General features: G+C 60.1%; 38 protein-coding genes and 1 other RNA gene. 22 read left to right on the forward strand and 17 right to left on the reverse strand.

The window, feature by feature from the left end; genetic code table 11:
- Positions 1 to 157 precede the first annotated feature (157 nt).
- Complete coding sequence (gene fur, locus B3Q33_RS12255; RefSeq protein ID WP_035248394.1) at positions 158 to 559, reverse strand: ferric iron uptake transcriptional regulator; 402 nt, start codon at positions 557 to 559, stop codon at positions 158 to 160.
- 275 nt (positions 560 to 834) lie between these two features.
- Between fur and B3Q33_RS12260 the strand changes: the two genes are divergently transcribed.
- A complete protein-coding gene (locus tag B3Q33_RS12260) occupies positions 835 to 1,332 on the forward strand; it encodes an outer membrane protein assembly factor BamE (protein WP_272963389.1) in 498 nt (165 codons plus the stop codon).
- Between the two features lie 9 nt (positions 1,333 to 1,341).
- Here the strand turns inward: B3Q33_RS12260 and B3Q33_RS12265 are convergent, their stop codons facing one another.
- Both B3Q33_RS12265 and B3Q33_RS12270 read right to left on the reverse strand, forming a co-directional pair.
- Positions 1,342 to 1,641, reverse strand: coding sequence for an RnfH family protein (locus B3Q33_RS12265; RefSeq protein ID WP_035248393.1), 300 nt, complete (start codon positions 1,639 to 1,641; stop codon positions 1,342 to 1,344).
- Positions 1,641 to 3,182 carry a sodium-dependent transporter gene (locus B3Q33_RS12270; protein WP_272963390.1) on the reverse strand — a complete coding sequence of 514 codons (1,542 nt, stop codon included), beginning with the start codon at positions 3,180 to 3,182 and terminating at the stop codon, positions 1,641 to 1,643. The genes B3Q33_RS12265 and B3Q33_RS12270 overlap by 1 nt, the downstream gene beginning before the upstream one ends.
- Positions 3,183 to 3,323: 141 nt before the next feature.
- Here B3Q33_RS12270 and smpB point away from each other — a divergent pair, with 141 nt between their 5' ends.
- Positions 3,324 to 3,806, forward strand: a complete 483-nt coding sequence (gene smpB, locus B3Q33_RS12275; protein ID WP_035248392.1) for an SsrA-binding protein SmpB — start codon at positions 3,324 to 3,326, stop codon at positions 3,804 to 3,806.
- A 61-nt stretch (positions 3,807 to 3,867) separates the two neighbouring features.
- Here the strand turns inward: smpB and B3Q33_RS12280 are convergent, their stop codons facing one another.
- Positions 3,868 to 4,149 carry a hypothetical protein gene (locus tag B3Q33_RS12280; protein ID WP_035248390.1) on the reverse strand — a complete coding sequence of 94 codons (282 nt, stop codon included), beginning with the start codon at positions 4,147 to 4,149 and terminating at the stop codon, positions 3,868 to 3,870.
- 401 nt (positions 4,150 to 4,550) lie between these two features.
- Here B3Q33_RS12280 and ssrA point away from each other — a divergent pair.
- From ssrA to B3Q33_RS12300, 4 genes are all read left to right on the forward strand, one after another.
- Positions 4,551 to 4,907: a transfer-messenger RNA gene (ssrA, locus tag B3Q33_RS12285) on the forward strand.
- Positions 4,908 to 5,176: 269 nt separating this feature from the next.
- A complete protein-coding gene (locus B3Q33_RS12290; protein ID WP_272963391.1) occupies positions 5,177 to 6,151 on the forward strand; it encodes a calcium/sodium antiporter in 975 nt (324 codons plus the stop codon).
- A 161-nt stretch (positions 6,152 to 6,312) separates the two neighbouring features.
- Positions 6,313 to 6,669: a roadblock/LC7 domain-containing protein gene (locus B3Q33_RS12295; protein ID WP_272963392.1), complete on the forward strand. Its 357-nt coding sequence runs from the start codon at positions 6,313 to 6,315 to the stop codon at positions 6,667 to 6,669.
- Positions 6,670 to 6,840: 171 nt separating this feature from the next.
- Complete coding sequence (locus B3Q33_RS12300; RefSeq protein ID WP_272963393.1) at positions 6,841 to 8,661, forward strand: S8 family serine peptidase; 1,821 nt, start codon at positions 6,841 to 6,843, stop codon at positions 8,659 to 8,661.
- Positions 8,662 to 8,811: 150 nt separating this feature from the next.
- Here the strand turns inward: B3Q33_RS12300 and B3Q33_RS12305 are convergent, their stop codons facing one another.
- The 5 genes from B3Q33_RS12305 to B3Q33_RS12325 all read right to left on the reverse strand — a co-directional run bounded on the left by B3Q33_RS12305 (position 8,812) and on the right by B3Q33_RS12325 (position 16,176).
- Positions 8,812 to 10,317 carry an FAD-binding domain-containing protein gene (locus B3Q33_RS12305; protein WP_272963394.1) on the reverse strand — a complete coding sequence of 502 codons (1,506 nt, stop codon included), beginning with the start codon at positions 10,315 to 10,317 and terminating at the stop codon, positions 8,812 to 8,814.
- Positions 10,314 to 11,738, reverse strand: coding sequence for a DASH family cryptochrome (locus B3Q33_RS12310; RefSeq protein WP_272963395.1), 1,425 nt, complete (start codon positions 11,736 to 11,738; stop codon positions 10,314 to 10,316). The genes B3Q33_RS12305 and B3Q33_RS12310 overlap by 4 nt, the downstream gene beginning before the upstream one ends.
- A complete protein-coding gene (locus B3Q33_RS12315; protein WP_272963396.1) occupies positions 11,735 to 11,890 on the reverse strand; it encodes a DUF2256 domain-containing protein in 156 nt (51 codons plus the stop codon). Before B3Q33_RS12315 ends, B3Q33_RS12310 begins: the two co-directional genes overlap by 4 nt.
- Positions 11,887 to 13,407 (reverse strand): cryptochrome/photolyase family protein, encoded by a 1,521-nt coding sequence (locus B3Q33_RS12320; RefSeq protein ID WP_272963397.1) that lies wholly within the window; start codon positions 13,405 to 13,407, stop codon positions 11,887 to 11,889. The genes B3Q33_RS12315 and B3Q33_RS12320 overlap by 4 nt, the downstream gene beginning before the upstream one ends.
- 186 nt (positions 13,408 to 13,593) lie before the next feature.
- Positions 13,594 to 16,176 carry an EAL domain-containing protein gene (locus B3Q33_RS12325; RefSeq protein ID WP_272974753.1) on the reverse strand — a complete coding sequence of 861 codons (2,583 nt, stop codon included), beginning with the start codon at positions 16,174 to 16,176 and terminating at the stop codon, positions 13,594 to 13,596.
- A gap of 208 nt (positions 16,177 to 16,384) precedes the next feature.
- Between B3Q33_RS12325 and mtgA the strand changes: the two genes are divergently transcribed.
- Genes mtgA through B3Q33_RS12340 form a run of 3 tightly spaced genes read left to right on the forward strand, consistent with a single transcriptional unit; the run spans position 16,385 to position 19,169 of the window.
- The gene (mtgA, locus tag B3Q33_RS12330) at positions 16,385 to 17,119 is read left to right on the forward strand and encodes a monofunctional biosynthetic peptidoglycan transglycosylase (protein ID WP_272963399.1); all 735 of its coding nucleotides are present in this window, start codon (positions 16,385 to 16,387) and stop codon (positions 17,117 to 17,119) included.
- A complete protein-coding gene (locus B3Q33_RS12335; protein WP_272963400.1) occupies positions 17,116 to 18,450 on the forward strand; it encodes an META domain-containing protein in 1,335 nt (444 codons plus the stop codon). The genes mtgA and B3Q33_RS12335 overlap by 4 nt, the downstream gene beginning before the upstream one ends.
- A gap of 29 nt (positions 18,451 to 18,479) precedes the next feature.
- Positions 18,480 to 19,169 carry a type 1 glutamine amidotransferase gene (locus B3Q33_RS12340; RefSeq protein ID WP_272963401.1) on the forward strand — a complete coding sequence of 230 codons (690 nt, stop codon included), beginning with the start codon at positions 18,480 to 18,482 and terminating at the stop codon, positions 19,167 to 19,169.
- Positions 19,170 to 19,336: 167 nt separating this feature from the next.
- Here B3Q33_RS12340 and B3Q33_RS12345 read toward each other — a convergent pair whose 3' ends face one another.
- On the reverse strand, positions 19,337 to 21,019 hold the full coding sequence (locus tag B3Q33_RS12345; RefSeq protein ID WP_286827796.1) for a 2-isopropylmalate synthase: 1,683 nt from the start codon (positions 21,017 to 21,019) through the stop codon (positions 19,337 to 19,339).
- Positions 21,020 to 21,319: 300 nt separating this feature from the next.
- On the opposite strand from B3Q33_RS12345, the gene B3Q33_RS12350 reads away from it, so the two are divergent.
- Positions 21,320 to 21,814, forward strand: a complete 495-nt coding sequence (locus B3Q33_RS12350) for an Lrp/AsnC family transcriptional regulator (protein WP_286827801.1) — start codon at positions 21,320 to 21,322, stop codon at positions 21,812 to 21,814.
- 273 nt (positions 21,815 to 22,087) lie between these two features.
- Entirely contained in the window at positions 22,088 to 22,549 is a 462-nt protein-coding gene (locus B3Q33_RS12355) for a flavodoxin family protein (protein WP_272963403.1), read from the forward strand.
- Between the two features lie 155 nt (positions 22,550 to 22,704).
- On the opposite strand, the gene B3Q33_RS12360 is transcribed toward B3Q33_RS12355, so the two are convergent.
- The gene (locus tag B3Q33_RS12360) at positions 22,705 to 23,472 is read right to left on the reverse strand and encodes an enoyl-CoA hydratase-related protein (RefSeq protein ID WP_272963404.1); all 768 of its coding nucleotides are present in this window, start codon (positions 23,470 to 23,472) and stop codon (positions 22,705 to 22,707) included.
- Positions 23,473 to 23,609: 137 nt separating this feature from the next.
- On the opposite strand from B3Q33_RS12360, the gene B3Q33_RS12365 reads away from it, so the two are divergent.
- Positions 23,610 to 24,407: an ATP-grasp domain-containing protein gene (locus tag B3Q33_RS12365; protein ID WP_272963405.1), complete on the forward strand. Its 798-nt coding sequence runs from the start codon at positions 23,610 to 23,612 to the stop codon at positions 24,405 to 24,407.
- Here the strand turns inward: B3Q33_RS12365 and B3Q33_RS12370 are convergent.
- Positions 24,350 to 25,543, reverse strand: coding sequence for a hypothetical protein (locus B3Q33_RS12370; RefSeq protein ID WP_272963406.1), 1,194 nt, complete (start codon positions 25,541 to 25,543; stop codon positions 24,350 to 24,352). The genes B3Q33_RS12365 and B3Q33_RS12370 overlap by 58 nt on opposite strands.
- Positions 25,544 to 25,783: 240 nt before the next feature.
- Here B3Q33_RS12370 and serB point away from each other — a divergent pair, with 240 nt between their 5' ends.
- Entirely contained in the window at positions 25,784 to 27,019 is a 1,236-nt protein-coding gene (gene serB, locus B3Q33_RS12375) for a phosphoserine phosphatase SerB (protein WP_272963407.1), read from the forward strand.
- Positions 27,020 to 27,177: 158 nt separating this feature from the next.
- Here the strand turns inward: serB and B3Q33_RS12380 are convergent, their stop codons facing one another.
- The 3 genes from B3Q33_RS12380 to epmB all read right to left on the reverse strand — a co-directional run bounded on the left by B3Q33_RS12380 (position 27,178) and on the right by epmB (position 32,506).
- The gene (locus tag B3Q33_RS12380) at positions 27,178 to 29,265 is read right to left on the reverse strand and encodes an EAL domain-containing response regulator (protein ID WP_232222083.1); all 2,088 of its coding nucleotides are present in this window, start codon (positions 29,263 to 29,265) and stop codon (positions 27,178 to 27,180) included.
- Positions 29,266 to 29,487: 222 nt separating this feature from the next.
- Positions 29,488 to 31,254 (reverse strand): hypothetical protein, encoded by a 1,767-nt coding sequence (locus tag B3Q33_RS12385; RefSeq protein WP_272963408.1) that lies wholly within the window; start codon positions 31,252 to 31,254, stop codon positions 29,488 to 29,490.
- Between the two features lie 223 nt (positions 31,255 to 31,477).
- Complete coding sequence (gene epmB / locus B3Q33_RS12390; RefSeq protein WP_272963409.1) at positions 31,478 to 32,506, reverse strand: EF-P beta-lysylation protein EpmB; 1,029 nt, start codon at positions 32,504 to 32,506, stop codon at positions 31,478 to 31,480.
- Between the two features lie 291 nt (positions 32,507 to 32,797).
- On the opposite strand from epmB, the gene efp reads away from it, so the two are divergent.
- The 3 genes from efp to B3Q33_RS12405 all read left to right on the forward strand — a co-directional run bounded on the left by efp (position 32,798) and on the right by B3Q33_RS12405 (position 36,303).
- Positions 32,798 to 33,367, forward strand: coding sequence for an elongation factor P (efp, locus tag B3Q33_RS12395; protein WP_272963410.1), 570 nt, complete (start codon positions 32,798 to 32,800; stop codon positions 33,365 to 33,367).
- Between the two features lie 2 nt (positions 33,368 to 33,369).
- Positions 33,370 to 34,305, forward strand: a complete 936-nt coding sequence (gene epmA / locus B3Q33_RS12400) for an EF-P lysine aminoacylase EpmA (RefSeq protein ID WP_272963411.1) — start codon at positions 33,370 to 33,372, stop codon at positions 34,303 to 34,305.
- Between the two features lie 294 nt (positions 34,306 to 34,599).
- On the forward strand, positions 34,600 to 36,303 hold the full coding sequence (locus tag B3Q33_RS12405) for a BCCT family transporter (protein WP_272963412.1): 1,704 nt from the start codon (positions 34,600 to 34,602) through the stop codon (positions 36,301 to 36,303).
- A gap of 135 nt (positions 36,304 to 36,438) precedes the next feature.
- Here the strand turns inward: B3Q33_RS12405 and B3Q33_RS12410 are convergent, their stop codons facing one another.
- Together B3Q33_RS12410 and B3Q33_RS12415 are read right to left on the reverse strand one after the other, a co-directional pair.
- Positions 36,439 to 37,371: an alpha/beta fold hydrolase gene (locus B3Q33_RS12410; RefSeq protein ID WP_273010316.1), complete on the reverse strand. Its 933-nt coding sequence runs from the start codon at positions 37,369 to 37,371 to the stop codon at positions 36,439 to 36,441.
- Between the two features lie 96 nt (positions 37,372 to 37,467).
- A complete protein-coding gene (locus tag B3Q33_RS12415) occupies positions 37,468 to 38,073 on the reverse strand; it encodes a TetR/AcrR family transcriptional regulator (RefSeq protein ID WP_272963413.1) in 606 nt (201 codons plus the stop codon).
- A gap of 174 nt (positions 38,074 to 38,247) precedes the next feature.
- Here B3Q33_RS12415 and fadI point away from each other — a divergent pair, with 174 nt between their 5' ends.
- The 6 genes from fadI to B3Q33_RS12445 all read left to right on the forward strand — a co-directional run bounded on the left by fadI (position 38,248) and on the right by B3Q33_RS12445 (position 47,722).
- The gene (gene fadI, locus B3Q33_RS12420) at positions 38,248 to 39,552 is read left to right on the forward strand and encodes an acetyl-CoA C-acyltransferase FadI (protein WP_272963414.1); all 1,305 of its coding nucleotides are present in this window, start codon (positions 38,248 to 38,250) and stop codon (positions 39,550 to 39,552) included.
- 22 nt (positions 39,553 to 39,574) lie between these two features.
- A complete protein-coding gene (fadJ, locus tag B3Q33_RS12425) occupies positions 39,575 to 41,734 on the forward strand; it encodes a fatty acid oxidation complex subunit alpha FadJ (protein WP_272963415.1) in 2,160 nt (719 codons plus the stop codon).
- Between the two features lie 79 nt (positions 41,735 to 41,813).
- Positions 41,814 to 44,117, forward strand: coding sequence for an acyl-CoA dehydrogenase (locus tag B3Q33_RS12430; protein ID WP_286827840.1), 2,304 nt, complete (start codon positions 41,814 to 41,816; stop codon positions 44,115 to 44,117).
- A 121-nt stretch (positions 44,118 to 44,238) separates the two neighbouring features.
- Positions 44,239 to 45,441, forward strand: coding sequence for a CaiB/BaiF CoA transferase family protein (locus tag B3Q33_RS12435; protein WP_272963417.1), 1,203 nt, complete (start codon positions 44,239 to 44,241; stop codon positions 45,439 to 45,441).
- A 90-nt stretch (positions 45,442 to 45,531) separates the two neighbouring features.
- On the forward strand, positions 45,532 to 46,422 hold the full coding sequence (locus B3Q33_RS12440; protein WP_272963418.1) for an alpha/beta hydrolase: 891 nt from the start codon (positions 45,532 to 45,534) through the stop codon (positions 46,420 to 46,422).
- Positions 46,423 to 46,492: 70 nt separating this feature from the next.
- A complete protein-coding gene (locus B3Q33_RS12445) occupies positions 46,493 to 47,722 on the forward strand; it encodes an alpha/beta hydrolase family protein (protein WP_272963419.1) in 1,230 nt (409 codons plus the stop codon).
- Positions 47,723 to 47,998 lie beyond the last annotated feature (276 nt).

Here is a 47,998-nt window from a genome sequence, read left to right on the forward strand (position 1 = left end):
GCTTTGCTCGCAAAGCGAAGGGCCCCGATCACCGCGCCGGGCCCGCCGAGGGGCTTTCGCCATGCAAGCATGGCTCCAACGGAGCTAACCGGGAGAGAGGGGCAGCCGCGTGTCACACGCAGGACACACCCGCGTGCGATGTAAAGCAGCCTCCTCGCTACTTCTTCGGCTTGACGTACAGCACCAGCGAGTGGTCCATGATTTCGTAGCCGTGCTCCTCGGCAATGGCGTGCTGGCGCTTCTCGATCACATCATCCATGAACTCGATCACCTGGCCGGTTTCCATGCACACCATATGGTCATGATGGTCCTCGTCTGCCAGCTCGAAAACGGCAGAGCCACCCTCGAAGTTGTGGCGCAACACCATGCCCGCCTGCTCGAACTGAGTCAGCACACGGTAAACGGTGGCCAGCCCCACATCCTCGCCGGCGTCCATCAGCGACTTGTAGATGTCTTCGGCGCTCAGGTGGCGCTCTTCAGACTTCTCCAGTTGCTGCAGGATTTTCACCCGCGGCAGGGTCACTTTAAGGCCCGCTTTTCTGAGATCCTGATTATCCAATGCGTATGCTCCAATTTGCCAAAAGGTGGCGATGCCCCTGAATTCGTGACTTCACTGAGGCGCCTGATGCAAGTCTTTGCCGCCACAGAGGATTTTTTTCAGTCGATCGCATCCCTGATACGACCCCCTTCAGAAAACCCTCTGTGGCAACCAATCCCTACGCCATGCATCCACGCTGAAGTCACCGTTTCAGGGCGATATGAAAAAAGCGGGAAACTTGTACCGCTACTGCAAGTCTGTATTATCGCCCGAACACTTAGTGAAGTCGAAAAACCATGCCACGAATTCTAGCCGTCCTCAGTCTGACAGCCCTGCTCGCCACCACTGGCTGCAGCTCCTTGCGCTTTCCCGGCGTCTACCGGATCGATATTCCGCAGGGCAACTTCGTCACCGAGGAAATGCTCGGCGAGCTCCAGCCCGGCATGAGCCCGGAGCAGGTTCGCTACGTGCTTGGGGCCCCCACTCTGGTGGACCCGTTCACCCCTGACAAATGGTTTTATCTGATGACCTACCGCCCCGGCAAGGGCGACAACGTCAGTCAGCAGATTGTGCTGCACTTCGAAAATGGCAGCTACAGCCGCCATGAAGGCGAAGTGATCGAGGACTTCCGCAAGAAAACCAGCTCGCAGCAAGACCGCGAATTGCTGCGCAAACTGGACCAACGCAAGCAGGAAGAAACCACCCCCGAGCCAGCCCCTGCTACCCAGCAATCGGCGCCAGATCCGGAAACGCTGCCTCAGGAACCGACCGACCCAGGCCAACCAGCAGCCTGATCCGCACCATCAGCGGGCCTTTTCTGCCGCCCGCTTCTTGCGATTGAGCTTCGGGTCCGCCTGCAGCGGGCGGTAGATCTCCACCCGCTCGCCGGGCTTCAGCACCTGGCCGGCCGGATTGGCCACCACCTTGCCGAAAATCCCCATGGGCGCCTTGTCCAGCACCAGCCCTTCGAACTGCTCTTCGATACCGGACAGCTTTGCCGCCTCCAGCATGGTAGTACCTTCCGGTACATCCAGGCCGATCAGACGCTGCTTGTCCGGCAGCGCATAGGTCACTTCCACATGAATACGCGCATCACCTGCCATCAAGGGGACTCCTGCTCCACGGGCACCTTAGTGCCACCCTCTTGCGGCAGCGGCGCGGCAGTATCCTGCTGCGCCGGCGCATCGCTGGTAACCGCATCCACCTGTTCCTGAGCCGGCGCCTCTGCAGCCTGAGCCTCCTCTTCTGGGGCGAAGGTCGCCCAGATGGAATAGACAAACAGCGCAATCACCGCCACCGGTGAAAAAATCCGCACCAATGCCCGCCATACCAGATAGAGCTTGAAGTTCTGCATGGCCAGTTCCTTGCGCGCCTGGGTTTCCTTCATCACCCACCCCGCAAAGATAGCAATCAGCAGCCCGCCCAGGGGCAACATTACCGTGGTGGACAGGAATTCCATATTGTCGAAGAAAGTCCCCACCAGGAAGGTGTGATCCTTCCATACGTTAAAGGACAGCACCGAGCCGACACCCAGCAGCCAGGCCCCCAGGCCCACCACCAGTGCCGCCATCGGGCGCTTCAAGCCCCGCTCTACCAGCCAGGCCACCACCGGCTCGCCGAGACTGATGGACGAGCTCCAGGCGGCACATACCACCAGCACAAAGAACAGGGAACCGACCAACAGGCCACCCGGCATCTGACCGAAGGCCAGCGGCAGGGTCACAAACATCATCCCCGGGCCCTGACTCACTTCCAGGCCGTTTGAGAACAACAGCGGGAACATGGCCACACCGGCGCCCAGTGCCACCAGGGTATCGAGCAGCGCAATGATCGCTACGGTCGACATGATCGACACCGGTCGGCTGCGCCCGGTCTTCTTGTCCTTCACCGTTTTGGGCATATACGCCCCATAGGCCATGATCGCGCCCATGCCCAGACTCAGGGTAAAGAAGGCCTGCCCCACGGCCACGATGATTGCCTTGCCGGTCAACTTGGAGAAATCAAAGGCAAACAGGAAGCTAATCCCCTCCTTGAAACCCGGCGTGGTCGCCGCGTAACCCACCAATACCAGCAGCAGCACGAACAACAGCGGCATCAGAATCTGCACCGCCTTTTCCAGTCCACCTTTCACGCCCCGGGCCACCACCACCATGGTCAGCACCATAAAGAGCGTGTGGTAACCCAGCAGCAATCCGGGGTTGGCCAGCATATCGTTGAAATGGGCTTCCGACTGGGTCGCGGTAATACCTTCAAAAACGCCGCGCACCGCCTCCCAGGCGTAATACAACGCCCAGCTGGCCACTGCCGAGTAAAACGACAGAATCAGAAACGCCGACAGCGCGCCCAGATAGCCGATGCCCGCCCAACGCTGGGTCACCTTGCTGTCCGCCGCCACCTTGCGCATGGAATTGATCGGGCTCAGCCCACCCTTGCGGCCCAGCATCACCTCTGCCGCCATGATGGGAATGCCCACCACCGCAATACACAGCAGGTACAGCAACACAAAGGCACCACCGCCGTTCTCGCCGGTGATATACGGGAAACGCCAGATGTTACCCAGCCCCACGGCCGACCCGGTCGCCGCCAGAATAAACACCCAACGGCTGGCCCACATGCCATGGACCGGCTTGATCTCTTGCTTCATAACAGGATTACCCTCGTTAGCGTGGCGCTATTGTCTTTTTTTTAACTGGGCGGCTCAAGTAAGCCCAATGCACAACTCACCGTCGTCCTGACAGACAAAGCCCTGTCAGCCGCGAAACGCATGCTCTATAATCGTTCGCCTATGGGAAACGCCAAGAAAAAAGCCAAAGCGCCGTCGGCCACCATTGCGCAAAACCGCAAGGCACGCCACGAATATCATCTGGAAGAGCACTTCGAAGCCGGCCTGGTCCTGGAAGGCTGGGAGGCGAAGTCACTGCGTGCCGGTAAAGGCAACCTGACCGAGGCCTACGTCCTGCTCAAGGATGGGGAAGCCTTTCTGTTCGGTGCTCGCTTCGAGCCCCTGATCGCCGCCAGTACCCACGTCAACCCGGATCCGGTGCGCACACGCAAGCTGCTGCTGCATCGCAGCGAACTGGGACGTATCTTTGGTGGCGTACAGAAAGAGGGCTACACCTGCGTACCGGTGAGCCTGTACTGGAAGAAAGGGTTCGCCAAGTGCGATATCGCCCTGGCCAAGGGTAAGCAGAAGTTTGATAAGCGCGCTACTGAGAAGGAGCGCGACTGGAACCGTCAGAAGCAGCGTCTGATGCGGCAGGGCAGCTAACCCGGGTTAACGGGCCGCCCCCTGCACGCGTGACACTGTCTTCAGACTGTACCGGTTGGCGCTACACCGACTGATGGGTGTTCACGTCCTGAGCCCGGCTGTCGCCGCGCAGCTGCCAGTAAAACTGCAGCCAGGCGCGCAGCACCGCAGGCAGGAAGTAAACGGCGAACAGAATCACCGGAAGACGTGCCTCCGGAGTCGCCATATCCACCAGGTACACACCACCTGCATACGCAGCCAGCGCGAATACCAGTTGCAACGCTCTGTAGAGCAGCGGCTGAGCCTTCAAAGGCGACAGTGCCTTCTCGGAAACTTGCCCTGCTGACCGAAAGATCGTGTTCATCGACTTTCTCCTTTAATGAACGACAATGCTTTGATCAGCGGCCTTTATATAACGTCTATTTCAAGGCTCGCTGTAAAGCCATTGTGTGATACACAATTTCGAGCTGGATGTTCCATGGTGGCTTGTGGCTACCTGAGCATCACTCGCTCAACCTCACCATCGGCCAATGACACAGTGCCGTGATGACACCTGTATAGTGCGCTTGAAAAATGACAAAACAAGTATTCCGGGTCTGATTGTCAGACAGTGTTCGGGTATTAAAGTAACACTTTTCACAATCTGGTTACATTTAGAACATGATTCATGGCGCTTACCCCCACAACATGTCCGATCCGGAACAGCCCCGGCCCCACTTGTGAATCGACTTCCCTGCCCCCATCACCTACAATGAACCCATCACAGGGGCCGACCTGGATTCGACGCCGGTACTGAATTCTGTGGTGCATGCCGAGAAGGTCACGAGTCTCGTAAATCATTTGTGGCACATTAAAGCAATCGCTAACGACGATTCTTACGCACTAGCAGCTTAAACCCTGCTTATCGCCAATCGACCCTGCCTGTGGGGAAGAGCGGCGAGCATCGCAACACAGGCTCGCAGCAAAGTCCGCCCCGGATGGCGCTGTTAAAACTCTTAGGGGCCCGGCTTTCACGTCCTGCCAGTTGGGTTGTGAAGGCTTAAATCAATAAACTTGGCTAAGCATGTAGATCTGCAGATGGATTGCTGACGGACGCGGGTTCGATTCCCGCCGGCTCCACCAAACAGCAAATAAGAAGGGCCACCCCGATGGGGTGGCCCTTTTTTGTGTCGCCTAGAAATGACGGGGCTACCTACCGCATGCGCCTATGACCAAACCCTATTAACCGCTTTAATTCCGACGCCTCTCAGCCTTAAGCTAGCGAGTAGATTGGCAGCCATGGCGAGCGCTTCGGTTTCTGCCCTACGAACAGCAAGCCAGCAACGCTTGCCCGTCCAATTCCTGACAAACAGTCCACCTGTCCACCGACGCTTAAAGGAGCGCCTGCCCCTATGATTCTGGCCACTGCCGCTATCGCTTTTGGTTTGTTGCTGTTGGTGTGGAGCGCCAACCGCTTTGTGGAAGGCTCCGCCTCCACCGCCTCGCATTTCGGCATGCCGCCGCTGTTGATCGGCATGGTGGTCGTTGGTTTCGGTACCTCCGCGCCTGAGATGGTGGTGTCCGCGCTGGCAGCTTCGCAGGGCAATCCGGGCATCGCCCTGGGGAATGCCTACGGCTCGAACATCACCAACATTGCCCTGATCCTGGGGATTACCGCGCTGATCAGTCCCATCGCGGTGCATTCGCAGGTGCTGCGCAAGGAGCTGCCCATCCTTGCGCTGGTCACCGGCCTGGCCGCGTGGCAGTTACTGGACGGCGAAATCACACGGTTTGATGCGCTGGTGCTGCTCGGTGTGTTCGGCGCGCTGATGGCCTGGACGATCTGGCAGGGGATGAAGAAGAAAGAGGATGCACTGGCCAGCGAGATAGAACAGGAACTGGACGTGCTGGCCATGCCCCTGCGGCGGGCCATTTTCTGGCTGGTGGCCGGGCTGGTGCTGCTGATTGTCAGCTCCCGCGTGCTGGTCTGGGGGGCAGTAGAAATTGCCCATGGGTTTGGGGTCAGCGATCTGATTATCGGCCTGACCATTATCGCGGTGGGCACGTCGCTACCGGAGCTGGCATCGTCGATCATTGCCGCCAGAAAGGGCGAGCACGATATCGCTCTCGGCAATATCCTGGGTTCCAACCTGTTCAACACCCTTGCCGTGGTGGGGATCGCCGGCACCATTCAGCCATTGGCGGTAGGGCCCGAGGTCTTCAGTCGGGACATGCTGGTCATGGCGGCGCTGACTCTGTCGTTATTCGTGATCGGTTACGGGTTCCGGGGGCAAGGACGCATCAACCGCATTGAGGGCACCTTGCTGCTGGCTGCTTACGTTGGCTATACCCTTTACTTGCTCAGTACGGTATTCGGCCAACCGTGATCGCCACATTCGGCTTGCCGATGGCGAGCCGAACCAGCGACCGTAAATCGGACGCATGGCTACTTTCACCAGCCAATAACGGGCGACACCGTTATTGGCTTTGATTCCAGCTACCCCTGCCCTTAAGCTGATCTGAAAACCACCATGCAGGGATAACAATAATGAAACTCACCGCCCTTACCCCACCCCTGCAAGCTCTCCACGATTCCTCCGATGATATTCTGCTGGTATCGCTGATCAGTAGTGACGGCATGCCGGTGGTGCATATTGGTGAGGGGCTGGATTACGACGAGCAGAGCGCGCTTTTCTTCGAGATGAAAAAAGCCTGTGACAGGGTACTCGACGGGTTACGGCTGGGGCACAGCGAAGAAATTTTCATCCGCTGCCGGGAGGGATGCATCTGTATCTGGCCAGTGAACGATATGGTGTTTGCCTGTATGGCACGACCATCGGTGAACTCCCAGCACATGCAGATGCTCGCCTGGAAAACCGTATCGGCACTGGGAGGACTGGTTTAGTCCTTCACTCACCCTGCCTTCACGCCCAGATCACAAAATGCTTCCTGCCCAGCAAACACGCTGCCTCCGCCCCCCTGAATTGTCTTCAGCGCAACAAAAAAACACAGCCATTGCATAGAGAGATACACCCGTACTAATTAGGGTCAGAACACGACTTTTGGAGGGATCTTCATGCAGAGAAAAACAGGTATTAGCGCCCTGCTGGCGGCGCTACTGGGTGGCAGTGTGCTCAGCCCCGTGTGGGCAGATGACTCACCGTCTTTTGCCCAACAGACACAGAATGAGGTCATCGACAATCAATACATCGTGACCCTGGCCCCGGACATTATTCGGCGCCTTGGTGTCACAGACCTGACCACGGCCATTCGCACCCTGCTGGCCACGGTGGGTGGCGGCGAAGTGCTTTATACCTACCAGCATGCGCTCACTGGCATGACAGTGCGGCTAACCGATCTGCAGGCCACCTTACTGGGGCAGCTGCCCGGTGTGATCGGCCTGGAACCGGACCGTCGGGTGCAGGCCATCGCTACCCAGGCAAATGCCACCTGGGGTCTGGACCGGGTGGATCAGCCGGCCCTGCCGCTGGATGGCAGCTACCAGTACCCCAACAGCGCCGGCAACGATGTCACCGTCTATGTGATCGACACCGGTCTGCGCGCCAGCCATAACGAATTCAGCGGACGGGTCAGCCCCGGCCGTAACTTCGTCAGCAGTGGCGGTGGTTTCCTGTTTGGCGGTGGCAGCGTCGACCCGGCCAATACCAACGACTGTAATGGCCACGGCACCCATGTGGCTGGCACGGCCACTGGCACCGTTTACGGTGTGGCCAAGCAGGCACAAATTGCTCCCGTGCGAGTCCTCGACTGTAACGGTAGCGGCAGCAACTCCGGCGTGATTGCCGGGGTGGACTGGGTGGCGGGCAATCACCGCAAACCCGCCGTGGCGAATATGTCTTTGGGTGGCGGCAGCTCCAGCGCCCTGGATACGGCCGTGCGCAATGCGGTCTCCGCAGGGGTGAGCATGGTGGTGGCCGCCGGCAACGATAACACCAACGCCTGTAACGGCTCCCCCAACCGGGTCGCAGAGGCCCTGACCGTCGGGGCCACCACCCGCACCGACCAGCGCTCGTCGTTCTCCAATTTCGGCGCCTGTGTGGACCTGTTTGCTCCGGGTAGCGACATTACTTCAGCCTGGTTTCAATCCGACACCCAGACCGCGCGCCTGAATGGCACCTCCATGGCAGCCCCGCATGCCGCCGGTGCAGCAGCGGTGTATCTGGCAACGAATCCCAGCGCCAGCCCTGAGCAGGTGTTCGCGGCATTGGTCGATGGCAGTGCCGCCGGCATGATCAACAATGCCGGCAGCCAGTCGCCCAACCGCCTGTTGCAGGTAGCTGAGGACGACGGCGGCACAGTGACGGATCGTTTGCCCACGGCCGCCTTTACGGCCCAGTGTAGCGGCACCATCTGCCAGTTCGATGCCAGCGGCAGCAGCGATGATATTGGCGTAGCCGCCTGGGACTGGGCCCTGGGCGACGGCAATGTGGCCAGCGGCGAACAGATCAGTCATGACTACGGTACCGCGGGCAACTTTACCGTGACGCTGACCGTCACCGACACCGCCAACCAGACCGCCAGTATCGACAAGAGCGTGATCAGCGAAGACACCAGCAACCCCTGCCCGGAGTGCACCCGCTATGAAGGCAATCTGGGCAATGGCAGCTCCGTAACCTTGCCTTCCGGTGGCTTCAGCTACGGTGGAGGTAATGTGGAGGCCTACTTGTACAGCCCTGCCGGTGGCGCCTTCTCACTGGCCCTGGAGCAACGTAGCTGCTTCCTCTTTTTCGGCTGTCGGTGGTCCCAGGTGGGTAGTGCGCAACCGCAAAATGGTGTGGCAGAGCTGAACGGCTCGGTGGGCAGCGGCACCTACCGCTGGCGAGTCACAGCGCAAAGCGGCTCCGGCGCTTATACGCTGTTGGCAAACCCGCGTTAAACACGCCTTGCCCTGAAACGAAAAACCACCGCTTGCGGTGGTTTTTTCGTTTCAAGGGGGAGGGGGCTTGGAGAAGAAGGCGACAGACGTTAACCGATTCCGGTTACATCGTTATCGCGTTTCCTCAATCGCGAATAGCTCCTCGCCTTGTCAAAACAGGGACAACTGAGACGTGTCCGGCTTGCTGGCACGGCGCGAGCGGTGACGCCGACTACCGTGACGCTGGTTGACCATCCGGCTCTCGTCCCGGAAACCTGCCTGTTGGCGGGCCTGTGCCAGGCGCTGGCGGGCTTCGCGCACCGCTGTCTCAAAACACACCAATGGCGCCGGATAATCCTGACCGATTACCACCCCGGCATCCCGTTGCTGACGCGGGCCCATCTGCCAGGGCTGGTGAATCCAGGTGGACGATACCCGATTCAGCTCTGGCACCCAGCGGCGGATAAAACTGCCATCCGGGTCCAGCTTGCGGGCCTGCAAGGTGGGGTTGTACATGCGCAGCGCATTGATACCGGTGACACCGGCCTGCATCTGCACCTGAGGGAAATGAATGCCCGGCTCGTAATCCACAAACAGGCGCGCCAGGTGCAGTGCCGGTTCACGCCAGTGCAGCCAGAGCGGGTAACAGGCCATGGAGACCAACATGGCGCGCATGCGGAAGTTGATCCAGCCATGGTGATGCAGATAACGCATGGCCGCATCCACCAGCGGCCAGCCGGTGTGACCGCTTTGCCAGGCCGACAACCACTGCAGGTTGCCCGGTTCGTCGCGCAGGTTGCGCAACAGCGGGTGCACACTGCAGGTCTCCATGGAGACCTGGTCTTCCAGTTTCTGGATGAAATGGCAGTGCCACCAGAGGCGCGATTCGAAGGCGGACAGGCCGGCCCGCAGGGCCGGGTCATCTTCCTGCTCCAACGCCTCCCAGGTCTCCTGCACGACCCGGCGCAGGCTCAGACAACCCCAGGCCAGATAGGGGCTGATGCGCGCCCCGCAGTGTTCGGCTTTCTGCGGCGCACTGATGCCGCCGCGATAACCCCGCGCCCGCCGCTCCAGAAAACTTTGCCAGACCGGTTCCGCCGTATCGGTGCCGCCATGCTGACGCCCCGAGCAATCGGACTGGTCTGCACCACGGGCGGTGTGCAGGTGCGGCCAGGGATCGGCGGGGGCCGCCGCCTGAATAGTGGACGGCAGTGTGGCCAGAGGCCCGGTCATGAAATTCTGCCAATGTGCTCCCCAGTGATCCCGGTCCAGACAGGGACGCTGGACGCCGAAGGGGGCTTCCTCATGCCAGGGCACCCTCTGCTCCCGGCACCACTGCTTCACGGCCCGGTCGCGGGCATAGGTCCAGGCGCCGCCGTATTCCTCATGACTGTGCAGCACCATGTCACCAAAGCGTTGTTGCAGGCCCGCCAGCACGCTGACTGCCTCCCCTTCCACCACCCACAGCGGCAACCCCAGCCGGGCCAGTTGGCCGCGTAAATCACGCAGGCTTTCCGCCACAAAACGCCACTGTCGCAGGCTGGTGTCCGGCTGCTGCCAGTAACCGGGCTCCAGGATATACAGAGGCAGCACCGGGCCCTGCCGGCAGGCGAGGGCCAGCGGGCCGTGATCGTGCGCGCGCAGGTCGCGCTTGAACCAGACCACTTGCAGCGTCATGCCAGTTTCAGGTCCGCAGCTGGAAGCGGCAGCATGGCTGCCGGGTAATCCGTGAGCGGATCATCCTGTCCAAAGCTGAAATGCAGGGACAGGCACTGACGGGCAGACAGTGCGCGCAAGGCGGGCAACCAGTAATGCAGATGCTCGCCCTCGGGATCGTAGTGCTGGCACTGGCGGGTAGGGCTGAAGCGACGGCCGCCACGGGCATCGTGCCCCACGCCGGCGATGTAGGCCCAGTTGCCCCAGTTGGAGGCCACATCATCGTCGACCAGGTAGTGCTGAAACCAGCGGGCACCCCGTCGCCAATCCAGCCCCATGTCGTGCACCCAGAAGCTGGCCAGGTTCTGCCGCCCCCGGTTGGAGGCATAGCCGGTGGCCATCAGTTCGCGCAGGTTGGCGTCGATAAAGGGCAGACCGGTGTTGGCCTGACACCAACGCTGCCAGTATTCACGGGCCAGTGACGTTGCCGGTTCCGGTCGCCGCGGCGCCTGGTCATTGAGCCCGGCATAGTGAAACACCCGGGCACCGTGTTCTCGCAGCGACCAGTGGTAAAACTCCCGCCACAGCAATTCCACCCGCAGCCATTCACTGCCCGGGTTGGCGCCATGACCGGCTTCGTAGTCGAGAATACGCTGCCAGACCCGCCTTACAGAGAGATTCCCCCAGGCCAGGAAGGCGCTCAAACGGCTGGAATAATGCTCCCCGATCAGCCGGTTCCGGGTCTGCTTGTAGTGGTCCACGCTGCGGGTCTCAAACAGGTAATGATCCAGCCATTGCAGGCCCGCCTGCTCTCCACCGTGCAGGGAAAAGTAGTCCTGGGAATTGCGCTGCCAGTGCTGGCCGCGTTTCGCCAAAAGCTCACGGGCAAGCTCGGCGAAGGGAGGCGTGGGTAATGACTGGGCGGCGGTAAGGGACGGCGGCGGACCGTCCGGCTGGGACACCGGCACACCATCGCGACTATCCACCTTGCGCCGAAAACGGCTGAAGGTGGCCGGGAAAGATCCCTCCCAGGGCAAGGCGTCGGCGGCAAGCAGGGTCTGGGTCTCTTCCTCGATAACCCGGATACCGGCCTGTCGCAACGCGGCAATCATGGCGGCCTCTTCCGGGGCCTGGGCCGCCGCCGTTATCACCTGTAAAGGCTGCCGGGCGTGCCAGTGGCTCAGCAGCGTTACCGGCTCCGCCCGCAGGCACTGCAGGGCCAGACCGCGTTGCGTCAACTGCGCCTGCAAGTCGTTGAGGCTTTCCAGTAAAAACGCTGACTTGGCCGGCCCCAGCCGGTCCATGCCATCCGCATCCGCTTGCAACCAGTGGTCGGGCAACAGATACAGCCCCAGCACCGGCCGAGAGAGGCTTGCCGCCCGCTGCAGCAGCGGCTGATCCGCCACGCGTAGATCCTGCCGGAACCAGACCACGGTAATCATTGCGCTCTCCCCTGGCGGCGACAGCGTTCACTGCAGTACACCACCTGCTCCCAGTGCCGCGCCCATTTGCGACGCCAGCTGAAGGGCCGCTGACAGACCGGACAGGTCTTCTGCGGCAGCGCCGCCTTGTTGCCCTTCCAGCCGCTGCTCACAGGGCCTCCGGATCCGCCAGCAACTGTTCCGCCCGACCCAGCATGGCGTTGACCTTGGCCGGATCCATGCGATCCAGGTTGCGATAGATCATCCGCATGCGGTGGTTGTGCTGGAACTGGCCGCGATGACGATGAATGAAATGCCAGTAGAGGCTGTTGAATGGGCAGCTGTCATCGTCACTGGCGGTTTTGACGTTGTACTGGCAGTGCTTGCAGTAGTCCGACATGCGATTGATGTAACTGCCGGACGCCGCATAGGGCTTGCTGCCCAGGTAGCCGCCATCGGCATGCATCACCATGCCCAGGGTGTTGGGCAGCTCTACCCAGTCGAAGGCATCCGCATACACCTCCAGGTACCACTGGCAAATGGCTTCCGGCAGCACCCCCAGCAGCAGGGCAAAATTGCCGGTGACCATCAACCGCTGGATGTGATGGGCATAGGCGTGGTCCAGGGTATTGCGCAAGGCCTCGGACATGCAGTGCATGCGGGTGTTGCCGCTCCAGTAATAACCGGGCAACGGCCGCTGATTGTTGAGGCGGTTTTCCGTGGCGTAATCCGGCATCAGCAGCCAGTAGATACCCCGCACATATTCCCGCCAGCCCAGTATCTGGCGAATAAACCCTTCCACCGCATTAAGCGGCGCCAGACCATCCCACCAGGCCTGCTCAGCGGCTTGGCAGACCGCCAGCGGGTCCAGCAAACCGATGTTCAGGTAGGGCGACAGCAGGCTGTGGAACAGGGTGTCCTCTCCGGTGACCATGGCATCCTGAAAATCGCCAAAGTGCGGGAGTCGTTGTTCAATGAAGTGCGCCAGTGCCTGCTGCGCCTGGGCGGCGGTGGTGCCCCAGCGAAAATCCGTCAGGTTGCCGATGTGCTCCGGGAACTGCTGCTCGACCAGCGCCAGCACGTCCTTGTCGATGGCATCGCGCGGGAAAGAAAGGTCCAGGGGCAAGGGCACGTCCCCCTTGTACGCCTTGCGGTTGCTGGCGTCGAAATTCCACTGCCCGCCCACCGGCTCATCCCCTTCCATGAGCAGGCCGGTGTGGCGGCGCATTTCCCGGTAGAAGAACTCCATGCGCAGCTGCTTCTTGCCGCTGGCCCAGCGCCGGAAGAAGGCCGGGGAGCAAAGGAATCGACTGTCTTCCAGACAGGTGACGGGGCAGGATAACTGTCTGGGCCACTGCTCATCGATCTGCTGCTGCAGACGGTATTCGCCACAGTGGGTAACCACCAGCTCCTCGGCCTGCTCACAGAGCGGGCCCAGCACCTCAGGCAGGCTGCCATGGTCATGCTCACCATAGGCAAAGTAATCCAGGTGCCAGCCGGCCTCGCGCAGGTCTGCGGCGAAGTGGCGCATGGCGCTGAAGATAAAGGCAATCTTCTGCTTGTGGTGGCCCACGTAGGTAGCCTCGGCGGGCACCTCCGCCATCACCAGCCGGTCGCGCGTTTTATCCAGCGCCTGCAACGTGGGCAAGGCCAGGCTGAGCTGGTCACCCAGAATGATTCCGACTTTCACGACCTCTCCCGCAACATCTGAAAGCTCAAGAATGCCGTCAGGGGAGTGGCCGCCGGGTGAAGGAACCCGACCCGGGAGCTGCACAAGTGAAAGGCGGATGACAGCCTGGCGCCGGTCACCTTGGGCAAGGAGTAACCCCTCATTGTTGGCGTCTTGGGAACAGGGAGACAACAAGCCCTGCCGGACTCAAGCGTCCCGATTCACCAGCCGCAGTTGCCGCCCCTGGAGCAGCGAGGATTCCACCAGTTGCTCGAACAGCATGGTCAGTGGTTGCGGGCGACCGATGGCGTAGCCCTGCACAAAGTCCACACCGGCCTCCTCCAGCACCGGAATCATGGCAATGTCCTCCACATACTCCGCCACGGTTTTCACACCCAGCCGGTGGGCCACTCCGCTGATGGATTCGACAATGGTGCGGTCCACGCTGGAATAGAGCAGGTTGCGCACGAAGCTGCCATCGATCTTGATGAAGTCCACCTGGAAATGCTTGAGATAATTGAACGAGCTGAAGCCACTGCCAAAGTCATCCAGCGCCACCTTGCTGCCCTTCTGGCGAATCCGCGCCAGCAATTCGCTGGCACTGGACAGCTGATTGACCACGGTGGTTTCGGTGATCTCGAAGGTAAGCCGCTCGGGCGCTACGGTAGTGTGATCAAGCAGTTCCTCCAGAAACGGAATAAAGGTGGGATCATCCAGGGAGGTGGCTGACAGATTGATCGCCAGATGCAGGTTAGGCAGGGCTGCCAATTCTTCGCTGAGCGTAACCAGCACCTGAGTGAGCACCCAGCGATCGATGTGCGGCATCATCTGGTAGCGTTCCGCCGCGGGGATAAAGGCACCGGGGTTGAGAATGTCGCCGTTGCGGTCACGCAGGCGCAACAGGATTTCGTAATGGGAGGCCTCCGTTTCCCCGCCGATAGGGCGGATTTCCTGGGCATAGAGCAGAAAGCGATTCGACTCCAGAGACTCGCGCAGACCCGCGGCCATCTGCAGCTCCAGGTGCCGGCGAGAGGCTTCGCTGTCATCCGGGGTGTACACCGAAACCCGGTTACGCCCCCGATGTTTGGCGGCGTAGCAGGCCACGTCTGCCCGACTCATGGCCTCTTCCACGCTGATCAGATTGCCATCCAGCTGCACCAGACCGACGCTGGCACCGATATCGTAGAGGGAATCCTTCCAGGCAAAACGGATGTCTCCCAGGGCCGCGATCAGTCGTTCGGCAATCTGCACGGCCTTGTCCGACGGGCAGCTACGTAGCAACAGGCCGAATTCGTCTCCTCCCAACCGGGCCACCACATCCCCGTCGCGAATCTGACGGCCTATGACCCGGGCGCATTCGCGCAACAGGGCATCGCCGGCCACATGACCGGCGGTATCGTTGACTACCTTGAAACGATCCAGATCGATAAAGCACAACACGCTATGCTCGGCGATGCCTTCATCCAGTGTCTGCTGCAGGGTGTTTTCAAATTCGCGCCGGTTGGTCAGGCCGGTCAGCGCATCATGGGTGGCGTGATAGCGCAGCTTCTTCTGCATGGCCCGGCGGGCGCTCACATCACGAAACACCATCACCGCCCCTCTCACGTCACCGTCGGCGGTTTTCACCGGGGCTGCCGAATCCTGGATTTCATAGCGACTGCCATCGCGGCTCAGCAGAAAACAGTCCTCGCGCAAAAAGCACATGTCGCCACCGCGCAGGGCCACAGCAATGGGATTGGTAGGTGTTGGCCGCCCCTCTTCATCACTGAGCTGCAACACCGTATCCACCGGCGTACCCTCGGCATCCCTTTCCCGCCAGCCAGTTAGCGATTCCGCCACCGGATTCATAAAGGTAATCCGCCCGCCTTGATCCGTGGCGATAACCCCGTCGGCAATGGAATTCAGTGTTACCCGCAGGCTTTCCTTCTCGTGGGCCAGTGAGTGCTGCATGGTCCGTTCTGCGGTCACATCCCAGTTGGTTCCCACCATCAGGGGCACTTTATCGGGGCCGACCAGGGTGGTCTCGGCACGGGCGCGGATATAGCGCTCTTCGCCATCCGGGGTGAGGATGCGGAATTCCCCGTCCAGCTCGCCGGGAGCGTCCATCACCTGTTGCAGCCTGGGGCGCAGCTGAGCCAGGTCGTCCGGGTGAATGCGGTCGTACCAGATTTTCAGAGTGCCATCGCCCTCCTGCCCGGGTTGGACCCCGTACATCTCGTAGATGCGCTCATCCCAGTTCAGCTGGCCGGTGACGGTGTTGTACTGCCAGATCCCCACGCCTCCGGCAGACAGGGCCAGTTGCAGCTGGTGACGGCTTTCCGCCAGGGCATGCTCGGCGTCCTTCGCGGCCTGGATATCCTCGCACTGAACAATCAGATAGCGAACGTTACCCTCTTCACTGACACCGGCAATGGACAGGCGCACCCAGACCAACTCGCCGGCTTTGGTGACATAGCGCTTTTCCAGCCGAAGGCTATCCACGCGGCCTGCCAGTAACGCCCCCAGCTGCTGAAGATCCTCCTGCAGGTCATCCGGGTAGATCATTTGCTGGAAGGAACTCGCCAGTAGCTCTTCTTCCTGGTAGCCACTCAGACGGCACAGGGCCCGATTCACCGCCAACCAGCGCCCATCCGGGCCCATCAGCGCCATGGCAATCGGCGAACACTCCATGGTCAGCCTGAAACGTTTTTCCCGCTCCGCCAGGGCCGCTCGCCCGGCTCGTTCACGGCGGAAAAGAATAACCGCCAGGGCCACTACCCCCACGGCTGCCCCAATCAGCAAAGCCTGCATGGTTCACGTCCATTGTTGATTATTATGATTCCTGATCACCTGTTCACTTTTTGAACTGCCCAGCCCTTACTTGCCAGCGCCACCTGACAAAACCGGAACTTTCACCGACAATTGGGTGACTATCAGAGGGCCTCCCGCCCCAACATTCGCCCGCGGCTTGCCAATCGCTTTCCGCAAAAGGAGTATCGCCGACCCGGCTGTGCAGACCATGACGCTCCGATACCGTGCCCTACAATGCCTCGCCCTGCTGTTTGTGGCCTTTGCCCTGTCCCAGCTCTGGTATCTGGGTCAAGTGCTGCGCCTGCAACACCAGAATCCGGAGGCCAGCGCCTATATGCAGCGGGCCAAGGCTCAGGGGCAGGTGCAACAGTACTGGCGGGACTACGATCAGATCAGCGATTACCTGAAGCGCGCGGTACTGATTTCCGAGGATGCCCAGTTCACCAATCACAGCGGTTTTGACTGGCAGGGCATCCGTTACGCCCTGCAGCGCAACATGGAAGCGGGCAAGCCGGTGGCCGGTGGCTCCACCATCACCCAGCAACTGGCCAAGAACCTGTATCTTTCCGGCGCCCGCAGTTATACCCGCAAGGTTCAGGAAGCCATGATCGCGTTGATGCTGGAAATCGGCCTGAGCAAACGCCGCATTCTGGAGCTGTATCTGAATGTGGCCCAGTGGGGCCACCAGATTTACGGTGCCGAAGCCGCCGCCCGGCACTATTTTAAGGTCAGCGCCGCCGAACTCAGCATCGTCCAGGCGTCGCAACTGGCGGCCATGCTGCCGCGCCCCAATTATTATGATTTCAAGGGCCCGACCGATTATGTACAACAACGGGCCAACTGGATTCAGGAGCAAATGGCACTGGTGCGCATCCCCGATCCCGGGAACCTGCCGCTGCCATCCCCGTCTGAACCTGACCCTCTCCAAGGAAACACGCAATGAAGCAGTTTGTAGTACTTTGCCTGACCGGTCTGGCCCTGCTGGGCTGTAGCGACAATGACAGCAGCACTCCGCCGATCTCGTCACCGGCCACCGGTGACACCAGTAACCCGCTGGTAGGCGCCTGGCAAAACGGCGAACAGACACTGGTACTGGAAGAAAACGGCGATTTCTACCTGCCCGCCGACAACCAGCGCCAGGGCCTGACCTGGGAAAACCAGGATGGCACCTTCACCTTCCGCTATCTGGATAATAGCCGGCTGGCAGTGGAAACCCAGAGTGCCAGTGGCGAGCAACAGCAGGACACACTCAGCCTCAGCCCCTCCACCCCCTCTACCGGGGAAGAAGAGCAAACCGACAGCCCTCTGTTCACCGGCGACTATCAACGCGCCAACGACGCCGTCGGTCATCTCAGCGGCAAGGTGGAACTCCCCGAGGATAGCGAACTGCCCGACAAGGCGGTGCTGACCGTATCCCTGCTCACCAGCAACGACGAGGCGGTGATCCGCCGCCTGATCCCCCTGACCAGCGATGCTCTCAGCCAGCCCTTCCGGCTGTATTACCCGGCCAGCGCAGTGAATGCAGATAGCGACTATCAGGTGCGCAGCCAGATCCTTGCCGACGGCGGCCTGTTCTTCGAGTCCGAACCCACGCCGCTGGTCGTCACCCGGGGCCAGTTTGCCGATATCACCCTGCCCCTCAGTGCGGTAATGACCGCCAGCGAAACCCTGCGCGGCGCCCTGGTATACCAGTACGGCACCACCAGCCTGATCCTCTGCAACAGCGATCGCCGCCTGCAACTGGCCGGCCCCCAGCGCGACGACCTGATCGACGCCTATGAAGCCGCCCGCGAGTATCCGCTGCAGCCACGCGTGGCCACCATCAGTGGCCTGCTGCGCAAGGTGCCCGGCGAACAGGAAGGCAGCACCCAGAGTGGCATCATCGTGGAAAGCTTTTCCCTGGAAAGCGGCTATGACGACTGCCGCCTGCCCAGCGCAGAGCTGACCAATACCCGCTGGCAGCTCAGTGCGCTCGGTGACAAGACGCTTGATGCGAGCAGTAAACAACAGCCCTACCTGACCCTGGACAGTGAAGGCAACGTGCATGGCAATGCCGGTTGCAACGGCCTCAACGGCAGCTATCAACTCAATAACGACAGCCTCTCCTTCGGCGCCATCGCGACTACCCGTAAGGCGTGCCCGGACATGACAGGAGAACAGGCCTTTTTGCAGGCGTTGAAAGCGACCAATGGTTTCCGCATCGACGGCGAGTTGCTGACCCTGTTCGATGACAACAATCAGTCGCTGGCCGGTTTCCAGGCCATCGCGCTGTAACCGCCCGCTGAGTCCTGGAGGGAAAGACCATGCGCATCCATTACCTGTCCCATGTGCCGTTCGAACAACTAGGGGCCATGGACGCCTGGTTCCGGGAGCGCGACGCCACCATCAGCCAGTCGCTGCTGTTTCAGGGTGACCCACTCCCTGACACCGGCGAGTTTGATGTACTGGTGGTCATGGGCGGCCCCATGGGGGCCGATGATGATGACAGCCATGCCTGGATGACCCCGGAAAAAGCACTGATACGCGACAGCATCGCCGCCGGCAAAAAAGTACTGGGTATCTGTCTTGGCGCCCAACTGATTGCCCGGGTGCTGGGCGCCCCGGTAACCGCCAACCCGGACCGGGAAATCGGCTGGTTTCCGGTCTACCCCACCAGTGCCGGCAAATCCGACAGCATCGGCAAACTGTTTGCCGGCGCCCCGCCGGTGCTGCACTGGCACGGCGACACCTTTGCCATTGCTGACGGCGCCGTACATCTGCTGGAAAGCAAAGGCTGCCCCAATCAGGCATTTCGTTACGGGGATAATGTGCTGGGCTTACAGTTTCACCTGGAGCTGCAGGCCGACAATGCCGCCGCCCTGTGCGATGCCTGCCCGGAGGATCTGGCAGACGGCCCCTGGGTAGAACCCCGCGACAGCATGCTTGCCGACAAACAACGGTTTGAGGATGCCCGGCAGTTACTGGGGCGAGTGTTGAGCACCTTTCTGCGCTAGAGCATTAATTGATAATTGAGAATGGATAATTGATAACTGTCGCGAGACAGCAATCCATGCTCAGAAACGCACGAGGCCGCGCCCATACGATGGACGCGGCCTCTTTGCTTTGAGAAACCCCAACGGCTCATTCGCGCCGTTATCAATTATCCATTCTCAATTATCAATTACCTCTCTGCCGCTATTAACTGTTCACTACCTTCCTGCACCCTGCCCACAGCCGACAGGATCGCCTGCAAGGCAGCCGCGGTCGTATCAGCGGCAGTAGCCACGGCACTCTGCACCGTCTCCACCACCTGAACCCGCACACAGGCCATGGCGTTGGCTTCGGTGTTATCGCCCAATGAGTACTCATCGAAGGACACCACCTTCACCTCGCCACCGGTACGACGGTTGAGCGCGTCCACCAATGCAGACATGGCACCGTCGCCGCGGCCGGACAACAGGGTCACCGGCTGGCTGGCATCGCCGATGCTGATCTGGGCCTGCACCTGATCGTTGCTGCGGTTAAGGTCATAGGAGCGCAACATCCAGCCCAGCGGCACATTGAGATAATCGCTGTTGAAGCGACGGTGCACCCGCTCGCTGGTGATCTCGCCACCATCCTCTTCCGCATCGCGCTGCACCACACCGGCCAATTCCTGCTGCAACCAGCGCGGCAGATCGATACCAAAATCCCGCTCCAGCACGTGGGCCACCCCGCCCTTGCCGGACTGGGAATTGATACGCACCACTTCCTCGTAGCGACGTCCCACATCCGCCGGATCGATGGGCAGATAGGCCACCTGCCAGATATCCCCTTCCTGATAGCGGGCCAGGCACTTGCGGATAGCATCCTGATGGCTGCCGGAGAAGGCACTGAACACCAGATCACCGGCATAGGGGTGGCGCGGGTGGGTCTGGATATCGGTAATCTCCTCCACCAGGGCAATAATCTCCTTCGTGCGTGAGAAGTCGATTTGCGGGTCGATGCCCTGGCTGTACAGGTTCATGCCGGCGGTAACCAGATCCATGTTACCGGTACGCTCGCCGTTGCCCAGCAAGGTACCTTCTACACGGTCCGCTCCCGCCATCACCGCCATTTCTGCCGCCGCCACACCGCAACCTCGATCATCATGGGTGTGCACACTGATAATCACATGTTCGCGGTACTGAATGCTGTCATGGACCAGCTCCACCTGATCGGCAAACACATTGGGCGTGCTCACCTCCACGGTAGCCGGCAGGTTGATGATCACCCGCTGGCCCTGGTCCGGGCGCCACACCGCGTTCACCGCATCGATCACCTCAATGGCGAAATCCGTTTCCGTGGCACTGAAGGTTTCCGGGGAATACTGGAAGCTCCAGTGGGTCTCCGGCTGCGCCGCGGCACAGGCTTTTACCCAGCCGGCAGCGCGTTCGGCAATCGCCTTGCAGCCGGCCTTGTCCACGCTGAACACCTGCTCGCGGAAGGTGGGCGAAGTGGCATTGTAGATATGCACGATGGCGTTCTTCGCCCCCTTGAGGGATTCAAAGGTACGGGCGATCAACTCTTCCCGGGCTTGGGTGAGCACCTGGATGTGCACGTCATCCGGCACCAGGTCTTCTTCGATCAGGGCCCGGCAGAAATCGAAATCGATCTGGCTGGCAGACGGGAAGCCCACTTCGATTTCCTTGAAACCCAGCTCCACCAGCATCTGAAAAAAGCGACGCTTCTGGGCCACGGACATGGGTTTGATCAGCGCCTGGTTACCATCACGCAGATCCACCGCCGCCCACAGCGGGGCTTTCTCGATACGCTGACTCGGCCAGCGACGATCAGGTTTGTCGATAACGGGGAAAGGCTGGTATTTACGGTGATCAAAGCTCATGTCATTTCCTCAAACCAAAAAGGGGCATCGGCTGCCCCCGAAGGAGAATTCCCGACCGAATCCAGGGGGTGAGCCGGATGGGGCCAACAACTCGCTGTCTGTGATCTCGGGTCTCGATCAGCGCGCCAATAGGCACGGATGGCAACGAAGAGTGGCGGCCCGCTTTTGACGGTTCGCATCATCGCCCCACGAGAGATACTTTACGGCAGCAAACCGGCAATGTGCTTGCTTTTTTCATCAGAAAACGGCCATATAAGCAATAATATTGCGCAATAACAGCAAAAAAGGGCTGAAATCATCATGAGAAAGCAGAAACTGGCAAAACTGGACCGCACTGACCTGCGTATCCTGGAAGCCCTGCAACATAACGGCGGGCTTACCAACCAGCAGCTGGCGGAAACCGTCGGCCTGTCCCCCTCCCCCTGTTCCCGGCGGGTACAGAAGCTGGAAGCCGCCGGCATCATTCTCAAAAGAGAGACCGTGCTGGACGCCCGCAAGCTGGGCCTGGACCTGACCGTGATCATCCAGATCAGCATGGACCGCCACACCCCCGAGCGTTTCGCCAACTTCGAGGAGAAGGTGGCCAGCTATCCGGAAGTGCAGCAGTGCTACCTGGTCACCGGCCAGGAAGCCGACTACCTACTGAAAGTGGTGGTGCCGGATATTGATGGCTACCAACATTTCCTGCTCAACAAGATCACTCGCATCGAAGGTGTCAGCGGGGTGCATTCCAGCTTTGTCATGCGCCGGGTGGTGGATACGGCGGCATTGCCGTTGAATTATGTGGAGACGTAGCTCTCGCACTCGCAAACCCTGACTCCCTTGTAGGAGCACCTCTTGAGGTGCGAACAGACGTGATGCAAAGAACCAGCATGCAACAGCAGCACGTCCAGAATGCATTGCCATCGGCATACCGCCTCCTTCGCCAAGGCTCGGATTCGCACCTCAAGAGGTGCTCCTACCGTTGCTTCGTGGCCAGGGCGTTGTCATGCGTCAAGCGACGCTCCTACAGATGGCCCGGCCCTAACTGATATGCTGGCACTATCAAATGCGTAGAGTTGCGAGACCATGAAAAAACTATTGATCGTCGCCCACGCCCCGTCGCCGAACACCCTGAAACTGCGCGACGCCGCCGCCCGGGGTGCCGGCCATGAAGATATCGAGAACGTGTCCGTCACGGTGAAGCCGCCTCTGGAAGCGGGACCCGAGGATGTGCTGGCCTGCGACGCCATTCTGCTCGGCACCACGGAAAACCTGGGCTACATGAGTGGCGCCCTGAAGGATTTTTTCGACCGCAGCTATTACCCGGTGCTGGAAGAAAAGCAGGGACTCCCCTGCGCTCTCTACATCCGTGCCGGCCAGGACGGCACCGGCACCCGTCGAGCCGTGGAAAGCATTGCTACAGGGCTGCGCTGGAACTGGGTACAGGACCCAATGGTACTGCGCGGCGAGTGGCAGGATGCCTTCGAGCAGCAGGTAGAAGAGCTGGGGATGTATCTGGCGGCGGGGCTGGATGCGGGGGTTCTTTAGCTACGAGCTTCTAGCTGCTAGCTTCGAGGCGCGGTAGAACTCTTGGGGATCTGAATGTCCGTGCCCGCGCCCAACCATGGGCGCGGGCACAGACTCTCCATTACTGACAAGCCAACCCGCGTCTAGTCGCTAGCAGCTAGAAGCTCACAGCTGCCTTACCCCTTGCTCTTGTTCACCATGGCCGCCAACACCGCCTTCGCCTCATCGCCCTGTAGCATTTCACCAAACAGGGCCAGATCTTCCTCGAGTACATCCTGCAGCGGCTTGCTGATCGCCTGACGCATCAACCGTTTGCTCTCGCGCAGGGCCTTGGGGGGTTTCTTTGCCAGGGTGTCGACCCAACCGCGGGCGGTGGATTGCAGGTCCTCACGACCCACCACCTTGGCGATCAGGCCAGCCTCGAAGGCTTCCTGTGCCAGCATCGGCTCACCCAGCAGCAACATGCGGGCGGCGCGCTGATAGCCCAGCCAGTCCGGCAGCAGCTTGGCGGAACCGGCTTCCGGTACCGCACCGAGATCGGCAAAAGGAGTGATGAACTTGGCATCATCGGAGGCTACTACCATATCCATGTGCAGCAGCATGGTGGTGCCCACGCCCACTGCATTGCCCTGAACAGCAGCGACCACTACTTTCGGGAAAGCATAAATGGCCTTGATGAAATTCGCCGCCTCACCCACTTCACCGGGCTTGGCATTGAGGAAGTCCACCAGATCGTTGCCGGCACTGAAAGATTTTCCTTCGGCAGCAAACAGTACCACGCGAATCTCATCGCTCTGTTCCGCGGTATGGAGCAGGGCGATCATGTCCCGGTACATGGCGCCGGTGAGGGCGTTCAGTTTATCCGGGCGGTTCAGGGTAATTTCCAACACTGATTCGGTGTGTTTCACCAGAATCAGATCACTTTCCAATGTCGGCAAGGTCACGACAGCTCTCCCAATCATTATTTGTCGGGCAAGGCTAGCCGCCCGCTCCGCCCATGCCAAGGACGAATACCGACAAAGGGTATTGACCAGCCGGTCAAAGCACCTTAAAAAAGCGCACCTCTCCTGAGATCGTCACCGTGAAACTGATCACTTTCGATCCTTTCCGCACCTTGGGTCTGCCCGGCGTGCGTTATATCAAGCCGGAACACATGAACCAGCACCGCGAGACCCTGGCGGAAGCAGACTGGTTACTGTTTCCCGGCTTCTGGCAGATCAACAGTCTGCACTATGTGCTCAAGCGCCCCATCTTCCCCAGCCTGAGCAGTTACCACTTGGGCCACGACAAGGTGGAAATGACCCGAGCTCTGCAAACCGCCTGCCCTGAGCATGTGCCGGAAACCCTGATTGTGGCTTCCGACAAGTACGGCATTGGCCAAGTGCTGGATCAATGGCGGTTTCCGTTTGTGGCCAAATCAGTGCGCTCCAGCCAAGGCATGGGCGTCTACCTGATCGAGAACCGCCAGCAGTTTCTGGATTATGCGGAGCGCGAAGCCGTGCTCTATATACAGAAGCTACTGCCCATTGTGCGCGACCTGCGCGTGGTGGTGGTGGGCGAGGAAGTGGTGGCCAGCTACTGGCGGGAAGGAGTGGGCTTTCTGAACAACGTGAGCCAGGGCGGGCGCGTGCGTACCGATATGTCGGTACCGGACAATGCCATTTCCCTGGTGGAGGGGCTGGCCCGTTATCTCGGCATCAACCATGCCGGCTTTGATGTGGCCATGGTGGATGGCCACCCCTACATCCTGGAATTCAATCGCCTGTTCGGCAACACCGGCATCCCCGACCTCAATCAGCGGGTTCAACAGGCCATGAGCCGCTACCTGCTGGGCGAGCCATCGTCGCCGCCCTCTTCGGACAGCAAGGTATCCGCCTGAGTGCGCAGCAGGTTCTGGTAACGGTGAGCCAACTGCTCAACCGGCTGTAGCCGTACCTTATGATCGCCAGCGGTAACCACCTGGGCCTTTTCCGGCTGGTACAGGGCTTTCACATCCAGCTCGGTGGCGGCCAATTGTGCTTCCGGCACATTCAGCCGACCCGGCACCCCTGCCACACAGAGGGACCAGGCTTCCTGCTGGCCCCTATCGGTGGTGACCAGCGCCTTGAATTCCAGTGGTGGCTTGCCCTGCTGCTTGCGTAACGGCGCCAGCAGGCGCACTACACGGAGGAACAGCAGGCCCGCGCACAGCGCGGAAAACGCACAGCGGGACGCCGGCTCCTGATAGAAAAACAGCCCGGCCTGATCGCCTACCCTTTGGCCTACCCGGCCACCATAGATACCCGCCACCTTGTCGAGAATCTGCTGATAATCCGCCAGCACCTCGGCCATGGCCGCCTGGGTATAACGCTGACGGATATGTTCAAAATTGACGATGCTCAGGCGCAGCTGGGCCAGTGGCTCAGCGCCTTCCGGCAAGGGCTCGGCCAGCGCCTGCGTCGATGCAGGCGTGGCCAGCGGTGATGCTGCAGGGGGCTCCACTGGCGTCGGTTCTTCAGGCTCCAGCGGAGGCGGCAGCAACCGTTGCTGAATCAGGGCAACAGCCACGCGCAGCAGCAACAGGCACAATACGGCCAGCACAAAGCCGGCTTCCAGCCGCTGGCGCGGCAGGGCACTGGTATCACCCAGCAGGGTCAAAGTGCCGGCCAGCTCCCCGTCCGGCAACGCCACCGGCACCGAGACCACCAAATCCGAGCGTGACACTCCGGACAGCCCCACCTGAATATCCGCCGCATCCAGAAAGCGCACCCCGGCCACCGGGGCCAGCTGCACGGTTTCACGACCGATCAGGTTGATGCTGATGGAGTCATCGCTGGCCAGGGCCTCGGCAGCCCGGCGGGCAGTCTGTTCGGCCAGCGCCTGCAGCTGTACCTTACGCTCCTGCTCAAGCCGCGCAGAGAAGTGCTCAAGAAAATAGACACCGACCACCAGCATGGCCAGCAGCATCAGGATCAACTCACGCAGCAGGCTGCGTTGTTGCCGAATCCATGGCCGCCATTGTTCCCACAGGGACATAGAGTTGCATTCCGTAGTATTGAGCTTGCGCGCAGTATAGCGCGACAGGAAGAGATGGCGTTGACCGAATCGGCGCACCTTAGCAGCGATGATGCCCCTACAGGCTATTGGCGATGTAAAACATCGCTAATCCCCAAGGCACTGCCGCTTGCGGTACCATTTCTGCTACCCTTACGCGGTTTTCGCGGGAGCCACTGCTTCCGCCTTCCGCTTGTCTGACTTGCCCCCGGGAGCCCATGCGTGCGCGAGATCATTCTGATTCAGGTATCCGGCAGTGACCGTCCCGGTCTGACCGCCGCTTTCACCCGGATTCTGGCCCGTTACCGGCTCAATATCCTGGATATCGGCCAGGCCGTAATCCACGACACCTTGTCGCTGGGCATCCTGGTGGAAACTCCGCCGGACGCGGAGTCCTCCGCGGTGCTCAAGGATCTGTTGTTCGAGGCCCACAAGCTGAATATCAATGTGCGCTTCCGCCCCATCGACGAAGACCGCTACGAAGAATGGGTATCCGGCCAGGGCAAGGACCGCCACATCATCACCTTGCTGGCGCGCAAGATTACTGCCGAGCAACTCTCTGACGTGACCGCCACGGTGGCAGACAACGGCCTGAACATCGACAGCATCGCCCGCCTGTCCGGTCGGGTGCATCTGGAAGGGGAAGCTCTCAACGAGGACAGTCGCGCCTGCATCGAGATTTCCGTGCGCGGTGAGCCGAAAGATGGCGAAGCCATGCGCGCCGCCTTCCTCAGCATAGCCAACGAACGCAATCTGGACATCGCCTTCCAGCGCGACAGCGCCTTCCGCCGTAACCGGCGCCTGGTGGTGTTCGATATGGATTCCACCCTGATCCGCTCGGAGGTGATCGACGAGCTGGCCATGGAAGCCGGGGTGGGCGAGCAGGTGGCGGACATTACCGAACAAGCCATGCGCGGCGAGCTGGATTTCAATGAAAGTTTCCGGGCCCGGGTGGCCCTGCTCAAGGGGCTGGATGAAGGGGCCCTGGAGCGGGTGCGCGAACGCATCCAGCTCACCGAAGGGGCGCAACGGCTGATCAGCACTCTGCGCGCCCTGGGCTATCGCACCGCGATTCTATCCGGCGGTTTCACCTGGTTTGGCCAGTGGCTGCAACAGCTGCTGGGCATCGACTATGTGTATGCCAATGAGCTGGAAATCGAGAACGGCCAGGTCACCGGCCGGGTGGTCGGCCAGATCGTCAACGGCCAGCGCAAGGCCGATCTGCTCAAGCAGATCGCTACCCAGGAAGGCATCAGCCTGGAGCAGGTCATCGCCGTGGGCGACGGCGCCAACGACCTGCCCATGCTCGGCGAAGCCGGCCTGGGCATCGCATTCCGCGCCAAACCCCTGGTAAAACAGAACGCCGAACAGGCCATCTCCACTCTGGGCCTGGACGGGATTCTTTATTTGATCGGGGTAAGGGATAAGGATCAGGCGGAGCTGCTTAAGAGCAATTGAAAATTGATAGTTGAGAATTGATAACTCGCGGACAAAGCTTAGCTGGTTATCAAACGACAAGAGGCCGCGCCCATGAATTGGTCGCGGCCTCTTGCGTTCAGGAATAATTTTAGCGCCGCATGCGCGTTATCAATTATCCATTATCAACTGTCAATTAATTACGCCGACTCCGGGATCTGCAACGTATCCATCGGCGCTTGCAGGTAGAAGCCTTGCAGGTAATCGATCCCGCCGAGACTCCACAGGGCCTGCATCTGGGCGGCGGATTCCACGAAACCCACCACTGTCTTGCGGTTGCCTTCTTTCACCTGTTTGACGATCTCGGTGAGCCGCTGGCGGCCTTCGGCCTTGGCCACGTCCTGGGTGAAGGAGCCTTCGAATTTCACCATGGTGGCGGGAATGTGCTGGAACAGTTTGAACGGATCCAGGCCACCGCCGAAGCGGCTGATGGAGATGCCGCAGCCGGCGCTCTTCATCTTCTCGGCAAACACGCCGGCCTGCTTCAGGTAAGTGGTAGCATCGCCTTCGGTGAGCTGGAAGGTCAGGCGGGAGCCGTCCATCTTGGCAGCACGCATGGCCTTGAGCAGCCAATCCGCCAGGGAGGCATCCGCCAGAGAACCGCCGTTGATATTGAACACCAGCTTTACCGGTTCGTTCATGGTCGCTGCCGCGCGCATGGCATTGAGCACCACCCAGCGATCGATCTTGCCCACCAGACCCTGTTCAGCAGCCACCGGAATGAACTCGCCGGCCTCCATGGCTTCGCCCTGTTTCTGGGGCAGGTTCACAAACACCTCGAAAACATGCTCGCTGTCGTCTTCCAGATTCATCAACGGCTGGTAGCGCAGATTGAAACTACCCTGCTCCAGCGCCTGACGCAGCAGCATGACGATGGCCTCGGAAGACCCTGCGGCCACCTCGTCCATGGGGTCGTGCACCTTGATGCTGTTGCCTTTGCCACTGTTTTCCCGTTGGGCCTGGTTACAGCATTTCAGGGCCGTGGTCAGGGTGCCCTGACCGCTGCGGGCATCCTCACGGACAAAGGCCACGCCCACACTGGCGGTCACGTGGATGGTCTTGGCCGACACTTCCGGCATCAGCCCTTCAATACCCGCCCGCAGACGCTCGGCCAACTCTTCCGCCTCATCGGTGTCAGCCACCGGCAACAGCACGGCAAAATCCTCGCCATCCACCCGGGCCAGCTTGGCATCACCAACCTGGCCACCAAGCCAGTCGGCCACCGCCCGCAAAATTTCATCGGCGCCATCAATCCCCAGGGAGGACTGATGTTGCTCGAAATCATCCAGACGCAGGTACAGCACGGTAGCCAACTGCCCTTCTCTGGCCGCTTCGGCCACCGCATCATCAAGCTGATCCATAAACCATTTGCGGGCGAACAGGCCGGTGACCTGGTCTTTCTGGCTCATCTCATGGAGCCGTTCCTGCATTTCGTTCTCATCGACCCCGCCGGCGCGGATCACGATCTGGGTACAGGCTTCGCCGTCGTAGGTGCTGGACGAGAAGGTAAAGGACGCATCGAATTCATTACCCTCGGTGTGAACGCCCTTGCACTCCAGTTCCTGGGTCTGGCTTTCATCCTGGGCGCGGCTACGCAGCAGCTGCTTGAGCTTGTCGTGGTCGGCCGCCGACACCATGTCCATGATCGGCACGCCAGCCAGATCATCCGCACTTTCATAGCCGAACAGCTCCACATAATTGTCGTTGGCGTGAATATGCATGCCATCGAGTACATAAGCGATGGCATCACGGCTCTGATCCATCAACAGCGCCAGGCGTTTTTCCGCATCGTGGCGAACAATCTCGGAATGCTGGAGTTCCTTGCGCAGGCGCAGATTTTCCACCACCCGGTCCACCATCAGAGTAAGCATGTCCCGGTCGTCATTGGGGACCACGCCACTGGCACCTTGCAGCAATGCGGCTTTTACCGTCTCGGCAGAAAAGGTGTTTTCCAGCAGAATCACCGGCACCGCCTTGCCCAGACGCTTGAGGTGAGCCATGGCCGATTCGAAACTGCCATCGCCAAAGGTCGGCCGGCACAGCATCAGCTCCCAGGCACCGCCCTTGAGGGCACGCAGCAAGTCATCTTCGCCTAGCGCGAGTTGCGCCCGGGTCGCCCGGCCGGCATTGCGCAGCATATTCATCAGCTGCTCAGCCTCATCCTGTGAATCGTGGGCGATCAGTAAACGGAGATTATCCAGGGCATAGCTCATGGGGTGACGACTCATACTGTTTTCGTACGGCCCACCATTGTGCCTGACAACCCTGTCTTGGCAACTTTCCAGCAGAAAAAGATAGAACCGACCGACCTTTCCAGGGAAAGATCGCGACAGATTCCGGGTTTTCTGTTTATGAAAAGCAACCCGGCCAATGGCAAAAGACCATCACACAGCATCCTCGCTGTGAACATAGCAAACGGGTCAGACGCGCATCAGCGCGCCCTTGAATGATTAAAGACTGGACCAGATCGAATCCAGATCACCTTCATCATCATCGCTCACCGGTCTGACGGGAGCAGCAGGGGTCGCCATATCCCGGAACGGATACTGGCTGAATCCGGATGCCCCCTGGGTTCGGCGAAGCAACTGTACGCGTCGGGGCTCGCCGGCCTCAACCAGCTCCACTTTGACCCCCTCATTGAAACCCACAGTGGGTAGCAACAGAGTGGCCGGCTGACCAACGCCGGTCAATTCCGGCAGCAGGATAGCCCGCATGAAATCACTGTCCTCCCCCTGCTTGCGCAGAGCACGAGCCGCCACCGGCCGGCCTCCCGGAGCCAGCAACTCCACCCCGAAACGGGCACCGTGATTGGGTAACTGGGTGACCCAACGCACCACCGCCAGCATCCACTGACTATCCGGGTGATCACGCAGGGCCAACAACTCGCCGGTGCGCATCAGGCTTGGCGTATTGCCTTGCCAGGACAGGCAATAGCCACCGGGGCTGGCATTGACCTTCTGGCAATGATAGCTCTCCGGCAGTGAAGCCTCGCTGCGAAGCGAGGTGTCCGGTTTGCCGATATCAATGGTTTCATTGGGAAATTCGGACTGATAGGCCGTGGCCCAGGGGTCTTCCTTTTGCTGCTTTTGCCGGGTGTTCACTTTGATATTACGCAGGAAGGGATTGTTCTCTTCCCCGTCCCCCATCACCGACAGGCTGCCGCGTTCGATCAAGGTTTCAAACGGCACCTTGCCGGACAGAAAATAATGTACGCCCACCAGCCCAAAGCACAATTCGATCTCGCCGCTTTCCGCCATGCGCTTGAAGGCCCGCTCGGTGAGCGCGCCCCACACCTGCTGCAGATGGCTCATCATGCTGTCATCGAGTCCCTTGGGCACGAGCAGATCGCTGTTCTCCGGCTCCGCTTTCCAGGCACTGATGGCCTGCACCAACCGGGTGGAATCAATATAACGCCAGCTATCCGTGGCCTGGGAGGCGTGGGTGCGATAAATCGGCGGGCGGTCTGCCTGCAGATCGAATACAAACAGATCTTCATCATCACTGGCGGTCTTAATCTCGATCAGATCCCCCCAGCTGAACGCGGCCTTGAACAGGGCTGCCAGCTCCTGCTGGCGCAATTGGTTAGGCTTGGCGGTCGCCAGTAACAGACAACGGGCATAGGCAGACTGGATACTGGAATTGCCCTTCTCGTCGTCCACCGGCGAAGCCGCGATGCCGTGCAGTTCCGCCAGCAGATAAAGCTGATGCAGCTCCAGCCAGAGATGGCGAGGGCTGGGGAAGTACAACTGGTAACAACGCAACAGCGTATCGCCAAGAGCACTGATGGCACGATGAATCGATGTGGTCACTGCGCGCCGGACCGCCTTGTCCTTGAGCTTGCGCATGCCTCTCACGGCCACCAGTTTGTAACCACTGGCCAGGTGCCCCTGCAGGGCCTGGGCCAGGCTGGCCACGCGACGCGCCTTGTCCGGCAATACCAGGGACTGGTTCAGGTAATGTTTCTGCAGGGAATCGCTGACATGCAGAATGGAAGGACGCACCACTTCCAGCAACTGGAAGCGCTGCTTGGAGTCGATGTGCAGCCGGTTCAGCTCCTGAATGAACTGATAAAGCTGACGGGCAGTTTCTCCCATGTTCATAACCGGGAGAGCGTCAACCCATTGTTGCAGCTTCTTTGGCTGATCAGCGCCAAGTGTCAGGTGCGGCAAATCCTGCTCGGGCAGTTTCAAGCGCACCGTTTGGGCTGGTTGCTCCATGAAGATAATCCTTATCTCGGTGGCACCCAGATGGGGAACCCTGAACAATTTCTCCGGGAAGCTTGGCAGCGACTCCGTAAGGCCAAAAATATGCAAGAAATTGTTAAAGGAGCCCTCTAGTTATTAAGTAGTAGCTCTTGTTTTCTATGTGTCCTTCGTCACACGACTTTACGATACCGTTACACACCTGTAAATATTGTGTTCGCGCCGACCAGCGGATGCCCTAGCCCGCCAATACGGTCTTTGCCGGCTCCCCCGGCTCTTCCCGGGACAGCCTGGGCACCAGAAAACCCGGCAAGCGGCTGCGCAACTCCTTATGCAATTGCATCGCCACCGAATCCGGCACCGCAAAGTGCGCCGCCCCTTGCACCGCATCCAGCTGGTGCAGGTAATAGGGCATCACCCCTGCCACATGGAGGCGATCCGACAGTGCTTCCAGCGTATCAACAGAATCGTTCACCCCGGCCAGCAACACACTCTGATTCAGCAGGGTGATCCCTTCCCGTCGCCACTGCTGGCAGCGACTCACCAGCTCATCGCTGATTTCCCGGGAGTGATTGGCGTGCAGCACCAGAGCAGTCTGCCAGCGCGAATCCGACAGCAGCGCCAGCAGCGGCTCATCCATCCGCTCGGGGATAACCACCGGCGTGCGGCTATGAATGCGTAGCCGGCGCAGATGGGGAATCTCCGCCAGCGCCGTCAGCAGTTTCTGCAGGCGGCGATTGTTCAGCGTCAGCGGATCGCCACCGCTGAGAATCACCTCGCCAATGTCCCGGCGCGATGCCAGCCATTCCAGGGCCTGATCCCAGCGCTTGCCGCTCAGGTGACTCTGGTAGGGAAAATGCCGGCGAAAACAGTAACGACAATGCACCGCGCAGGCACCGGTAACCACCAGCAGTGCGCGACCATGATACTTGTGCAACAGCCCGGGCACCGGCGTGTGGGAGGCTTCCTCCAGCGGATCACTGCTGTAACCGTCCTCTTCCCGAAGCTCCGCCGGCACACTGAGCACCTGGCGCAACAGCGGGTCATGCGGATTACCCGGCTCCATCAAACGTACATAGCCACGGGGCACGCGCAGGGGGAAATCCTTCGCCGCTGCAAGGCTTTCAGGCAGGGATTCAGCACCCAGCCCCAACAGGCTGAGCAGCTCTGCCGGGTCGGTAATCAGGTCCGCCTGCTGGCGCTGCCAGCCCGGCAACTCCCAACCGTCCCTTTCCTGCGTTATGATGGGGGTCTGCTGATGTTTCATTTTCGTCTCTGCTGGAGTTCATTTTTTCGTCCGGCAAGGCGGAAGGAGTGCGGCATAGTCTTTCATATGTAAGCGACTGACAACGCAGCTGGGCGGAAAAAGGGGCCCAGCCCTTCGGGTTGTGCCTGCAAGCGCACCACTCGTTGTTACAAGTCGTTCATTTGAATAAAACCAAACATCTCTCCTTGTGCCTAGATTGGTGCGCTTGCAGGCACAACAGAGACGCAAATGAAACATTAGCAGACCCCGCACCCTCTGCGACGCCATACATCAACCTTTGGAACAACATTTATGGCCAACTATTCTACCAGTGAATTCAAGTCCGGCTTGAAAGTGATGCTCGATGGCGACCCTTGCGCCATCATCGAGAACGAATTCGTCAAGCCCGGCAAGGGCCAGGCGTTCAGCCGTGTCCGCCTGCGCAACCTGCGCAGCGGCAAGGTCTGGGACCGCACCTTCAAGTCCGGCGACTCCCTGGAAGGCGCCGACGTGATGGACGTGTCCATGCAGTACATCTTCAGCGATGGTGAATTCTGGCACTTCATGGACCAGACCAGCTTCGAACAGAAACAAGCCGATGAAGCCGCCGTGGGCGACGCCAAAAAGTGGCTGAAAGAAGAAGACATCTGCGAGGTCACCCTCTACAACGGTGAACCCCTGTCTGTCAGCCCGCCGAACTTCGTGGAACTGCAGATCGTGGAAACCGACCCGGGCCTGAAAGGCGACACCGCCGGCACCGGCGGCAAGCCCGCCACCCTGACCACCGGCGCGGTTGTGCGTGTGCCGCTGTTCGTTCAGGAAGGCGAGATCGTCAAGGTGGACACCCGCACCGGCGATTACGTGGGTCGTATCAAGAGCTAGTTGTGAGCGACTGGCAACCCACTGCCTCGCTGGAGGCCATCAAAGCGCGCGCCGAGCTGCTGAGCACGGTGCGCGCTTTTTTTGCCGCCCGCAACGTACTGGAAGTGGACACCCCACAGCTGGCCCGCTACGGCGTCAGCGACCCACATATCCAGTGCATCCCGGTACCCGGTTACGGCTACCTGCAAAGCTCACCGGAATACCACATGAAGCGCCTGCTGGCAGCGGGTAGCGGGCCCATCTACCAAATCTGCAAAGCCTACCGCCATGGCGAAGCCGGCGGCCGCCACAACCCCGAATTCACCATGCTGGAATGGTACCGCCCCGGCTTCGAACTGAATGATCTGATTCAGGAATGCCTGACCCTGTTCGCCGATCTGTTCACCGATGTGCGATCACAAACCTACCGTTTCCGCGATCTGTTCCACGACGTCACCGGTCTGGAACCGCTCACCGCCGAGGACCCGCCACTGATCGCCCACGCCGAATCCTGCGGCGCCCCGAAAGGCCTGAACAAAACCGCCGCCGTGGACTACCTGATGGCCACCCAGGTAGAAGCCGCACTGCCCGCTGAGCAACTGTCCGTGGTCACCGACTTCCCAGGCTGGGCCGCCGCCCTGGCGCAAACCGGCGAGGACAGGGACGGCGCCATCGTCGCGCGCCGCTTCGAAATCTATTACCGGGGGCTGGAGCTGGCCAATGGCTATCAGGAACTCACCGACGCTACCGAACAGCAGCAGCGGTTTGAGAAAGACAATGCACTGCGGCGAGAACAGGATATGAACACCATGGAGGAAGACGCCTATCTACTGGCAGCAATGGCATCATCTCTCCCCGAATGCAGTGGCGTCGCCATAGGGGTTGAGCGCCTTCTCATGGCCGGGCAGCGTCTCAACAATATCGACCAGGCAATAATGTTTCCCTTCAACAGGGCCTGATTTTCCCGGGAGACGTCAACCGCTCCCACCTCTACTCGTTACAGGGAAAGAACTCCCTGAAATCCTGATTCTCCAGCAGCTCGTATATTAAAAACATGATCTATCGCAACGCCCCAAACTCAGCTTTGCGTATGGTCTGCTGCCACTTGTATATGACTCTGAGCGCGTTCACGCTGCAGATAATCAAATCTATATTTCTGACCATGGCGGGGTGGAGGCACACACCAATTCTTCCCTGGTGATCCATGTCATAGCAAAGCCAGAAAAACAGACACTGACCGCACAAGGAACACTATGGACAGGCTAAGATGGTGGAAAAACCAGCTACTGGGCGATGTCGGCACCGTCTTCTATCTATCGCTGCTGTTAATTGCCGGTTTTCTGGCAGCAGCCATGGTCGACCCCGAAGCGGTGCAGAGACAAGCCCAGAAAATCCTTGATGCAACAGCCAATAATTTTGGCTGGTTATACTTGATGGCAACCAGCGGCTTTGTTCTGTTCGCTCTGGGGCTGGCCTTCTCTCGTTTCGGCAGTATTCGTCTCGGCCCGGATGACGAGCCGCCGGAGTTCAGTTTCAAAAGCTGGCTGGCCATGATCTTTTCCGGAGGGATGGGCGTAGGCCTGGTGTTCTGGGGCGTAGCGGAGCCCATGATGCATTTCAACTCGCCCCCCCTCGGGATCGGCACACCACGAACTGCAGAAGCTGCACAGACGGGTATGCGCTATGCTTTTTTCCACTGGGGCCTGCATCAATGGGCCAATTTTACGGTGGTCGGGCTGGCTATTGCCTATGTGCGCTTCCGTCACAACAGCCACGGACTGATCAGTGAAACCTTTAGGCCCCTGCTCGGTGACAGAGTAGATCACGGCTGGGGCAAGGCAATCGACACTCTGGCGGTCGTCTCTACGCTTTTTGGTGTGGCCACCACACTCGGTCTGGGTGCGCTGCAAATCAATAGCGGGCTAGCCAGGCTCTCCGGCGTACCCTACGGGGCAACGCCGCAACTACTGATCATGGCCGGGCTCGGCGTGTTGTTTATTCTCTCTGCCATGACGCCCCTGAAGTGGGGAATCCGCTATCTCAGCAGTGCCAACATGGCGCTGGCAGCGGGGCTCTTACTGTTTGTTCTGATACTCGGACCCACCCCGTTCATCTTCAGCGAATTCACTCAAACCGTAGGTGAATACCTGGGTAACATTGTACAAATGAGCCTGGTAACCACCCCTTATTCCAGTGAACACTGGGTGCAGCAGTGGACCATCTTTTACTGGGCCTGGGGCCTCAGTTGGGCGCCCTTCGTGGGCAGCTTTATCGCCCGTATTTCCCGGGGCCGATCAATTCGCGAGTTTGTCCTTGGTGTCATGATCGTGCCAGTGATTTTGAGCATGCTCTGGTTCTCCACCTTTGGCGGATCCGCTATCCACTACGAATTGTTCGGGAATGCCGGTATCGCTGACGCAGTTGCACAGGAAGTGCCGGCCGGGCTTTACGTACTGCTGGAGCAACTGCCGGGTGGATTCTATGCGGCAATTGGCGCCATCATTCTGGTGGCCATGTTTGTGGTCACGTCGGCAGACTCCGCCACCTTCGTGCTGGGCATGTTTACCTCCAAAGGCATCCTTAACCCTACCCGCTTTGTACGCATCCTGTGGGGCCTGCTGCAGCTACTGATGGCGTCAGCGTTACTACTTAGTGGCGGCCTACTTGGTCTTCGCACCGTCTCCATTGTTGCCGCGTTTCCGTTTATGCTGCTGATGGTCTTGATGGCGTATTCTCTTTATAAAGACCTGGCCCTGGAATCGCGCCGCCGCGAAGAGAGAGACAAGCTCCTGAATGAACGGATTGAACGGCTGCTACTGCGAGAATCTGAACGGGAAGCGGAACGATTGGCGGCGGAAGAAACCCATCCCACCGCGCCGGAGACGCTACCCTCTGAACCGGAAGAAGCCGATACAGTGCAGTCGAAAGATGCTGCAGCGGGCGATCAACCCGGCTGAACGCTGGCGAGGACATTCCCAACCTGCAAACACAAAAAAGGCCGCACCCAAATCATGGAAGCGGCCTTTTTCTTTCCTGATCAACACCCCGCTTCCGCGAGCTATTGATTATTCACTGTTAACTATTCTCCGCCCTTACGCCATTGCCGGCTGAGCCACCGAATTGGCCCGTGCCACCGTCTCGGCAATCAGATCGCCAATCCGGTCAATCGCCGACGGCGGGAAGTCGTGGCCCATGCCTGGAATGATGACCAGCTTGGCGCCGCGAATGTGGCGGGCAGAGGCCTTGCCGCCGGCGGGGCGGATCAACGGGTCGGCACCGCCGTGGACCACGGTGGTCGGGCAGCGGATCTGTTTTAGGTGTTTGGTGAGGGTACCGGTGGCCAGGACGGCCAGGAACTGGTTGCGGATGCCACGCGGGTTGATGCCGCGGGCCCAGCACTCCCGGTACATGGCCTCCAGTTCGTCGCGGCCCTGGGGCAGGGTGCCGGCCAGCTTGCTCATCATTTCCAGACCGAAAGCCACGAACTGGTCTTCGGTTTCCACCTTCACTCTCGGGGCCACCAGGGTCTTGAGGGCCGCCGGTTTCGGCAATGGCAGGTAGGGACTGTTGTTGCTGGACATGATTGAGGAGAGCGACAACACTCGATCCGGATGGGTGGCAGCCAGCAACTGGCTGATCATGCCGCCCATGGAGGCGCCAACAAAATGGGCACGCTCTATGTTAAGGGCATCCAGCAGGCCAACGGTGTCGGCCACCATGTCGTGCAGGGTATAGGCGCTGTCCACGGACAAGCCCAGGGTATAACGCAGCAAGGCGACCAGCGGCCCCTGCTTGAACGGTTTGCGAATGCGGGTGGATTTACCCACATCCCGGTTGTCGAAGCGGATCACCCGGTAGCCACGATCCACCAGTGTATCCAGCAACGGTTCCGGCCAGAACACCATCTGCGCGGACAACCCCATGACAAAGACAATGGGCTCCCCGTTTTCCGGGCCACGACTCTCATAAAAAAGCTCGATACCGTTACTGCTCACCGTGCCTGACTGCATATGTGATCCCTTCATTGTTCTACTGCGAGCTGATCAACATAGAAAAGCCCCGGGCAAACCACAAGCTCCGACGCCGCGATTGGCCCGATGGGCCGACCAGTTCACATCGAGCTATACCGTAATCGCTCGCCACAACATATCGAACAGCACCCCGTGCTGATCCGCCATGCGCCCGGGACGGCCGCGCAGCAGATGCATCTGGGAAATGCGCAGCAGTACGCCGTAGAAGAAATCCAGCAGGATCGGGGTGGCCACCTGACCATTGAGGATACCCTGCTCCTGCCCTTCACCCAGCACGCTCAGGAACAGCTCGGTAAGCCGCTGCTGCCCCGGCGTGGTATCGCTGCCCCAGCGGCCCGGATACACCGAGTTGATCATCATCCGCCCCATCTGCGGGTTGCGATCGAAGAAGTCCAGCACCACCCAGAACACCTTGCTGAGCCGGTCGCGGAACGTATCGATGCCGGCCAGGTGATCCAGCATGCGCTCCGCCAACTGCTCCAGGCCGTGATGCAGACAGGCGCTGAGCAGCGCTTCTTTGCTGCCGTAGTAGCGATACAGGGTCTGCAGGCTGCACTGAGCCGCTTTGGCAATTTGCTGCAGCGTGACCTGATGGAATTCCGAGTCCGCAAACACCTGCACCGCCGCCCATTCGATGCGCTGGCGCACCGCCGGGTCCTGGCGGGATTCGGGAAGTACTGCCGTACCGTTTCTCACACGCTCATTTCCTTGCACTGTAATTCTTATTACACCTCTGTCGGACAGAGCTCATTGCGACATTGACTCCCTGCCAAGAGGCTTCTAGTCTCGACACACTTTGTCACCATTCAATGTCACATTTCGTGTAATCAAAATTACACCGTGACCGGCAACCCCTGCAAGGAGTCTGGAATGCCTGTTCGCAAAATGAAGCTGGCTGGCCGTAGTGGCCGCGTGGCCGTGGTGGATGGTCTGCGTACCCCGTTCGCCCGTATCGCCACCCACTACAAAGACATGAACGCCATCGAGCTGGGCGCCATGGCCGTAAAAGAACTGATGGCCCGCAACAACCTGGACCAGCGCGACATCGAACAACTGGTGTTCGGCATGACGGTGATGATCCCGGAAGCGCCCTTTATCGCCCGGGAGATTGCTCTGGCACTGGGCATGAACACGGTAGACGCCCACTCCATCACCCGTGCTTGCGCCACCAGCTTCCAGACCGCCGCCAGCGTGGCGGACAATATCGTCGCCGGTTACAGCGATATCGCCATCGCAGGTGGTACCGACTCCACCAGCTCTGCCCGGGTACCCCTGTCCTCGGAGCTGAGCGCCGTGCTGCGCGATGTGAGCTTCGCCAAGAGCATGACCGACCGCATCAAACTGCTCAGCCAGCTGAAGGCGAAAGATTTGCTGCCCCAGGCGCCGTCCATCACCGAATACTCGGTGGGCGAGACCATGGGCGAAAGCACCGAGAAGATGGTGAAGAAATGGGGCATCAGCCGCCAGGAGCAGGACGACCTGGCCCATGCGTCCCACAGCAACGCCGCCCGCGCCTGGGCCGAAGGCCGTCTGGACAAGCAGGTGATGACCGCCTTCCTGCCTCCCAAGGCCACCCCGCTGAAGGACGACAATCTGGTGCGCAAGAATTCCGAGCGCGCCGGCTACAGCAAGTTGAAGCCCGTGTTCGACAAGGTGTCCGGTAGCGTCACCGCCGCCAACAGCAGCCCGCTCACCGATGGTGCTGGCGCCCTGCTGATGATGAGCGAGAAAAAAGCCAAGGCGCTGGGTTACCAGCCGCTGGGCTATATCCGCTCCTACGCCTTTGCTGCCCGCAGCCCGCAGGATGATTTGCTGATGGGCCCGGTGCTGGCCGCCCCCATGGCCATGGCCCGCGCCGGCCTCACCCTGAACGACCTGACCCTGGTGGACATGCACGAGGCCTTCGCCGGTCAGGTGGCCTGTAACCTGAAAGGCCTGGCCGATGACGACTATGTGCGCAGCCAGACCGGCCTCGCCGCTCTGGGCGAGGTAGATCGCAGCATTCTCAACGTGAACGGCGGCTCCATCGCCTACGGCCACCCCTTCGGTGCCACCGGCGCCCGCGTCATCAGCCAGGCACTGTATGAACTGCAGCGTCGCGGTGGCGGCCTGGCCCTGACCACCGCCTGCGCCGCCGGCGGTATCGGTGCCGCCATGGTGCTGGAAGCGGAATAAGCAGCGGAACAAGGAGATCCCCATGAGCAAAACGCAACGTGCTTTTACTCTCAAACCGCTGGATAACGGTGTGGCAGTACTGGAAATCAATGTCCCCAATGATGCCCAGAACACCCTGAAAGCGGAGTTTGCCGACGACTTCAACAGCGCCTTTGCTGCCATCGAGAAAGCCAAACCCAAAGCGCTGGTGCTGTACTCCACCAAAGCAGGCTCATTCATGGCCGGCGCCGATATCAAGCTGTTTGAAAGCGCAAAGACCGCGAAAGAAGTCAGCGATCTGTCCACCCAGTGCCAACAGACTTTCCAGAAACTGGAAGACCTGGATATCCCGGTGGTTGCCGCCATCAAGGGCGCCTGCCTGGGCGGCGGCATGGAACTGGCACTGGCCTGCTCCTACCGCATCGCCGCCAGCAGCAGCGACACCGTGCTGGGTCTGCCGGAAGTGATGCTGGGCCTGCTGCCTGCCGGCGGCGGTACCCAGCGCCTGCCTCGCCAGGTCGGTATCGCCACCGCCCTGGACCTGATGCTCACTGGCCGCCAGTTGAAAGCCAAACCGGCGAAGAAAATCGGTCTGGTGGATGAAGTGGTGGAAGGCGTGGCCGTCTACGACCGTGCCGTGGCCCGCGCTCTGGAGCTGGCCGACGCCAGGGAAGAAAGCAGCGTCAATCTTGCCAGCTACTTCAGTAAGGACGGCCTCACCAAGGCAGCGCTGGAGCAGAACAGCCTGGGCCGCAAGGTGGTCTTCGATCAGGCGCGCAAGCAGACCGCGAAAAAGACCCACGGTCTGTACCCGGCACCGCCGGCCATCATTGATGCGGTGGAAGCCGGCTTCGAGGAAGGTATCGAACAGGGTTACGCCACCGAAGCCCGTCTGTTCGGCGAGCTGGCCATGTCGCCCCAGTCGAAACAGTTGCGCGGCATTTTCCACGCCACCAATACCCTGAAGAAAGAAACCTTTGTGGCTGACGGCGTGAAAGCCCGGAACATCGAAAAAGTCGGTGTCCTCGGCGCCGGCCTGATGGGGGCCGGCATCGCGCTGACCACCATCAACAAGGCCAAGCTGCCGGTGCGCCTCAAGGACCGGGACGATAACGGCCTGGCCCATGGCGTGAAATACGTCAGCGAGTTCTACAACAAGCGCGCGAAAAAGGGGGCCATGAGCGCCGCCGATGCCAGCGCCGAACAGGGTCGCATTTCCTACACCGCTGATTACAGCGGCTTCAAGGGGCTCGACCTGGTGGTGGAAGCGGTGTTCGAAGACCTGGGTCTTAAGCACAAGATGCTCAAGGACGTGGAAGCCAACGGCAACAAGCACACCGTGTTTGCCTCCAACACCTCTTCCATTCCCATCACCGACATCGCCAGTGCCGCCGAGCGCCCGGAAAACGTGATCGGCCTGCATTACTTTTCCCCGGTGGAAAAGATGCCGCTGCTGGAAATCATCACCACGGACAAGACCGCCCCGGAAGTGACCGCCGGCTGTGTGGCCTTCGGCAAGGCCCAGGGCAAGACCGTGATCGTGGTGAAGGATGGCCCCGGCTTCTACACCACCCGCATCCTCGCGCCCTACCTGAACGAAGCGACCCGCCTGCTCACCGAAGGGGTGGATGTGAAAGCTGTGGACAAGGCGCTGGTGCGCTTCGGCTTCCCGGTGGGTCCCATCACCCTGCTCGACGAAGTGGGTGTGGATGTTGGCACCAAGGTGGGGCCGGTACTGGAAAAGGCCTTTGGTGACCGCATGGCGTCACCGGATGCCGCCGGCCTGATGATCGAAAACGATTATCTGGGCCGCAAGAGTGGCCGCGGCTTTTATATCTATGAAGGCGTGGCCAAGGGCGAAAAGCCGGTGAATACCGCTCTCTATGAGCTGATGAATGTCACCAGCGAGAAAGATGCGGATGACGAGGAAATCGTCAGCCGTTGTGCCTGGCTGATGATCAACGAAGCCGCCTACTGTTTGCAGGACGGTATTATCAGCGACCCCATGCACGGTGATATCGGCGCCATCTTCGGTCTGGGCTTTCCGCCCTTCCGCGGCGGCCCGTTCCGTTACATGGACAGCCTGGGCCTCACCAATTCGGTGCGTACCCTGGAGCGGCTGGCCGAACAGTTTGGCGAGCGCTTCACACCCGCTCCGTTATTGGTAGAGATGGCCAAAAAGAAACAACGCTTTTACGAGTAAGCGTCCGGCGCCTGTTTACTAGCGCCTGTAAACGTTCGCCCTGCCCCGCAGGGCCTAACAACCTCAAAGGAACCACAGCATGTTTCAACAAGTGATGAACTGGATGCGGGACAACAAGATTCTCCCGCAGATCTCCGACACCGAACGGCAAGCGCTGGAAGCTGGCGATGTGTGGATTGATGGTCAATTCTTCGGCGGCAAGGTGGACTTTGAAAACATCCTCGCCGAAAACTATGACCAGCTCCCCGCCCACGAACAGGCGTTCCTGGACGGCCCGGTAGAAGAGCTGCTGAAAATGGCCGACGCCTACAAGCTGTCGCGCACCCGCAAGCTGCCGGACGATGTGTTCAAGTTCATGGCAGACAATGGCTTCTTCGCCATGCAGATCGCCAAGGAATACGGTGGCATGCCCATGTCCACCCAGGCCAAGTCCTGCATCATGGCCAAGGTCAGCTCCTATTCCGGCCTGCTCAGCGCCATGGTGGTGATCCCCAACTCCCTGGGCGCCGCTGAACTGTTGGGCCACTACGGCACCGACGAGCAGAAGAACTACTACCTGCCCAAACTGGCCAAGGGTGAATTTATTCCCTGCTTCGGCCTTACCGAACCCACCGCCGGCTCCGACGCTGCCTCCATCAAGGCGGAAGGCGTGGTGTTCAAGGACGACGATGGCGAAGTGAAGTTCAAACTCAACTTCCGCAAGCGCTACATCACCCTGGCACCGGTCTCCAATCTGATTTCCCTGGCAGTGCGCCTGCACGATCCGGAGAATCTGCTGGGCAAAGGTGAAGAGCCGGGCATCACCGTGGTACTGATCGAGAAAGGCACCCCGGGTACCGAAGGCCTGCACATTGGCGACCATCACCAGCCCATCGGTGAACACTTCCCCAATGGCCCCATTGTTGGCCGTGATGTGATCATCGCCGCCGACAAGGTTCTCGGTGGCGTGGAATACACCGGCATGGGCTGGAAGATGTTGATGGAAGCCCTGGCCGGCGGCCGTATGGTATCGCTGCCTGCTACCGGCATCTGCGGTGTGCGCCACGGCGCCATGATTTCCGGCGCCTACTCCATGGTGCGCCAGCAGTTCGGCATTCCCATTGGTCGCATGGAAGGCGTGGAGCACAAGATCGGCAAGGCCGCCGGCATGACCTACGCCTTCGACGCTGCCCGCGTATTCGGCTGCTCCGCCGTGGACCACGGCATTCAGCCGCCGGTAATGTCCGCGGTGATGAAAGCCTACTCCACCGAAATGGGCCGCGAGATCGGCACCGATGCCATGGACGTGACTGCCGGTTACGGCGTTATGCAGGGCCCCAACAACACCATGGGCCGCCTGTACAACTCTGCCCCGGTGAGTGTCACCGTGGAAGGCGCCAACATCATGACCCGTACCCTGATGATCTTTGGTCAAGGTGCCACCCGCTGCCACCCCTACGCCTACAAGGTAGTACAGGCGGTGGAAAACGAGGACGTGACTAGCTTCCGCAAAAACCTCACCGGCTGGATGGTGCAGTTCCTGCTCGGCATGGTGATGACCCTGGTACGCGGCGTTACCCGTGGCTGGTTCACCGTTAAGGTGCCGGATGTGGAGCCGAAGACCAAGAGCATCTACCGTCGTCTGGGCTGGGCGGCCACCCGCTTTGGTCTGCTTACCAACCTGGCCATGTTCTTCGTGGGCGGCAAACTGAAAGCCCGCGGCAACCTGACCGGTCGCTATGCGGATGCGGTTGCCTGGTTGTACATCACCACCTCTGCCCTGCGTCGTTTTGAAGCAGAAGGCCGCAAGGCGGAAGACCTGGCGCTGGTACAGTACGCCGGTGAATACGGCCTCACCCAGATCCAGAAAGCCTTCGAAGGCATCTATGAAAACTTCGGCGGCCCGGTGGGTGTGATCCTGAAAACCGTGGGCCGTATCTGGCTGGGTCTGAACCCGCTGGCCAAACTGCCCGATGACCAGCTGACCCACAAAGCCGCGCTGACACTGCAAAGCTACGGCGAGCAGTACAAGCGCCTGGTGGGCGGCAACTACATGCCGGAAGAAAGCGATCAGGGTCTGGGCCGTCTGCTCAAGGCATTCCGCCTGACCACCGAAGCCGAGCCGGTTCGTGCCAAGATCCGCGCTGCCCAGAAAGCCCGCAAACTGGGCCGTGGCAAGGTGGATGAAATTGCCGCCGAGGCTGCCCAGCAAGGTGTGATCAGCGATGCGGAACTGGCGCTGCTGAATGAGGCTACCGCAGCCTGCATGCTGGCCATCGAGGTGGACGTGTTCACCAAGGACGAGTACTACGGCGCCGGCGGTATTCCTGCCATGAGCGCCACCGGTGACGGTGGTGTGGAACAGCCGCCGGAGTATGAGCTGGCCAAGGCGGTCGGCGAATAACTCCCCTGACACCGAACGCCCCTCCGGGCGTTCGGTTTTCTTTTTTCAGTTTCCATTCCTTTGTTCTGTGATATCGCAGTGCAAAGGAATTGATACTCTGCCTCTGCGACAGGATCCCCCCATGAATCCATTGCTCGACGGCCTGAAGGTCCTTGACCTGTCCCGTCTGTTACCCGGCCCTTTCTGTTCCCTCTCTCTGGCACAACTTGGCGCCGACGTGATCAAGATTGAGGAACCGGATGGCGGCGACTATGCCCGTGAACTGTCCCCGGAGCTGTTCGATATCGTTAACCGGGGCAAACAGTCCCTGACCCTGGACCTGCGCCAGGCAGAAGACGTTGCACGCTTCAAACAATTGGTGGAAACCGCCGATGTGGTACTGGAATCGTTCCGCCCCGGCGTCATGGACAAGCTGGGCTGTGGCTACGACACCCTCAAGGCCATTAACCCGAGACTGGTCTATGCCTCCCTCACTGGCTATGGCCAGACCGGCCCTTATGCGGATCGCCCGGGCCATGATCTGAACTATCTGGGGTATGCCGGCGTGCTGGACCAGACCGGCCTGGCCGGCAAGCGCCCGGCCATGTCCAACGTGCAGATCGCTGACCTGGCCGGCGGCGCCCAGAATTGCACCATCGGCATTCTCGCCGCGGTAATGGGGGCAAGGCAGAGTGGTGAAGGCTGCTGGGTAGACGTGGCCATGCTGGATGGCGCCCTGGCCCTGCAGAGCATGGCGCTGGCCACCCATCACCAGCACGGCAGCAGCCAGCCCCGCGGCAAGGACATGCTCACCGGCGCCCTGGCCAACTACAACGTCTACCGCTGTCGCGACGGCAAGTACCTGGCGGTGGGTTCCCTGGAACCGAAGTTCTTCATGGCATTCCTCAAGGAAATTACGCCAGCCTTTCTTTGGAAGAAGAAAAAGAAAAAAACCGGCAACGCTTCCAGCTCAACCGCCGACAAACCCAAGCCCGCCGGTAGCGGCAACGATGCACTGACCCGCCTGGCCGCCGACCCGAAAAAACTGCGGCGCCTGATGGTACCGGTGCGCTGGGCCATCCAACTGATCCTGCTGACCCGTACCCGCGATCAATGGGACGCCCGGCTGGCCCACAAGGATACCTGCGTCTCCGGCATCCTCACCCTGGAAGAAGCCCTCGCCAATGAACAGGTTCAGGCAAGAGGTCTGGTAACCGACAGCCAGAAAGGACCGGTGTTGCGCTCCCCCATCCGTTTTGTGGGTGCACAGACCCGGGATGGTGAGAGCCCATCACTGGGCGAGCACAACCCTTTGTTTACGGACCAGGATAAGCGCCGAGCCTGAAGCCGGCGCTTTCTGACCCGATCAACCCTGCTACTGCCAGGCCGCAAGTCATACAGTAGTGAATAAAAGAACAATCAATACGGAAGACACATGAGCATTCAGGCAAAAATCATCAAGGCGGTGACCCGCCGTACGATCAAGCGTCACGGCCTCAACGAACAGCAACTGGTCCGTCACCTGCGCAAGGTGTTCAATGACACCCCGGTTCTCACCCTGCTGCCCCGAAAAGTGACACTCAACCAGATCCGCGAACCGCAGTTCGAAGGTGACCACCTGAGTGTCAGCAACCCGTCCACCACGGTGCTGTATCTGCATGGCGGCGCCTATATTGGCGGGGTCACAAAGACCTATCACAACCTGACCGGGCGCCTGGCAAAACAGCTACATGGCGAAGTCTATCTGCCCCTTTATCCATTCGCGCCCGAGCACCCTTTTCCGGCAGCCGTGAACCGGGTGATGGAAGCCTACGAATACCTGTTGGCCAAGGGTAAGAATCCCAGCGATATCGTGATTGCCGGCGACTCCGCCGGCGGCGGCCTGACCCTGGCCACCCTGCTGCATATCCGTGACAAGGGCCTGCCCCAGCCACGCTGCGCAGTACTGTTTTCGCCGGCCAGCAATGCCTTCCCGGATGACAAGGTAATGGCCGCGCTGGACCCCAGCGACGCCATGCTGTCGGCGGACATTATCCGCACCGTGATTGATGTCTATCTACCCAATCAGGAAGATCGCAAGCACCCCTACGCGTCGCCCTGTCTGGGTGACTACAGCGGTGTCTGTCCGCTGCTGATTACCGCCAGCACCGACGAAGTGCTTTACCCGGATGGCAAGCAAGTCCGCAAGGCAGCAGAACAGGCCGGTGTCCGGGTGAAATGGATTGAGCGCCCCGGCCTGTTCCATGTCTGGCCGATCATGGTGCCCTTCCTGCCGGAGGCAAATCGGGATCTGAAAAGTGTGGTCGAGTTTATCCGCACCGCCTGACTGTTTTGGTCATTGCTGCCAGCGCAGCAGCGGCGTTAACTGAATGGTTCACAGTGACAGTGAGACGGTAATGACAGAACTGCCCCGCATCCATCCGGACGACTATTGTGACGAGGATCTGCCCCGGCTTGCCCAGCCCTGGTGGCAGACTCTGCCGGGTAACTTCCATGCGCTGCCGGATCATTTTCTCGCGGATAATGATACCCGCTGGCGAATCGACTACACCGCCAGCATCGACACCCTGGCGCGTACCGGCCTGGCCAGCATGGCCGGCGCTGCGGCCCTGCCTGCAACGCTGAATATCACACGGCAGAAGGAAGAACGGGCACTGGCGGATTTTTATCGGCCCTTCCTCCAGGAGGAGGATCCCAATACGTTCTTTACCCGGCCCACTCAGACTGCAAACATCGAACGCATTCCGGTAGCCTCCTATCACTTCCAGCCGGAGGATGGCGACGCCCATACCCTGCGTTTTCGTTCGCCCTTCGAGCCCAAGAACCCGGCGCTGCGTGACCGTTATCTGGGCCACCACCGCAACCGCACCGCCTGGGCCCAGCACTGGCGTCATCATGGCGAGCCGCGCCCGACCCTGATCATGATCCACGGCTTTGTCGCCGACCCTTACTGGCTCAACACCCGCTGGTTGGCATTACCCTGGTTCTACAAGCAGGGCTTTGATGTGCTGCTTTATACCCTGCCATTCCACGGGCGACGCAAAGGCCGTTTCGCCCCCTTCAGTGGCGCGGAATTTTTCAGCCAGGGCATGGCGCTGCTCAACGAAACCTTTGCTCACGCCATCCATGACCTGCGTCTGTTCATGGACTATTTACGCGAACAGGGCACGCCGGCCATGGGCGCCACTGGCATTTCCTTGGGCGGTTATACCACCGGGTTACTGGCCGCCCTGGAAGATGACCTGGCCTTCGCCATTCCCAATGTGCCGCTGGTCAGCATCATCGATCTGATGCAGAGCTGGTTCCCGATCAACCTGCAAGTGGGCTTGCTGAAGAAGGTCTACGGCACCGACCTGCAGGGTCTACGGGAAGTCACCGCCCTGCATTCGCCCCTCACCTGGCCCTGCAAGGTACCCCAGGCCGGGCGCATGATCATCGGCGGTGCCGGCGACCGCTTTGCGCCACCCAAGCATAGTCATCTGCTGCACCAGCACTGGGGTAATTGCGATCTGCACTGGTTCCCGGGCAATCATCTGCTGCATCTGGATCAGGGGCTGTATCTGAAAGCCATGCGCGATTTCATGAAGGCAGCGCTGGAAGAGAAAGCAACGGCGGCGAGAGGCTGAAGCCACCTTCCCCGTTGGAGCCATGCTTGCCCCCGAGGGGATCTGCGACATGCGAATGGGGTTTGGGAGATATAGGGGCGGTGAATTTGGATAGACCTGTCGAGCGCGGAGATTCCTGATCGCCCTGCAAGCATAGGTTATTCGCTTCGCTCACCCTTCGGGCCGCACGGAACTACGTGCGTTACTCCGCTGCGCTCCGTTCCTACAGCGGCTTCGTAGAGATACCGAGGTCCGAGGAACTTTCCACCCTTTTCCTATCCAACGAGCGTAGCTCGT

The sequence above is a fragment of the Alcanivorax sp. UBA3183 genome (assembly GCF_002364155.1).
Lineage (GTDB): Bacteria > Pseudomonadota > Gammaproteobacteria > Pseudomonadales > Alcanivoracaceae > Alcanivorax > Alcanivorax jadensis.

Bases quoted from the DNA above. Each gene is read 5' to 3' on its own strand.
- B3Q33_RS12445 (WP_272963419.1), top strand. From the start codon at position 46,493: ATGACAGAACTGCCCCGCATCCATCCGGACGACTATTGTGACGAGGAT.
- efp (WP_272963410.1), top strand. From the start codon at position 32,798: ATGGCCAACTATTCTACCAGTGAATTCAAGTCCGGCTTGAAAGTGATG.
- B3Q33_RS12380 (WP_232222083.1), bottom strand. From the start codon at position 29,265: ATGAGTCGTCACCCCATGAGCTATGCCCTGGATAATCTCCGTTTACTG.
- B3Q33_RS12370 (WP_272963406.1), bottom strand. From the start codon at position 25,543: ATGTCCCTGTGGGAACAATGGCGGCCATGGATTCGGCAACAACGCAGC.
- B3Q33_RS12310 (WP_272963395.1), bottom strand. From the start codon at position 11,738: ATGATTACCGTGGTCTGGTTCCGGCAGGATCTACGCGTGGCGGATCAG.
- B3Q33_RS12410 (WP_273010316.1), bottom strand. From the start codon at position 37,371: ATGAAGGGATCACATATGCAGTCAGGCACGGTGAGCAGTAACGGTATC.
- B3Q33_RS12280 (WP_035248390.1), bottom strand. From the start codon at position 4,149: ATGAACACGATCTTTCGGTCAGCAGGGCAAGTTTCCGAGAAGGCACTG.
- B3Q33_RS12335 (WP_272963400.1), top strand. From the start codon at position 17,116: ATGAAGCAGTTTGTAGTACTTTGCCTGACCGGTCTGGCCCTGCTGGGC.
- B3Q33_RS12295 (WP_272963392.1), top strand. From the start codon at position 6,313: ATGAAACTCACCGCCCTTACCCCACCCCTGCAAGCTCTCCACGATTCC.
- B3Q33_RS12355 (WP_272963403.1), top strand. From the start codon at position 22,088: ATGAAAAAACTATTGATCGTCGCCCACGCCCCGTCGCCGAACACCCTG.
- smpB (WP_035248392.1), top strand. From the start codon at position 3,324: ATGGGAAACGCCAAGAAAAAAGCCAAAGCGCCGTCGGCCACCATTGCG.
- B3Q33_RS12305 (WP_272963394.1), bottom strand. From the start codon at position 10,317: ATGACGCTGCAAGTGGTCTGGTTCAAGCGCGACCTGCGCGCGCACGAT.
- B3Q33_RS12435 (WP_272963417.1), top strand. From the start codon at position 44,239: ATGAATCCATTGCTCGACGGCCTGAAGGTCCTTGACCTGTCCCGTCTG.
- B3Q33_RS12350 (WP_286827801.1), top strand. From the start codon at position 21,320: ATGAGAAAGCAGAAACTGGCAAAACTGGACCGCACTGACCTGCGTATC.
- fadJ (WP_272963415.1), top strand. From the start codon at position 39,575: ATGAGCAAAACGCAACGTGCTTTTACTCTCAAACCGCTGGATAACGGT.
- B3Q33_RS12440 (WP_272963418.1), top strand. From the start codon at position 45,532: ATGAGCATTCAGGCAAAAATCATCAAGGCGGTGACCCGCCGTACGATC.
- B3Q33_RS12430 (WP_286827840.1), top strand. From the start codon at position 41,814: ATGTTTCAACAAGTGATGAACTGGATGCGGGACAACAAGATTCTCCCG.
- B3Q33_RS12270 (WP_272963390.1), bottom strand. From the start codon at position 3,182: ATGAAGCAAGAGATCAAGCCGGTCCATGGCATGTGGGCCAGCCGTTGG.
- B3Q33_RS12325 (WP_272974753.1), bottom strand. From the start codon at position 16,176: ATGCAGGCTTTGCTGATTGGGGCAGCCGTGGGGGTAGTGGCCCTGGCG.
- B3Q33_RS12345 (WP_286827796.1), bottom strand. From the start codon at position 21,019: ATGAGCTTTGATCACCGTAAATACCAGCCTTTCCCCGTTATCGACAAA.
- B3Q33_RS12405 (WP_272963412.1), top strand. From the start codon at position 34,600: ATGGACAGGCTAAGATGGTGGAAAAACCAGCTACTGGGCGATGTCGGC.
- B3Q33_RS12385 (WP_272963408.1), bottom strand. From the start codon at position 31,254: ATGGAGCAACCAGCCCAAACGGTGCGCTTGAAACTGCCCGAGCAGGAT.
- mtgA (WP_272963399.1), top strand. From the start codon at position 16,385: ATGACGCTCCGATACCGTGCCCTACAATGCCTCGCCCTGCTGTTTGTG.
- B3Q33_RS12300 (WP_272963393.1), top strand. From the start codon at position 6,841: ATGCAGAGAAAAACAGGTATTAGCGCCCTGCTGGCGGCGCTACTGGGT.
- B3Q33_RS12260 (WP_272963389.1), top strand. From the start codon at position 835: ATGCCACGAATTCTAGCCGTCCTCAGTCTGACAGCCCTGCTCGCCACC.
- B3Q33_RS12290 (WP_272963391.1), top strand. From the start codon at position 5,177: ATGATTCTGGCCACTGCCGCTATCGCTTTTGGTTTGTTGCTGTTGGTG.
- B3Q33_RS12340 (WP_272963401.1), top strand. From the start codon at position 18,480: ATGCGCATCCATTACCTGTCCCATGTGCCGTTCGAACAACTAGGGGCC.
- epmB (WP_272963409.1), bottom strand. From the start codon at position 32,506: ATGAAACATCAGCAGACCCCCATCATAACGCAGGAAAGGGACGGTTGG.
- B3Q33_RS12265 (WP_035248393.1), bottom strand. From the start codon at position 1,641: ATGGCAGGTGATGCGCGTATTCATGTGGAAGTGACCTATGCGCTGCCG.
- fadI (WP_272963414.1), top strand. From the start codon at position 38,248: ATGCCTGTTCGCAAAATGAAGCTGGCTGGCCGTAGTGGCCGCGTGGCC.